The 57,671-nt window shown below is 38.2% G+C and carries 47 protein-coding genes, 2 tRNA genes and 1 pseudogene (2 of these 50 cut by a window edge); 25 read left to right on the top strand and 25 right to left on the bottom strand.

Translation table 11 applies throughout. The features are described from left to right. From AM608_RS01535 to AM608_RS01525, 3 genes are all read left to right on the top strand, one after another. Positions 1 to 284 carry the 3' end of a WbqC family protein gene (locus AM608_RS01535; protein ID WP_009411415.1) on the top strand. 340 nt of this gene lie to the left of the window's left edge, so only the last 284 of its 624 coding nucleotides appear in the window; its start codon lies beyond the left edge, outside the window; the stop codon is at positions 282 to 284. 520 nt (positions 285 to 804) lie between these two features. Further along, positions 805 to 2,340 (top strand): sulfatase, encoded by a 1,536-nt coding sequence (locus AM608_RS01530; RefSeq protein ID WP_053580542.1) that lies wholly within the window; start codon positions 805 to 807, stop codon positions 2,338 to 2,340. 47 nt (positions 2,341 to 2,387) lie between these two features. Continuing rightward, positions 2,388 to 5,495 (top strand): glycoside hydrolase family 2 TIM barrel-domain containing protein, encoded by a 3,108-nt coding sequence (locus AM608_RS01525; protein WP_053580541.1) that lies wholly within the window; start codon positions 2,388 to 2,390, stop codon positions 5,493 to 5,495. 92 nt (positions 5,496 to 5,587) lie between these two features. On the opposite strand, the gene AM608_RS01520 is transcribed toward AM608_RS01525, so the two are convergent. Next, positions 5,588 to 8,326 (bottom strand): sialidase family protein, encoded by a 2,739-nt coding sequence (locus tag AM608_RS01520; RefSeq protein WP_053580540.1) that lies wholly within the window; start codon positions 8,324 to 8,326, stop codon positions 5,588 to 5,590. A 693-nt stretch (positions 8,327 to 9,019) separates the two neighbouring features. Here AM608_RS01520 and AM608_RS01515 point away from each other — a divergent pair. The 4 genes from AM608_RS01515 to AM608_RS01500 all read left to right on the top strand — a co-directional run bounded on the left by AM608_RS01515 (position 9,020) and on the right by AM608_RS01500 (position 14,586). Next, positions 9,020 to 11,434 (top strand): RND family transporter, encoded by a 2,415-nt coding sequence (locus tag AM608_RS01515; RefSeq protein ID WP_053580539.1) that lies wholly within the window; start codon positions 9,020 to 9,022, stop codon positions 11,432 to 11,434. Between the two features lie 59 nt (positions 11,435 to 11,493). Next, positions 11,494 to 12,768, top strand: a complete 1,275-nt coding sequence (locus tag AM608_RS01510) for an NAD(P)/FAD-dependent oxidoreductase (protein WP_009421134.1) — start codon at positions 11,494 to 11,496, stop codon at positions 12,766 to 12,768. Positions 12,769 to 12,920: 152 nt separating this feature from the next. After that, positions 12,921 to 14,021 carry a methylmalonyl-CoA mutase family protein gene (locus AM608_RS01505; RefSeq protein ID WP_053580538.1) on the top strand — a complete coding sequence of 367 codons (1,101 nt, stop codon included), beginning with the start codon at positions 12,921 to 12,923 and terminating at the stop codon, positions 14,019 to 14,021. Beyond that, entirely contained in the window at positions 14,005 to 14,586 is a 582-nt protein-coding gene (locus tag AM608_RS01500) for a hypothetical protein (protein ID WP_053580537.1), read from the top strand. Before AM608_RS01505 ends, AM608_RS01500 begins: the two co-directional genes overlap by 17 nt. A 41-nt stretch (positions 14,587 to 14,627) precedes the next feature. Here AM608_RS01500 and AM608_RS11960 read toward each other — a convergent pair whose 3' ends face one another. Beyond that, a complete protein-coding gene (locus tag AM608_RS11960) occupies positions 14,628 to 14,921 on the bottom strand; it encodes a hypothetical protein (protein WP_157466222.1) in 294 nt (97 codons plus the stop codon). A gap of 286 nt (positions 14,922 to 15,207) precedes the next feature. On the opposite strand from AM608_RS11960, the gene AM608_RS01490 reads away from it, so the two are divergent. From AM608_RS01490 to AM608_RS01455, 8 genes and pseudogenes are all read left to right on the top strand, one after another. Further along, positions 15,208 to 16,068, top strand: a complete 861-nt coding sequence (locus AM608_RS01490) for a glycoside hydrolase family 25 protein (protein WP_053580535.1) — start codon at positions 15,208 to 15,210, stop codon at positions 16,066 to 16,068. Position 16,069: 1 nt separating this feature from the next. Further along, on the top strand, positions 16,070 to 16,657 hold the full coding sequence (locus AM608_RS01485; RefSeq protein ID WP_053580534.1) for a 5-formyltetrahydrofolate cyclo-ligase: 588 nt from the start codon (positions 16,070 to 16,072) through the stop codon (positions 16,655 to 16,657). A gap of 122 nt (positions 16,658 to 16,779) precedes the next feature. After that, entirely contained in the window at positions 16,780 to 17,979 is a 1,200-nt protein-coding gene (locus tag AM608_RS01480; RefSeq protein WP_053580533.1) for an HmuY family protein, read from the top strand. Positions 17,980 to 17,987: 8 nt separating this feature from the next. Continuing rightward, on the top strand, positions 17,988 to 18,617 hold the full coding sequence (locus AM608_RS01475; RefSeq protein WP_053580532.1) for an HmuY family protein: 630 nt from the start codon (positions 17,988 to 17,990) through the stop codon (positions 18,615 to 18,617). Between the two features lie 70 nt (positions 18,618 to 18,687). Next, positions 18,688 to 20,630, top strand: a pseudogene (locus AM608_RS01470) (TonB-dependent receptor plug domain-containing protein). Positions 20,631 to 21,113: 483 nt separating this feature from the next. Further along, positions 21,114 to 21,422 carry a DUF4834 family protein gene (locus tag AM608_RS01465; protein ID WP_053580531.1) on the top strand — a complete coding sequence of 103 codons (309 nt, stop codon included), beginning with the start codon at positions 21,114 to 21,116 and terminating at the stop codon, positions 21,420 to 21,422. A 34-nt stretch (positions 21,423 to 21,456) separates the two neighbouring features. Continuing rightward, complete coding sequence (locus AM608_RS01460; RefSeq protein WP_053580530.1) at positions 21,457 to 23,844, top strand: YfhO family protein; 2,388 nt, start codon at positions 21,457 to 21,459, stop codon at positions 23,842 to 23,844. Next, positions 23,841 to 24,599: a hypothetical protein gene (locus AM608_RS01455; protein ID WP_053580529.1), complete on the top strand. Its 759-nt coding sequence runs from the start codon at positions 23,841 to 23,843 to the stop codon at positions 24,597 to 24,599. Before AM608_RS01460 ends, AM608_RS01455 begins: the two co-directional genes overlap by 4 nt. Before the next feature lie 139 nt (positions 24,600 to 24,738). Here AM608_RS01455 and AM608_RS01450 read toward each other — a convergent pair. The 3 genes from AM608_RS01450 to AM608_RS01440 all read right to left on the bottom strand — a co-directional run bounded on the left by AM608_RS01450 (position 24,739) and on the right by AM608_RS01440 (position 26,607). Continuing rightward, positions 24,739 to 24,818: transfer RNA gene (locus AM608_RS01450), tRNA-Leu, on the bottom strand. A gap of 87 nt (positions 24,819 to 24,905) precedes the next feature. Continuing rightward, positions 24,906 to 25,814 (bottom strand): bifunctional UDP-sugar hydrolase/5'-nucleotidase, encoded by a 909-nt coding sequence (locus tag AM608_RS01445; protein ID WP_053581815.1) that lies wholly within the window; start codon positions 25,812 to 25,814, stop codon positions 24,906 to 24,908. A 7-nt stretch (positions 25,815 to 25,821) separates the two neighbouring features. Next, the gene (locus AM608_RS01440) at positions 25,822 to 26,607 is read right to left on the bottom strand and encodes a 5'-nucleotidase C-terminal domain-containing protein (protein WP_053580528.1); all 786 of its coding nucleotides are present in this window, start codon (positions 26,605 to 26,607) and stop codon (positions 25,822 to 25,824) included. Between the two features lie 34 nt (positions 26,608 to 26,641). Here AM608_RS01440 and AM608_RS01435 point away from each other — a divergent pair, with 34 nt between their 5' ends. Continuing rightward, positions 26,642 to 27,190 (top strand): hypothetical protein, encoded by a 549-nt coding sequence (locus AM608_RS01435; RefSeq protein WP_002671644.1) that lies wholly within the window; start codon positions 26,642 to 26,644, stop codon positions 27,188 to 27,190. Between the two features lie 7 nt (positions 27,191 to 27,197). Then, on the top strand, positions 27,198 to 28,070 hold the full coding sequence (dapA, locus tag AM608_RS01430) for a 4-hydroxy-tetrahydrodipicolinate synthase (protein ID WP_053580527.1): 873 nt from the start codon (positions 27,198 to 27,200) through the stop codon (positions 28,068 to 28,070). A 43-nt stretch (positions 28,071 to 28,113) separates the two neighbouring features. Here dapA and AM608_RS01425 read toward each other — a convergent pair whose 3' ends face one another. Then, positions 28,114 to 29,829, bottom strand: coding sequence for a murein L,D-transpeptidase (locus AM608_RS01425; RefSeq protein WP_053580526.1), 1,716 nt, complete (start codon positions 29,827 to 29,829; stop codon positions 28,114 to 28,116). Positions 29,830 to 30,468: 639 nt separating this feature from the next. On the opposite strand from AM608_RS01425, the gene ffh reads away from it, so the two are divergent. The 5 genes from ffh to AM608_RS01400 are packed head-to-tail and all read left to right on the top strand — an operon-like array spanning position 30,469 to position 35,407. Beyond that, on the top strand, positions 30,469 to 31,800 hold the full coding sequence (gene ffh / locus AM608_RS01420) for a signal recognition particle protein (RefSeq protein WP_053580525.1): 1,332 nt from the start codon (positions 30,469 to 30,471) through the stop codon (positions 31,798 to 31,800). A gap of 29 nt (positions 31,801 to 31,829) precedes the next feature. Then, positions 31,830 to 32,285, top strand: a complete 456-nt coding sequence (locus tag AM608_RS01415) for a DUF2750 domain-containing protein (RefSeq protein WP_053580524.1) — start codon at positions 31,830 to 31,832, stop codon at positions 32,283 to 32,285. Between the two features lie 21 nt (positions 32,286 to 32,306). Continuing rightward, positions 32,307 to 33,182, top strand: coding sequence for a bifunctional methylenetetrahydrofolate dehydrogenase/methenyltetrahydrofolate cyclohydrolase FolD (folD, locus tag AM608_RS01410; protein WP_053580523.1), 876 nt, complete (start codon positions 32,307 to 32,309; stop codon positions 33,180 to 33,182). Then, on the top strand, positions 33,179 to 34,318 hold the full coding sequence (locus AM608_RS01405) for an AAA family ATPase (protein ID WP_002675730.1): 1,140 nt from the start codon (positions 33,179 to 33,181) through the stop codon (positions 34,316 to 34,318). Before folD ends, AM608_RS01405 begins: the two co-directional genes overlap by 4 nt. Further along, on the top strand, positions 34,319 to 35,407 hold the full coding sequence (locus AM608_RS01400) for a CapA family protein (RefSeq protein ID WP_053580522.1): 1,089 nt from the start codon (positions 34,319 to 34,321) through the stop codon (positions 35,405 to 35,407). 101 nt (positions 35,408 to 35,508) lie between these two features. Here the strand turns inward: AM608_RS01400 and prmC are convergent, their stop codons facing one another. From prmC to rho, 7 genes are all read right to left on the bottom strand, one after another. Then, entirely contained in the window at positions 35,509 to 36,354 is an 846-nt protein-coding gene (gene prmC, locus AM608_RS01395; RefSeq protein ID WP_053580521.1) for a peptide chain release factor N(5)-glutamine methyltransferase, read from the bottom strand. After that, positions 36,354 to 37,388: a glucosaminidase domain-containing protein gene (locus AM608_RS01390; protein WP_053580520.1), complete on the bottom strand. Its 1,035-nt coding sequence runs from the start codon at positions 37,386 to 37,388 to the stop codon at positions 36,354 to 36,356. The genes prmC and AM608_RS01390 overlap by 1 nt, the downstream gene beginning before the upstream one ends. After that, positions 37,372 to 38,310, bottom strand: coding sequence for a 1-aminocyclopropane-1-carboxylate deaminase/D-cysteine desulfhydrase (locus tag AM608_RS01385; protein WP_053580519.1), 939 nt, complete (start codon positions 38,308 to 38,310; stop codon positions 37,372 to 37,374). The genes AM608_RS01390 and AM608_RS01385 overlap by 17 nt, the downstream gene beginning before the upstream one ends. Before the next feature lie 2 nt (positions 38,311 to 38,312). Then, positions 38,313 to 39,554 carry an ABC transporter permease gene (locus AM608_RS01380; protein ID WP_053580518.1) on the bottom strand — a complete coding sequence of 414 codons (1,242 nt, stop codon included), beginning with the start codon at positions 39,552 to 39,554 and terminating at the stop codon, positions 38,313 to 38,315. A 3-nt stretch (positions 39,555 to 39,557) separates the two neighbouring features. Further along, positions 39,558 to 40,457 carry a lipoyl synthase gene (lipA, locus tag AM608_RS01375; protein WP_002671622.1) on the bottom strand — a complete coding sequence of 300 codons (900 nt, stop codon included), beginning with the start codon at positions 40,455 to 40,457 and terminating at the stop codon, positions 39,558 to 39,560. A 256-nt stretch (positions 40,458 to 40,713) separates the two neighbouring features. Then, positions 40,714 to 40,798, bottom strand: a tRNA-Ser gene (locus AM608_RS01370). 157 nt (positions 40,799 to 40,955) lie between these two features. Then, positions 40,956 to 42,605 (bottom strand): transcription termination factor Rho, encoded by a 1,650-nt coding sequence (gene rho, locus AM608_RS01365; protein WP_053580517.1) that lies wholly within the window; start codon positions 42,603 to 42,605, stop codon positions 40,956 to 40,958. 675 nt (positions 42,606 to 43,280) lie between these two features. Between rho and AM608_RS01360 the strand changes: the two genes are divergently transcribed. Next, on the top strand, positions 43,281 to 44,237 hold the full coding sequence (locus AM608_RS01360) for an acyltransferase family protein (RefSeq protein ID WP_053580516.1): 957 nt from the start codon (positions 43,281 to 43,283) through the stop codon (positions 44,235 to 44,237). A gap of 23 nt (positions 44,238 to 44,260) precedes the next feature. On the opposite strand, the gene AM608_RS01355 is transcribed toward AM608_RS01360, so the two are convergent. The 7 genes from AM608_RS01355 to AM608_RS01325 form a co-directional block, all read right to left on the bottom strand. Beyond that, complete coding sequence (locus AM608_RS01355; protein WP_053580515.1) at positions 44,261 to 44,989, bottom strand: DUF4369 domain-containing protein; 729 nt, start codon at positions 44,987 to 44,989, stop codon at positions 44,261 to 44,263. A 48-nt stretch (positions 44,990 to 45,037) separates the two neighbouring features. Next, on the bottom strand, positions 45,038 to 46,105 hold the full coding sequence (locus tag AM608_RS01350; protein ID WP_053580514.1) for an isochorismate synthase: 1,068 nt from the start codon (positions 46,103 to 46,105) through the stop codon (positions 45,038 to 45,040). A 20-nt stretch (positions 46,106 to 46,125) separates the two neighbouring features. Further along, positions 46,126 to 47,871, bottom strand: a complete 1,746-nt coding sequence (locus AM608_RS01345; protein ID WP_082315779.1) for an ABC transporter ATP-binding protein — start codon at positions 47,869 to 47,871, stop codon at positions 46,126 to 46,128. A gap of 68 nt (positions 47,872 to 47,939) precedes the next feature. After that, the gene (locus AM608_RS01340) at positions 47,940 to 48,569 is read right to left on the bottom strand and encodes a trimeric intracellular cation channel family protein (protein WP_002675733.1); all 630 of its coding nucleotides are present in this window, start codon (positions 48,567 to 48,569) and stop codon (positions 47,940 to 47,942) included. A 47-nt stretch (positions 48,570 to 48,616) separates the two neighbouring features. Then, positions 48,617 to 49,270 (bottom strand): hypothetical protein, encoded by a 654-nt coding sequence (locus tag AM608_RS01335; RefSeq protein WP_053580513.1) that lies wholly within the window; start codon positions 49,268 to 49,270, stop codon positions 48,617 to 48,619. Positions 49,271 to 49,331: 61 nt separating this feature from the next. Next, positions 49,332 to 50,639 carry a tRNA (N(6)-L-threonylcarbamoyladenosine(37)-C(2))-methylthiotransferase MtaB gene (gene mtaB / locus AM608_RS01330; protein WP_053580512.1) on the bottom strand — a complete coding sequence of 436 codons (1,308 nt, stop codon included), beginning with the start codon at positions 50,637 to 50,639 and terminating at the stop codon, positions 49,332 to 49,334. Positions 50,640 to 50,669: 30 nt separating this feature from the next. Next, positions 50,670 to 51,029 carry a hypothetical protein gene (locus AM608_RS01325; RefSeq protein ID WP_015782817.1) on the bottom strand — a complete coding sequence of 120 codons (360 nt, stop codon included), beginning with the start codon at positions 51,027 to 51,029 and terminating at the stop codon, positions 50,670 to 50,672. 355 nt (positions 51,030 to 51,384) lie between these two features. Here AM608_RS01325 and AM608_RS01320 point away from each other — a divergent pair, with 355 nt between their 5' ends. Then, positions 51,385 to 53,520, top strand: a complete 2,136-nt coding sequence (locus tag AM608_RS01320) for a S46 family peptidase (protein ID WP_053580511.1) — start codon at positions 51,385 to 51,387, stop codon at positions 53,518 to 53,520. Positions 53,521 to 53,572: 52 nt separating this feature from the next. After that, a complete protein-coding gene (locus AM608_RS01315; RefSeq protein ID WP_053580510.1) occupies positions 53,573 to 54,961 on the top strand; it encodes an MATE family efflux transporter in 1,389 nt (462 codons plus the stop codon). An 88-nt stretch (positions 54,962 to 55,049) separates the two neighbouring features. Here AM608_RS01315 and AM608_RS01310 read toward each other — a convergent pair whose 3' ends face one another. The 5 genes from AM608_RS01310 to AM608_RS01290 all read right to left on the bottom strand — a co-directional run. After that, positions 55,050 to 55,658 (bottom strand): hypothetical protein, encoded by a 609-nt coding sequence (locus tag AM608_RS01310; protein ID WP_009418358.1) that lies wholly within the window; start codon positions 55,656 to 55,658, stop codon positions 55,050 to 55,052. 140 nt (positions 55,659 to 55,798) lie between these two features. Beyond that, positions 55,799 to 56,167: a 3-hydroxyacyl-ACP dehydratase gene (locus AM608_RS01305; RefSeq protein ID WP_002671590.1), complete on the bottom strand. Its 369-nt coding sequence runs from the start codon at positions 56,165 to 56,167 to the stop codon at positions 55,799 to 55,801. 16 nt (positions 56,168 to 56,183) lie between these two features. Then, positions 56,184 to 56,789 (bottom strand): DUF3261 domain-containing protein, encoded by a 606-nt coding sequence (locus tag AM608_RS01300; RefSeq protein WP_053580509.1) that lies wholly within the window; start codon positions 56,787 to 56,789, stop codon positions 56,184 to 56,186. Beyond that, a complete protein-coding gene (locus AM608_RS01295; protein WP_053580508.1) occupies positions 56,767 to 57,381 on the bottom strand; it encodes an outer membrane lipoprotein carrier protein LolA in 615 nt (204 codons plus the stop codon). The genes AM608_RS01300 and AM608_RS01295 overlap by 23 nt, the downstream gene beginning before the upstream one ends. After that, a protein-coding gene (locus tag AM608_RS01290) for a polysaccharide deacetylase family protein (RefSeq protein ID WP_053580507.1) crosses the window boundary here: on the bottom strand, positions 57,378 to 57,671 show its 3' end. It continues 438 nt past the right edge of the window; only the last 294 of its 732 coding nucleotides appear in the window; its start codon lies off the right edge, out of view; it ends in the stop codon at positions 57,378 to 57,380. The genes AM608_RS01295 and AM608_RS01290 overlap by 4 nt, the downstream gene beginning before the upstream one ends.

Here is a 57,671-nt window from a genome sequence, read left to right as displayed (position 1 = left end):
ACACTTACCTACTCGATGTAAATATCGACACAATTGAGACCGTTTTAGCCTGTTTGTTAGTACATATTAACTTTGACAAGACAAAAACGTATGAAGCCGAACCACAAGGAGTGAAAGACTATCGTTTTTTGAGTAGTGCTAAAAAAAAATACCCTGTAACAATGCCCTCTTATCACCAAATATTCTCAGATAAATATGGTTTTATTCCTAACTTATCTATTTTAGATTTGCTTTTCCACGAAGGACCTAATACACAAGAGTTTTTAACTAAGGTAAAAGTGTAGTGCTATAAAGTGTGTAAATAGACATCAAAAACGTGTAATTACACAAACAAAAAAGAAGGTTGCAAAAAGTAATTACTTTTTTATTATCAAAATATACTTCCTTATAATCAGTAATTTACAAAATGTAATATAAAGAAATGTTTTTTTGGCACAGAGTTTTCAATATAGTAAACAGAAGATTGCTAAAAGAAACATTGTTAAAACAAGAATTAGAAAAAACATTTTCATTAAAAACTATCAAACTTAAAACAAAATCTTATGTAAAAAACTTTATTACTGAGAAACAGTAATAGAGATTCTAAAACTGAAAAATTTTCTTCATTTTTGGAGTTAGTAGTAGTATTTATATGCATTGTGAAAAAGGCTCTCTAAGAAATTAGAGAGCTTTTTTTATATTTAGAATGCTATTGCTAACTTCTTTTTATATAAATACTCATAATAGAATATTTTTTTCTTAATTAATTTGGTACTTTAAAAAAGTCGCTGTACTTTTGTGGTTCATTTTAACACCAATTCATTTATGAAAAAATTCGTATTCTTCTTTGGGCTTTTATATGCCACAACAGTTTTTGCACAAAGCAAACCTAACATTATACTTATTGTTTCAGACGACCATTCGTATCAAACGATTGGGGCTTATAACAATGGGGCTACTAATGCAACTCCTGCAATTGATAAACTTGCTAATGAGGGGGTAAGGTTCAACAAAGCTTTTGTAACCAACTCCATTTGTGGTCCTAGTAGGGCTTGTATTCTCACGGGTAAGTATAGCCATAAGAATGGCTTTATGGACAATGAGACATCACACTATAATTCTTCACAACAACAATTTGTGAATCTCTTGCAACAAGGAGGCTACCAAACCGCTTGGGTGGGAAAATACCATTTAGGCGATGACCCCAAGGGCTTTGACTTCTTCAAAATCTTAGTAGACCAAGGTCGTTATTTTAACCCCGACTTTATCATTGAAGGTAAAAAATGTGTAAACGAGCAAGGTTATGTAAGCAATATCATTGAAGATGAAGCCGAAAAATGGCTCGATCGTCGTGACCCTAATAAACCTTTCTGCTTGGTTGTGGGGCATAAAGCGGTGCATCGTACTTGGATGCCCGATTTACCTGAATTAGGAGCTTATGAACAGGTAAACTTCCCATTGCCCGATACTTTCTTTGACGATTATGCAACTCGCAAGCCCGCAAGTTTGCAAGAAATGTCCATTGGTAAGGATATGATAATGGGCTACGATTTGAAGATGTTCAAAGATGAAAAAGAAGAAGTGCAAGATGCAAACTTCTCTCGTATGACCGCTATTCAATTAGCACATTACAACGATTTCTACAATCCTATACGTCAACAGTATTTCAGCGCAAACCTCAGTGGTAAAGAATTAGCACAATGGAAGTTCCAACGCTATATGCGTGATTATCTATCTACCGTAAGATCGATGGATAAGAACATTCAGCGTATGCTCGATTACTTAGAAAAGCACAAATTGAAAGACAATACTGTGATTATCTATATGTCCGACCAAGGTTTTTATATGGGCGAGCACGGTTGGTTTGACAAACGTTGGATGTACGAAGAATCTTTCCGTACCCCAATGATTGTCTCTTACCCTAAGCTCTTTCCTAAAGGCACAACTAACGATGATTTTGTGTTGAACATCGACTTGGCTCCTACTTTCTTAGAATTAGCTGGCTTACCTATCCCTGCTGACATACAAGGCAAATCGTTCTTACCGTTGTTTGCTAAAAAAGCCAAACCTATACGCAATCAAATATTCTATCACTACTACGAAAACGGGGAGCACGCAGTATCACCTCATTTTGGTGTTCGCACTGATCGTTATAAACTCATTCGTTACTACAAACGCGTGAATACTTGGGAGCTATTTGACCTCAAAACCGATCCTAAAGAACTCAACAACGTCTATGGCAAAAAAGAATATCTAAAAATTACTAAACAGTTAGAAGCTTTACTTTTAAAAGAAATTCGAGACAAGCAAGACGATTTGGCTGAGAAGGTATTTTTCAATAAAGAGTTTCCTGTGAAATAAATTTTATAAGGATTCAACTTTGCCAAAATTTGTAACATATTATTTGTATGAAGAATTACCTATACATTATCATATCATTTTTTCTAACTATAGTCTCTTATGCCCAACACTTGGATTCCATTTTCGAAAATCCAGCACTGCAAGAAATCAATCGAATGTCAATGCGTGCCTCCTACTTTCCGTTTGAGAATACAGCTAAAGCAAAAAATGGTACCATAGAGCAATCAGCACGTTTCCTAAATCTCAATGGCTTGTGGTCATTTCTCTGGAAGGAAGACTATCGTCAGTTGCCAAAAGACTTCTACAAAACCAATTTTAACGAAAGTCAGTGGAAGAAAATTCCTGTACCTTCTAATTGGGAAGTACAGGGATATGGCGTTCCAATTTACGTGAACGCTTCTTACGAATTCAATCAAAAGAACCCTACTCCTCCCGATATTCCTGATAGTCTCCAACAAAATGCTGGTCTGTATCGCAAAACTTTTGATTTGCCCTCTTCTTGGGAAGGAGAAAAAATATACCTACATTTAGGAGCAGTGAAATCGGCATTTAAACTGTATATAAACAGTAAGTTTGTGGGTATGGGTAAAGACAGCAAGTTGGCTTCTGAATTTGACATTACACCTTATATCACTAAGGGTAAAAACCTCATTGCAATGGAAGTACGTCGATGGACGGACGCAAGCTACCTCGAATGCCAAGATATGTGGCGCTTTTCCGGGATTTCTCGTGATTGCTACCTCTATATGCGACCTAAAGTGCATTTATACGACCTTAGTATCAGCGCTGGTTTAGATAAAAACTACACCAATGGCAAACTCACCACTTCGGTAGAAGTATGGAACGAAACTCCAAGCGATGCCTCTAAATACCAAGTGGAAGTAAGTCTGTTCGACAAAGAACAACTGCTCTACCAAGAGCAAAAAGAAACTATCGGACTCAAAAAAACCTTTGGTAAAACCGAATTGCAATTCGAAGCACAATTGCCACAAGTGAGAGCGTGGAGTGCCGAAACGCCTTATCTGTACCGTTTACAAATGGTGCTGTACGATGCTGAGGAAAAGGTGAAAGAAGTAGTAAGTCGTCCCATAGGCTTTAGAACGATTGAGATAGAAGGAGCTAACATTTTGGTAAACGGCAAACGCATACTCTTCAAAGGAGTAAACCGCCACGAAACCGACCCGCATACGGGACAGGTAGTGAGTCAAGAACAGATGGAGAACGATGTAAAGCAAATGAAAGCCCTCAACTTTAATGCTGTACGCACCTCTCATTACCCTAACGACCCTTATTTCTATGACCTTTGCGATAAATATGGGCTTTATGTAATGGACGAGGCTAATATAGAAAGCCACGGTATGCATTATGAAATGGATAAGACTATCGGCAATGACCCCGTGTGGGAATATGCTCATTTGCTACGTATGGAACGTATGGTAAAACGCGATAAAAACCACCCATCGGTTCTGTTTTGGAGTATGGGCAACGAGTCTGGTAACGGTTGGAACTTCTACAAAGGCTATCAACACATAAAAGGCTTAGACTCCTCACGCCCTATTCACTATGAATTAGCTCACTACGATTGGAATACGGATATCGAGTCACGTATGTACCGTCGTATTCCTTTCCTTATCGACTATGCGCTCAGCAATCACACTAAACCCTTCTTGCAATGTGAATACGCTCACGCAATGGGTAACAGTGTAGGTAACTTTCAAGAATATTGGGACGTGTATGAGCATTATCCTAAACTACAAGGTGGTTTTATTTGGGATTTCATCGATCAAGGGCTTTATAAAACCTTACCTAATGGCAAGAAATTAGTAACCTACGGGGGTGATTACGGTGATAAAAATACTCCCAGCGATAATAATTTTCTTATCAATGGAGTAATAGCTTCCGACAGAAGTTGGCATCCTCACGCCTATGAAGTACGTAAAGTGCAGCAAGAAATAGGCTTCCAATATCAAAATAACCAACTGATATTGCGCAATAAGCATTTTTTTAAAGATTTATCAAACTACGAAATACATTGGCAACTGCTCAAAGAGGGTGTATCTGTTCAAAGTGGTAATATTACCAACTTAATAGTATTACCACAAAGCGAGGCTACTTTTTTACTACCTCCTCTTAAAACAGACGATAAAGCAGAATATATCTTGCAATGTACCGCCCGTCTCAAACAAGACGAAGGAATTTTAAAGAAAGGTACAGAACTTGCTTTTGCCGAGTTTCCTCTCACCTCCTACACTCCTCAAAAAGCTATTGCTGATACAACACCTTTAGAGGTAGAAGAAACAACCAGTCACATTCTATTGCATAATAAGCATTATACAGCTAAAATAGATAAACAAACAGGCAAATGGGTATCGTTTCAAGTGAAGAATGAAGAACTCTTTGCTCCCGAAGGCTTAGAGGTAAATTTATGGCGGGCTGGCACTGATAACGACTTTGGGGCAGGTTTACCTAAAAAACTACAACAGCTTCAAGAGGCAGAGAAAAAAGCTGATAGTGTCCGTATATCGGTAGAGAAACTAAACTATGGTCAAGTGAAGATAACCCTACGCAAACGATTAGTAGAAGGTACAATTGATTATACTCAAGAGTTGCTTTTTGATGGCAAGCCTTCCGTAACGGTGAGCAATCACTTCAAACCTGTAAAGAACGACAAAACGCTTACTTTTAAGATAGGCAATCATCTAACACTTCTGCCTTTTCAGCGCATTCAGTGGTATGGTAGAGGGCCTTGGGAAAGTTACTGGGATAGGAAAACATCGGCTATGGTAGGCTTGTACGAAGGCACTATTGCTAGCCAGTATTACCCTTATGTGCGTCCGCAAGAGAATGGTAATAAAACTGATGTACGTTGGGCAAAGCTCAGTAAGAAAAAAGGAGTAAATATTGCCATTTATAGTACAGGTTCTCTACTAAATATAAATGCCCTGCCTTATAGTCCTGCACAGTTATTCCCTGGTATAGAAAAAGGACAAACACACGCAGGTGAACTCACCCCTGATAAGTATACTCACTTAGACATCGACTTGCAACAATTAGGTTTAGGAGGTGATAACAGCTGGGGCAACTTACCTATGGAACAATACTTACTGTATCTGTATCAGCCTTATAGCTATAGTTACAGAATAGAAGCTTTTTAATGGCATATTCTTATATAAGCAAAGCACAGACTTCTTGATAAACTCAAGTCGTCTGTGCTTTTTTGTTAAACCTATTATAAAATTCTTTCTTTCTAATATATATCAAGTGTTCTTTCTTCTTCAAAGCCGTCAGGAAGCGTAAATATAATAGTGTAGCGTCCTTTGGGTAGATATACTTTACCATCAGTAGCAATAGGTAAAAATATCTTTTGAAGACTCTTCTCATAGGCTGTCTTACCCGCATAAGACATCGTCAAGTCATAAGGTATATAATTAAACCCAACATTTGTCTTATAAGTAAATGTTTGCAAGGTAACACGTCCTTTCATCACTTTTATAGGTATTGATAAATTTTCCTTTGAAGCAAAAGCATAGAAATACACATTAGGCTTCACTGGTTCTTCCCATTCGTTATTGGCATTTCCCCAATTCGCAGAATAAGGAAGCGTAATAGGCGTTTCAAGTGGATAAAAATCTTGTGAGGTAATCGCCACTCTTAGCTCTTGCATCATCTTCACCGAGGTGCGAAAAATACCACGTCCCAATGTCGCAACTGTCATTTCACCATTTGTTTCGTCTATATAAATATCGTAAACACCTGTTTCGGGCAATCCTTTGCTGAATGGTTGCCAACTTTCACCTAAGTTAAACGAAATATACACCCCATTATCAGTTCCTGCATAAAGAATCTGACTGTTTTTAGGGTCTTCTTTGAGTACATTTACTTTACTATCGGGCAGGTTAGAATGGATATCTGTCCAACTCTTGCCATTGTCATTACTCATAAAAATAATAGGGTCGATATTGGAATCATCAGTACTAATAAGGGTTGTCAATACGCGGTTACGCTGGTGTTTAGAGGCAATGAGGTTGTTCACTTTTAGCGGACGAGGGAAAGCGTTGTATATCTGTTTCCACGATACCCCTCCGTTGTCGCTGGTGTAAATCATACCATCGTCACTACCCGTATAAAGCAAACCAAACATAAAAGGCGATTCAGCTATAGCCGAAATTGTACCATATGCCTTGTTACCCTGCTTGTTACCATTGGTTACATCGTCCGAAATAGTCCGCCAATTCCGACCTTTGTCCATAGAAATGTGCAATTTGTCACTTCCTATGTAAATAATATCTTTGTTTTGTGGCGAAATAAGTAGCGGTGCATTCTTGCCAAAACGCAATGGTTCCTTGTTTTCACCGTAATAAGCACTTCCTAACGGAAAAAGCTGGTCTCTATCAGGCAAAAAAGTAAAGAACTTGCCATAAGGTTCTGCGGCATAGCTATCATTGCCAAACGATAGCGAATGAATAGCTTTTCTGAACGTATTCCAATGACTGTTATTCTGCGCCAATACCACCTGGTCACTCACATAGTAAGGTGTTTTGTTAGCTTTGTCGTAACTCAGCTGGGTAAAAGCCATTGCTTGTGGTACATTCTTAAAAGCAAAACTTTTTCCGTTGTCGTAAGAGACCTGTAATCCACTGCGAGTTGTACAAAATAGAGTACCCTGTTGTAAGTAAAGTTGTTCATAGCTGTTGTTCAACGAAATCGGTTGTTTACTTTTCCACGTCCTGCCTCCATCGGTAGATTCCAATAAGGGATATCCTCCTATAAATAAGTGTTTTTTATTACTAAGGTCTACGCTGATGCCCCCAAAACGCTCTCCGTTTTGGTAATACACATCATTCAGAGGTTGAATATTCGTCTTTTGCCAAGAATTACCCCCATCTTCAGTTACGTACACTTCCGCACCTATAATCTCTTGGATACTTACACCCAAATAACTCAGTAGTTTAGCAGGAGAGGTTACCTCTGCAGCTATCATATCTTTGAGATTCTGAGCTGTATATTTCTCGTCCTGACCTATATTGTGCAAAAACACATTTAAACGGTTGTTATCTAACGCGAGGAAATCGGCTTTGCTCATCACATCAAAATCTTGAGCGGAGAGATGAATGCGCACTACTTTCTGTACAGTGTTAATATTCTCTTTCTTTTTGGCATTGCGATTATCTACTATCGCATAATAAGTTTGACTGTTAAAGCAACTCACCCCTATCTTGCCAATGTTATTCCCTTTGAGAAAGCCGTTGTTCACCGTGATTTTCGTCCACGTATTGCCTTTATCAGCGCTCTTGTAAATAGCACTATTACTGCCATAAGGAGCACTGTCCCACTGACTGTTATTCACTTCCCACGACACAGCCAAAAGCATTGCTCCATCAGGCGAAGCTGTAATTTGCGTAATACCCGCACGAGTGCTTACAAACAGTTTTTGTTGCCACGTTTTTCCGCCATCAGTAGTTTTGAAGATACCGCGTTTTTCATCGGCTTTATAAGGGTTACCCAATACTCCTGCCACAAGTTCTTGGGGGTTAGTAGGGTTGATATACAAACTACTAATGCGTTGCATTCCTCCCAATCCCTTAAAGTCAGTTGTTTTGCCTTTATCGGTAGAGATAAAAACGCCATAAGGGGTCGCAACCGACAAAGTCCCCGATTGCCAATCTACTGCCAGTGCTGTGATACTTTGTGTAGGGAGGGTTGAGCATAGTACTTGGTAGGTTTCCCCGCCATTTTGGGTAAGCCATACACCTCCGTTTTCTGGAGCAACTATAAACTCACTGCTATTTTTAGGGTTTACACTCAGCGCACTGATGCGATTGCCTATCTCTTTTACTGTCACTTGCTCAAAAGGCGTTTCGCGCACCCACGAACGCGCTTTGAGCTCCTCTTTCTGACGCAAAGGAAGCGGTAGCAGTTCTTGGGCAGTGAGAGTTGTTGTGATGATTAATAAAGAAAATACAAAAGTAAAGATTTTATTTTTCATATTTATTTGCAGAATTCTCTTTAAGTTGTTGTTTTTAGGGTGCAAAAGTACAACAATTTATTGAAATGAGCTAATATTCTAAGAATATTTATCCCATTGCCCTTTGTCATTCCTCATTTGTCACTCGTCATTTCTTCCTTTTTCCGTCTCCACATTCCTCCTCTCCGAGGGGGCTAGGGGGAGGTTTCTTTTAATTTTCCGCCACACTCCCCCCTATTGCCTATGACCTAAGCTCTACTGCCCTTTCTCTTTCTTTCGCCTCGAAACCTCTTTTTTAACATTTTTTACACTGTTGTATTATATTATGAATCAACTCTTTATATACCCTTTCTATACCAATCGTCCAAGATTCGTATAAGCTTCCTATAAGCTCTCTATAAGCTAACCCCACCCTCCTAATAGCCTTTTTTCACTAAAATCCCTCTCAGCTTACTTCTGATATTTTTCGTTTTCCTCCGAAGTCCAAGCCCCTCCGATATTCTCCAACTAATTCCCTCATTTGCTAATTCCCTCATTTCCTCATTTTCTCATTTGCTAATTAAGTTACACTATCTATCTCTTACGTCAAACTCCCTGTCAATTCATAAAATCATTATTAATCATTAACCACTAAGCATTAATCATTGATATTTATTTTTGTAATTATATATTATTTTGTACTTTTGCACCCTCAGAAAATAAAGAGATATCAAGATGTTTAGATGGATAAAAGCCAGCTTCTGGGGTACCATTGCGGGCTTAATATTGCGCAACCGAATTGCTTTTTTACTACTCATAGCTGCTATCACTGGGGGCTTAGCTACACAGTGGAAGAACGTGCGCTTTACTTTTACCGAAGCAAATATGCTCCCCGATGATCACCCTGTGAATATGGAGTACAAGCACTTCCTCGATAAGTTCGGCGAAGAAGGTAACTTGATATTAATGGCGTTAGACGATAAAAAAATCTATACACCTGAGGTACTCAACAAATGGATTGCCCTTAGTAACGAACTAAAAAAGTTCAAACAGATAGACGCTGTTATCTCTATCGACAATTTGCCTATCTTAGTGAAAGACACTGCCCAGCAGTGCTTTGTTACCCATAAGTTTATCGAAGGAAAAGTAAAAAACCAAACTGAGGCTGATAGTCTCAAAAAAGTACTTTCCGAGAAACTGCCTTTCTACGAAGGTCTCATCTACAACAAGAAAACGAATACCTTGCAAACAGCCGTGTATATGAACAAAAAGATTGTCAATACACAAGCCCGCAAGGATTTTATCCTCAACGATTTTATTCCCATAGTCGAGAAGTTCGAAGCGCAAACCGGACTCAAAGTGCACACTTCGGGTATGCCTTATATTCGTACCCTCAGCGCTCAAAACATAATGGACGAGATAGGGTTATTCATCTTGGCTGCCCTACTCTCTACTTCAGCCATCTTCTTTTTCTTTTTCCGTTCATTCAGGGCGATGTTTATCTCTATGGGCGTGGTATCGATCGCAGTAATGTGGGTATTTGGCTTTTTAGGGCTTTTCGGCTACGAAATCACCATTCTCACAGGACTTATTCCGCCTTTGGTCATCGTGATTGGTATCCCGAACTGTGTATTCCTCATCAATAAATACCAACAAGAAATCAGTAAGCACGGCAACCAAGCTAAGTCGCTTATTAGGGTAATCCGCAATGTAGGCAATGTAACCCTGCTCACCAATCTCACTACGGCTATTGGTTTTGCTACCTTTATTTTTACCGAAAGTTCTTTGCTCAAACAGTTTGGGGTTATTGCTTCTATCAATGTAGTATCTATCTTCTTCATTTCTCTATTGCTAATCCCAATTATTTACAGTTATATGCACATACCTCAGGAAAAACACCTAAGGCATTTGCATCGCAACTGGATAGGTGGACTTATCAAGTTCATTGAGAATACAGTAAAGCATCACCGTATTGCAGTATTCACTACGGCTATTGCTCTGCTTATCCTCAGTATTATTGGTATTTACAAAATAAAGATTTCGGGTAGTCTCATCGAAGATATGCCTAAGTCAGCTGCTTTTTTTGACGATATCACTTTTTTCGAGAAGAATTATGGCGGAATTATGCCTTTGGAAATCACTATTAATACGAAGCAGAAGAACGGTGTTACTCGGTTAGTGAATCTCAAACGTATCGACGAACTCTGCACTCATATCGAGGAAATCCCCGAAATATCCAAACCGCTTTCGTTGGTAAACTTGGTGAAATACGCCAAACAAGCCTATTACAACGGCAACCCTAAATATTATAGCCTGCCCACTACCCAAGAGCAAAACTTTATCCTTTCATACGTCAAAAACTCTAAAGGTAATGCCAATATGCTCTCCGCTTATGTAGATTCATTGGGGCAAACGGCACGCATCACTACTTTTATGAAGGATATTGGTACTGAGAAGATGCAACAAATCGAGGACAATATTTACACCAAAGCTCAAAAGCTTTTCCCAAGTAATAGGTATGAAGTGAAGATTACCGGTAAAGCCTATTTGTTTACCAAAGGTACTAATTATTTAGCTACCAACCTCATTTGGTCATTAGCCTTGGCTATTTTGCTCATTGCGCTCATTATGGCGTATATGTTCCGTTCGTTCAAGATGATAGTTGTCTCACTCATTCCTAACCTTTTACCGCTACTCATCACCGCAGGACTGATGGGCTATTTTGGCATTCCGCTCAAGCCTTCCACTATACTTGTGTTCAGTATTGCCTTTGGTATTTCGGTAGACGATACCATTCACTTCTTGGCTAAATATCGCTTAGAGTTAGTAGCACGTAATTGGAAGATAAGCAAATCGGTATATGCAGCTTTACGCGAAACAGGGGTAAGTATGTTCTATACTTCTATCGTGCTACTCTGTGGTTTCTCAGTGTTCTTGCTCTCCAGCTTCGGAGGTACCAAAGCACTCGGCGGACTCATATCTGCTACTTTACTTTTCGCAATGATGACGAACTTACTACTCTTGCCTAGTCTGTTGCTTTTCTTAGAACGCAGTCTGTCCAACAAAGAAACTATCAAAGAGCCTAAGATTGAGATATTCCCTAAGGACGAAGAAGAAGAAAACACTGAAAAAGAAAATAAAACATTATAATTACACACTGTTATCAGCTGATTGACAAATTTGTTAATTAGCTAATTAAAATAATCATTATGGAAAACAAAAAGCATATCGTAATTGTGGGCGGTGGCTTTGCTGGCTTAGAGCTAGTAAAAGTGTTGAACCGCTCTGGTAAATATAAAATTACCTTGGTGGATATGAATAACTACAATTTCTTTCCACCTCTGCTATATCAGTTGGCTGCAGGCTTTATGGAGCCTTCATCTATCTCCTACCCTTTCCGCCGTCTATTTCGCAAGTATAAAAATGCACGTTTCAGAATGGCTACCTTGCGAGAAGTCGTTCCATCGGAAAACAAACTCATCTTGAGCAATGGAGAACTGCATTATGACGTATTGGTAATGGCTACGGGAGCTGAATCAAACTTCTTTGGTAACAAAGATGTAGAAGAAAAAGCAATGCCTATGAAAACCGTAGGCGACGCCCTTATGCTTCGCAACTTAGTATACACCCGTTTGGAGCGCGCTACCCGTACTGAGGATAAAGAATTGCGCCGTAAGTTACTCTCTTTTGCTATTGCAGGAGCAGGTCCTACTGGGGTAGAGTTATCGGGTATTTTTGCTGAAATGAAACAGAACATTATGCGCAAGGATTACCCTGAGCTTACTTATGACGATTTAGGTGATATTTATCTCATCGACGGACAAAACACCGTACTTGCTCCTATGAGTAAAAAAGCCCAAGCATATACCGAAAAAATCTTGCTTAAAAAAGGTGTAAAACTCAAATTAGGAGTACAGGTAACCGATTTTCTGAATGACGAAGTATATCTTTCGGACGGTACCATTCTTGATGCTCGTAACCTAATATGGGCAGCGGGGATTTCAGCTAAAACCTTTAAAGGTATTGACGACAAGCAACACTTAGGTCGTGGACGACGTATGAAAACCGATGCTTATAACAAAATGGAAGGCTTCGAGAACATCTATGCAATCGGCGATTCGTCTATTATGACTGCCGACCCTCACTTTCCTCAAGGGCACCCTCAGCTCGCACAAGTAGCCATACAACAAGCCAATAACTTAGGAAAAAACTTCAATAAAGATTTCGTAAACCCTACTCCTTTCAGTTATGTCGATAAAGGTTCAATGGCAATTATTGGTCGTAACCAAGCCGTCGCCGATTTGCCTAAACACATTTTCCTCAAAGGCTTCGTAGCGTGGGCTATTTGGGCATTTATACACATAATGTCGCTGGTAAACTTCCGCAACAAACTAAAAGCTTTGTACAACTGGATAGGTTATTATATCAGCAAAGACCAGTCGTATCGTATGGTATTACGCCCTACCGAAAAAGCAAAAGGATAAAATCTGGCTATCCTCTATACTTTGCCAATGTTTGAAACATTGGCAAAGTTAAACCTACATAATTATAAAAACATTATTTTGTTTTAATTTTTAAAGAATTTTTATTCAATTTCTCTCCCGTAACGGAGACTTCTTTCACTAAAAAGCAAAGAATGGAGAACACTGCTAAACAATGGAAACAACAACTGCAATACCTACTGAAAGGAAGGGACTACGAGTCGCTTATATACACTTCAGCAGAGGACGTTCCTATCTTACCTTTTTACACTTCCGAGAACGTAAAAAGCCCTTATGCAGTTGATATCCAAACCCAAGTAGCTGTTCCTCTTTTTGTATCCGATAAAGAACAGACCCTCAAACGCATTGCTTTTTGGCAAAGCCAATCAGTTCACTTTTTTTTGCTCAACCTGCACTCTGAGCTTATTCAAGACGAAGTACAACAATGGTTACCTACTGATTTACACTACTTGTTCACCAATGCCCTCACTGTAGATACCTCAACCTACCAAAACACAGGAGCTTCAATGGTGCAACAAATCGCTTTCGGAGTAGCCCAAATGCAGGAAATACTGACTACTTCAAAAGTAACCACTGCTTTTGTGAAAATAGCGGTTGGGGGTAGCTTTCTGTTAGAAATTGCCAAACTGCGCGCTTTTCGTCGCTTATTTAGCGAGCTCTACCCTACCCTACCCTTCCATTTGATAGCCGAAGTATCTCATAGAGGCTTATCTCTTCTGAAATCGTCGCATAACCAAAACTATGTACAGTTAGCTTACGAGGCTGCTGTATTAGGAGGTGCTGATTATTTATTGCCTAAAAATTCCCTTTTCTTTAAGAAGAACAGCGTAAATACCGAAAAAGCAAATGTAGCTACCATTCAGCAACTCACTGCTACCCGCAACGCAACACGGCTCAACGGAATGTATGCAATTGAGGCTATCAGCTACGAAATGTACAAGAAAGCTCTTGTGCTATACCAGCAAGTTCACAAACAAGGAGGATTGTCGGTTATGCTAAAAAGCCACAACCTGCAAAAACAAATAAAGGCTAAGGCATCGCAAGAACAACAGTTTTTTAATACACAGTGCTCTGCTTTCTTTCCTGAAAATAGTATCGTTGAAGTTTATCCACGTAAAGAATGGGATTTCTATCCTTTTACCAAAAATCACACCGCTGACTCATTAACACCCAAACGCCTCTGGGAACCCTTTGAAAAAAGAATAAAACAAGAAATGTATGAGCAAAAACAATGAAACTATGGCTGGTTTGCCGCCTTATGAACGTGGGTACCGCGCAATGGGGTATTTAGAAGGAATGCCCTCTTTGCGCATCGTGGCTATGGAAGAAGAAAGCATTTCGCCTAACGAACCCACTGAAATACTTTATCAGAACATCGAGAATTTTACACAAAGCAAAGCATCTTGCAAATCATTGGTGATAACTGCTATTGATACTTTGCCCCAAGCCTTATCGGTAAAAGAAGCTCAATACCTCTATATACCTGCATCTCTTCTTTTAGAAAACACCATTAAGGAAACTTTTATCCACATTCTTACTCCTAACGACAAACTGCGTATTTTAGTAGATAGTGCTGACAATGGTTTTGAAATCATTGCAATGCTCCGTAGCTTGCGCGCTCTTGCCCAACTGCCTATCACCTGCTTAGTCCATTCTATCACCGATTATCTATACGCCCTCATCGCCCAATCCGACGATTTGATATGTGATATTAAAAACAAAGAGTTGGCTTCACCTGAAAACCAATTCCTAATAGAAAATAGTTTAGTTATCAAAACTATCGACCCATTCTTCCCCTAAGCCTCACTTTTATTAGGCAAAACGCTCAAAACAGCATTTCATTAGCTCCACTTTACCTTCACTTTGAGAGCACTATTTCTTCGTTCATTGTTCGTCTTTTCTTCGTCTTTTCTTCGTCTTTCCTTCGTCCTTTGTTCGTCCTTTGTTCGTCCTTTGTTCGTCCTTTGTTCGTCCTTTGTTCGTCTTTTGTTCGTCTTTTGTTCGTCTTTTGTTCGTCTTTTGTTCGTCTTTTGTTCGTCTTTTGTTCGTCCTTTCTCTATCTGCCCGTGCGGCTCGCACCGTCTTTTGTTCGTCTTTCCTATAAGCTTTCTATAAGCTTCTCCCAAATTAACCATTAACCATTAATCATTAACCATTAATCATTAAACAAGGCTTTCTCCCTCCTCAAAGCCTTTTCTCTTCAAAATTATCCTCAGTCTGCTTATGATGTTTTCGTTTTCCTTCAGAAACTACGAGTCTATTCGAGTCCTTCCTACGATTCCTACAAGTCCGACCAATCAAATAACTATTTTTTATCCCTCTCCATCATTTGCTAATTTGCACATTCGCTAATCGGCTAATTCGCTAATTAATATTTTAAAGATTTATACGTAATTCAGATTTTTAATGTATATTTGCAAAATGAAAAAGAAAAAGCTACAAAGAAGTAAGTCTCGTATATCTGCAAAAAAGAAATCTCCATTTGGGAACTTTTTTACTGTAAGCCTCCTATGCATTTTGTTGTTGGGAGTAGGTAGCGTTTTCTATATCAGAACCTATTATCCTGCCATTTACCAAAAAATACTAAACAAAATTACAGCCCGTAAAATAAACTCTACCTACGAAAGCAATCGTATTGAACATATCGTAAGTCTCTACTACGATAAAGTCTTCGGCATCGACCTTTCGCACTATCAAGAACGCGAAGAAATAGAATGGGATAGCCTCTACATCCGAAATAAAACTGCAAAATACCCTATTCAATTTGCCATTTTTAGAGCAACAATGGGGAACGATGGAACCGATAAGAACTTTGCACACTTTTTTTCAGAAGCTAAAAAACACCAACTTATCAGAGGAGCTTACCATTACTATCGTCCAGACGAAGACCCTAAGCTACAAGCAAACTCCTACCTGAAGAATGCTCAGTTGGAAAAAGGAGATTTCTTACCTATTTTAGATATAGAACAATTGCCTAAAAAGAAATCCAAAGAACAGTTTATTAAAGATGTACAAACGTGGTTAGATATTGTTGAAAAACACTACAAACGCAAACCTATTATCTATACTTACATCAGTTTTTACGAAGATTATTTGTATCCCACTTTCAAGCAATACCCATTATGGATAGCCAATTATAATAATGTATCAGTCCCTACCTCTGTTTTTTCTTGGCAGTTATGGCAATTCACTGAAAATGGTATTACTGCGGGAGCAAAAGTCAAAATAGATTTTAATATTTTCAATGGTGATAGTAGCGAACTGAACAAACTCTTATTGTAGTATGACAAAAAAAGAACTCAGGACACTCTATAAGCAAAAACGTAATGCCCTATCAGCTGAGGAGCGAGACCTCCTCAGCCAACAAATAGCTGAAAGGTTACTTCTTTTTCCTGATTCTTTATGGGAGTATCACACTTACCATATATTCCTCCCCATAGAACAATTAGCTGAAATAAACACAAATTATATATTGGACATACTGCGCGATAAGAATAAGCAAATAGTAGTCCCTAAAATGGATAGCAATACTCGCACGCTGTCCTCTATTCTTCTCACCAAAGATACTCAGCTCATTAATAACGCTTGGGGAATTCCCGAACCTAAACAAGGTGTTATTATAACTCCCGAAACCATAGATGTAGTATTCGTTCCTCTTCTTGCCTATGACAAATATGGCAATCGGATAGGCTATGGCGGTGGTTATTACGACCGTTTTTTGAGTGAATGCAGAGGTGAAACACTCAAAATAGGACTCTCCTACTTCCCTCCTGAAAATAACTTTTATGCTTTGAGAAATGCTACTGATGTTTTTTTAGATTATGCTATCACTCCTTCTGCCAATTACACACTCACAAAAAAAGAATATTGATAATTTTTTATTGAGGAAAAGTTTGCTTATATTGAACTTTTCAAAATAAAATACCATATTGTTTTGTATAATTCTAAATAAGTAGTATCTTTGCGCCGTCAAATCAAAATACAAACAATATTATGAGATTAAAATTTTTAGCTCCTGCGCTTATCGCAGGAATGACTGTGATCACTACTTCTTGTAGTAAAGACGACAATCCGACCCCTATACCTTCTACTGCTAAAGAAGTTAAAGAATTAAATGTTTCTTCACAAACAGAGTGGGTGTATTTTTCTTTTTCAGAAGGGAAACAAGTAGAGGTAACCAATCCTCGCACAAGTGATAATTGGGATATCGCTTTCAATCGTTATAACGTAAAAACTAATGGTGGTACTTCAGGTATTGGAGGCGTGGAAGTAGCTAATACAGGAAGTAAAGATTTTGCTACTGTTACTCAATACCCTGGCATAGGATATGAGAAAGACATATTAGTAACTTCTTATGGGCGCCCACAACCAGGACAAACAACTCCTACTACTACAACTATCTCAGTTAATCCTGCCATTACAGGTACAGTACAAAGCCCTGACCCTAAAGGCTTCTATAACTATAATCCTCCTACACCAGGAAGCAATACTCCTCATATTACACTTACCAAATATGTATATGTAGTAAAAACAGTAAAAGGAAAGTATGTAAAATTGCAAATTACTGAGTATACTAACGCTAAGGGTGAATTAGGTTATCTTACTTTTAAATATGATACTCTTACCTCTCAAACTCCAGTAGAAAAAGTAAACCTTACTTTTACCAAAGCAGTTGGAGAAGTACAATTAGATGCTACTGCCGATTGGCAATACTTCTCATTGGCAACAGGAGCAGTAGTAAGTGTTACCACTCCAGAAACTGATACTACTTGGGATATAGCTTTCAAAAGTTATTATGTAAAGCTCAATGGTGGTGTGAATGGTAAAGGAAAAGGAGAAGCTCTTAAAACAGAATCAAAAGATTTTGATGCTGTAAAAGAAACTGTAGTAGTAGGTTTTGAAAAAGACAAAGAAGTAACTTTTACTGGTAGAAACAGCTCTACTAAAGTAAACGTTTCACCAGTACTTACAGGAGGCTTTGGTTCTACAACAGGTACTATAAACATCAGTCCTAGCAATATAAACAAATGGGGAGATGTTTACGCTCCTAATGAATGGGTATACATTATCAAAACAGCTGATGGTAAATACGCTAAAGTGCAAGTAACTGATTTTTATAAGGAAGTAAACAGCAAAAAAGCTCCTAATTACCCTAAACTTAAATATCAATTGAGTGATAATCAAAGTAAATAATAAAGATTATGAAAGTTAGATTATTACTATCAGTTTTAGCTATAGCCCTTACTTTTGCTTCTTGCAGTAAGGACAATGATAGCAAAGAAGAGAAAAAAATCTCAAAAGGAACACAAGTGAAGAACTTGTACACTTTCAACAAAGATAATTGGGTATACTTTTCTTTTAAAAAAGGTGTCATAACTATTCAAGATCCTGAAAATAGCTTAGATTGGGATATAGCTTTTTTTGCTCATTTCCTCAAAACTAATGGTGGTATATCAGGTAAAGGAGAAGGAGGAGCTATAAAAACTGACTCTAACGACTTTGACGCTGTTACTTCTGCTCCTACTGAGGGTTACACACAAGATGTAAAAGGTACAATGTCTTATGGATCTTATCCTAATCTAACAGAAAAAAAAGGTACTTTTTCTCCAATTGTATCCGGAGATTTTGAAACAAAGACAGGTTACGTTTCTCTTTCACCCAACAATATAGGAAAATGGCCAAGTGTGTATGCTCCTACAAAGTATGTTTACATAATTAAAACTGCAAAAGGAGAATATGCTAAATTTCAAGTTACCGATTTTTATAACGATGGGGCTAAACCTAACTACGTTACTTTTAGCTATCTAATTAGCAAAGATGGTAAGTTTTAAGCCTAAACAATAATCACACTGAGGCTGTCTTAATATAGGCAGCCTCTTTCGTCTAAATTAAATTATCAATATGCGAAAGATTTTTATCACTGCTTTTATTTCATTATTCTACTCGCTATCTACTCTTGCTCAAAACGACAAGAAGGAAGATGAACCTATAAAACTCAATGAAATAATTGTAACAGCTACACGCGCTCAAAAGAACTTAAAAAACGTACCTATCACCGTACAAGTAGTTACCGCTGAAGACATTCGTAAATCGCAAGCTACCGACTTTCAATCGTTTTTAGAAACGGAATTTGCAGGTATCAACTTTACTTACGATGGAGGTATGCCTAACATTAATATGATGGGATTTGGAGGTAAATATGTGCTCTTTTTAATGGACGGCGAGCGTATGGCAGGAGAAACTTTTGACAATATTGACTATAATCGTATTGACTTGGATAATATTGAGCGTATTGAAATCATCAAAGGGGCTTCTTCTTCTCTTTATGGCTCGAATGCGCTGGGAGGGGTGATTAATATTATTACCAAAAATGCTAAGAAACCTTTTGAAGGTAGCGCGAGTTATCAGTATGAGAGCATCAAAAGTCATAAAGCGAATGTAGGCGTGGGGAGCAAGCAGAAATGGGGTAGTATCCGCCTGACATCTTTTTACAATTTCCGCGAACCTTATGTTTTGGAAGACAGCGAACCATTAACTGTTTATAAAAATGGTACAGCTGTTACCTCTGAAAAAGGAGAACTCAATATTGCGGGGTTTACTACTTATGGAGTTACCCCTAAACTTACTTTCAACTTATCACCTAAAATAGACCTTGCTCTTACGCCTAACTACTACTTCAGCGAACGCAATCAAGGGACAGAATCTTCAAGGAAACTACGTGATAGATACTATAACTACACTTTATCGGCTAAATCTAACATTGCACTCACTGAGAGCAAAAAATTAAGCTTATCGGGGGCTTTTGACCGTTACGACAAGTTTAACTACTTCCCGTTATTAAAAGAAAAAGAAAAGAACTATGAAAACACCATATGGCGCGCAGGAATGCAATACAACCAATCGCTATGGGAAAAACATTCGTTAGTAGCAGGAGCAGAAATATTTTCAGATGAACTACTCAGTTTTCGTTTTGATAATACGGGTACTGAAGCCAAAGAAAATGCACAAAACTACACTGCTTTCACCCAACAAGAATGGACACTTTCTTCTGCCTTCACCTTGGTAACTGGGGCACGTATAGATTATCATTCACTTTTTAAAGAACACTTTACCTATCGCTTGTCAGGAATGTTTAAGGTAGAACAGTTTACTTTTAGAGGAGGTTTTTCCACAGGTTTCCGGTCACCTACCTTGAAAGAACTCTACACTAATTGGTTTCACCCTTGGGGGGTGGCTTCCAAATAATGGGTAACAAAGACCTTAAACCCGAAACCAGTAATAACCTTAACCTTTCAGTAGATTTCGACAGCAAGAAGGTGAATATTACCGCAATGACGCAACTCTCGTCGGTAAGAGATAAAATAGCCTTCCGCTGGACGGCTGCCAGCGATACTATTCGTTATGTAAATTTTAATGGCAATACTGAGATTGTAAGCTCTGAGATATCGGCGACTTATCACCCTACAAAAGCTTTCCGCTTTAAAGGTTCGTATGCGTACTACTACATTAGCAATAGCACAGGTGAAAACCGCCCGCATACCTTCACGGTAAAAGCTGAATACATTCCTAAGCGTGATGCCCTCTATATTCCTAACGTTGTGTTGAGTGGCAAATACGTAAGTGCTACCCGCATTCACGATACCGATAGTAATAACAATGAGCTCTATACCTATTATGAACCTTATAGTATATGGCATTTGCAACTATTCTCTAAACTTCCCTACCACCTCACCTTCACAGCAGGTATTGACAATCTTTTCGATTATGTAACTAAAACCACGAGTTTCTACTCCAGCATTTCTCCGGGGAGAACTTATCTGATAGGATTAAAGTGGACCTATTGATTTTCAAAAATAAGTTGGGTTAGAGGTAAGAATTCGTACAAATTTCATTCTGCTTTGTTTTTCCACTCAAAATAACTCCATCTTTTTTTCGAAATATATCAGAAGAATTCGGAAGTAGAAAATTAGGTAAAGAGTATAAGATAAGAGGTAAAGTGGGTATGGTTAGCTTATAGGAAGCTTATAGGAAGCTTATACGAATCTTGGACGATTGGTATAGAAAGGGTATATAAGTAGTTGATTTATATTATAATACAACAATGCCAAAAATGTTAAAAACGGGGTTACGAGGCGAAAGTAAGAGAAAGATAAAATCCTTTTAACACGTACTTACTCGGTAGTTATTGAGAAACTCTCCTAAGGATAGGGGGCTTAGCGATGCAAAGGTAAAGACAATAATAAGGTAAAAGTGGAGGAGATTAGTAAATTTTACAAATTTGTTAGTTCATAATTATTTTATACCTTTGCACCAAAACTAAAAATAAAATGATGTCAGAAGCTTCTTTTTCAGGATTTATACAGACTATCCTTATTATTATATTAGTGTTTTGGGGACTGAGAATCCTCCTGAGAATATTGGCTCCTTATATGATGCGTTTTTTCATAAACAAGGTAAGTGAAAAAATGCAAAAAGAATTCGAGCGTACCCAAAATCAGTACCAACAAAATGCTTATGGGCAAAATCGCTCAGAAGAGAAGGAAGGTAAACAAACTATTATAAATAAGAATTCTCATTCTAAAAACCCTGAAGCTACCAAGCAAGTGGGTGAATATATAGATTACGAGGAAGTTTGATTTAAGTAAGAGATAAAAGGTAAAAAATAACCAAATGAAAAAAATAGTCCCTCACGTTGTAGTAATAGCGCTATTTGCTGTAATAGCACTTGCTTTCTTTTATCCTGTATTACAGGGAAAAGGTATCTTCCAAAGCGATATTGTTCAGTATACCGGTATGGCGAAGGAGCGCAATGATTACCGTCAAACAGAAAACAAAGAGACATATTGGACAAACAGCGCTTTTGGTGGTATGCCTACCTATCAGTTGGGGGCACAATATCCTAATGATTTTGTAAAGCAGCTAGACAGAACGTTGCGCTTTTTACCTCGTCCTGCCGATTATCTCTTCTTGTACTTTGTAGGCTTTTACGTCCTACTTTTGGTGTTAAAAGTGGATTACAAGAATGCTTTCTTGGGGGCTATTGCCTTTGGTCTTTCTACTTACTTGATTATTATTTTAGGGGCAGGGCATAATGCCAAAGCACACGCCATTGCTTATTTTGCTCCTTTATTAGCGGGTATCTTATTGGTATTTCAGCGGAAATACCTTTGGGGAGGATTACTCACAGCAGTAGCGCTGGCGTTAGAAATCTGCGCTAATCACTTCCAAATGACGTATTACCTGCTTTTATTGGTATTGCTCTTAGGCATAGGCTTCCTTTATAAAGCTATCAAAGAGAAACAACTCAAAGATTTTGCAAAAGCTATGGCAGTACTACTTGGGGCTGTAGTGGTGAGTGTACTGGCAAATGCTACTTTACTGCTCACGACTCGCGAATACGCCGATTGGAGCACCCGTAGTAAATCGACACTTACTATTACTCCTGATGGGACTCCGAAAGAGCAGAACAGCGGTCTACCAAAAGAATATATCACCGAATATAGTTATGGCATCAGTGAATCACTAAACCTTATCGTGCCTCGTCTTTTTGGAGGTTCTAACCACGAAAACTTAGGAGAAAACTCTAAGACGTATCAGTATTTGGTACAATTGGGGGTACCCCCTATGCAGGCATTACAAGAAACACAACGTTTACCCACTTACTGGGGCGACCAACCCATCGTGGCTGCCCCTGCCTATATAGGAGCTGTGGTGTTCTTCCTATTTATCTTGGCACTTTTTGTAGTAAAAGGAAGAATTAAATGGTGGCTTTTAACGGGCTCAGTAATGGCACTCGTACTTTCGTGGGGCAAGAACTTCGGACTGCTCACTGATTTTATGATAGACTACTTTCCGTTATACAATAAGTTTAGAGCGGTATCGTCTATACAAGTAATTTTAGAACTCTGCGTGCCTATATTGGCGATAGTAGGGTTACAACAGTTCTTAAAAACACCTGAAGAGGAGCGCAAAAAATACTTACTTCACAGTCTTTATATTTGTTTGGGGGTAATGTTATTGCTTTTCTTAGGAAAAGGATTCTTTGATTTCCAAAGCGCAAACGATGTGTATTACGGCAACAGAGAGATTGTGCAAATGATAGTGGAAGACCGCAAAAGTATTTACACTGCTGATTTGTTGAGAAGCACCGTACTTATACTGCTCACGGCTTTGGCTTTGGTACTTTATCAGTACAACAAAATTCCTCTTAGGGGAATGCAAATAGCACTCTTAGCATTGCTTTTCTTTGATTTGGGAGGAGTAGCCAAACGCTATGTAAACAAAGATAATTTTGTAGATAAATACCTAATAGAAAATCCTTTTGAGGCAACTCCTGCTGATATGGCGATTCTTCAAGACAAGAGCTATTATCGCGTATACGAACCTCAAGTGGGTATCAATGGTGCACGTACTTCGTTTTTTCACCATTCGATTGGAGGCTATCACGCAGCGAAACCCAAGCGCTTGCAGGAACTCTTCGATTACCAAATAGCCAAAGGAAATATGGAAGTGCTCAATATGCTGAATGTGAAATATATACTTTTGCGCAACCAAGAAGGAGAAATACAACCAATGCACAACGAAGATGCCTTAGGTAATGCGTGGTTTGTAAAGCAACTTAGCTTAAAAAACAGCGATAATGAGGTAATGAAAGCTTTAAAAGAGTTTCACCCTTCCGAAGAGGCTTTAGCAACGCTCAAAGATTTGAAAACAAACCTTCCATCACAATACATTGTGGATAGCACGGCTACGATTGCACTAAAACATATGCGCCCTGATGAACTAACTTATGAAAGTAACAATTCTCACGAAGGTTTTGCGGTTTTCTCGGAGATGTACTACCCTCACGGCTGGAAAGCGACTATCGATGGCAAAGAGGCGCCTATCTATCGCGTAGATTACACTTTACGAGGAATGTCTGTACCCGCAGGAAAACACGAGATACGCTTTGCTTTTGAACCCGAAGTAGTAAAAACAGGTAGTAGGTTAAGTCTTGTAGGGTGTATTTTATTACTTTTATGGCTTGCGGGAGGTATTTTTGTACAATTTAAAAAATGAAAACACTTTTTACTACTATTGGACTACTGCTAATCAGTGTTATTCACGCTCAAGATTTTATAGGCAAAGAATGGCGCATTGATAATTTTTTAGGGGAGTTTCCTGACGTGACCGATGTCTATTTTCTAAAAACGCCCGAGAGTAAATATACTTTTGGCGACCGTATTCTCTTCAATTCAGATGGCACTTTCTCCTCTTGGTTAGTAGCCGAATGTGGTAATACCTGCTCTTCTCCTACCATAGGGACTTATCAAACGGTAGGCAAGTATTTATCTATTCAGGTAGAGAGAATGGAAAAACGAGGGGTGGAATGTGATAGTATTCCTATAGAGCTCAATCTTAATCTCGGCAGTTATTATCTCCACAAAATCTCCAACGATGAATACTACCTCATTAAAAGTACTGGTAATTTTGCTACCGACAAACAGAAACTAAATGACGTAGCCACTTTACTGCGCTTTATTAAAATTTATGATATACGAGGGAAATCGCCTAATCCTTCTTTCCAACTGAAAAGTGATATTCCTAAAGACGAGCGCATTGGCAAATTCGTACGCAAACTCTTTCATCTCACTACTTATGAAATCCTCAAAGGCTTCCCTGATAACCATAGTACTCATTACCTTGTAAAAGACCTTAAAACTAATACCTATTACTACCTACGAGAGGAATATTTTAGCAATAAAGTTACTGTTTACTACTTTACTGAAAAAGACTTAAAACAACGTGCTAAAGAATTGAAAAAGCAACGATAAATAAGAAAGGAGAAAAGACAAAAGAGGCACCTAACAGAAGAAGTGAGAACCAAAGTAAAACCTAAAAAATAAATAGTTCTCAAAACTACTTTATATAAAAAAACAAAAAGGAGCTACAATAATGTAGCTCCTTTTATTGTACCTGAGGAGGGAATCGAACCCTCACTCCGAAGAACACGAGTTTGAGTCGTGCGCGTCTACCAATTCCGCCACTCAGGCTCCTTTTTAATTCGGTTGCAAAAGTACATAAGTTTTTTAAATATACAAAAAAAACGAGTACTTTTTTACAAAATAATTTATAACAACCTATACTTCAATAGTCACTGCTTTGTTTTTTACAAGGCTACCTTCCTCAAAAAAGAAGTCTACTCTTCCCAAATTAATACCATAACAACCTACTTGATTTACCAAAGTAGTATTTCCTCTTTTATTTGTAACCAAAGTAGGGCGAGGTAAAAAAGTATGTGTATGACCTCCTATAATTAAATCGATATAAGAGGTTTGAGCAGCAACTTTTAAATCGGAGACCTTAGGGCTATTTTTGTAATCATATCCTAAGTGGGAAAGACAGAGAATTAAGTCACAATGTTCTTCATTATAAAGTTTACGTTCCATATCTTGTGCCATCTCTATAGGGTTCAGATAAACTGTTTCGCCGTATTGTTTTTTATTTACCAAACCTTCCAATTCAACGCCTAGACCAAAAACTCCTATTTTAATACCATCTACCATATAAATTTTATAGGGTTTTGTGTACCCATTGAGGAGCGTTTTACTTACATCGTAATTAGAAATGATAAAATCAAACTTGGCGTGAGGAAGCTGTGCAAAAAGCCCCTCTACCCCATTGTCAAAATCGTGATTCCCTAAGGTAGCAGCATCGTATTTAAGCATTGACATTAGCTTAAACTCTAACTCACCTCCATAGAAATTAAAATAAGGAGTGCCTTGAAAAATATCTCCTGCATCGAAAAGCAAGGTATGAGGATTTTCTTTACGTACTTGGTCGATGAGATATGCCCTACGTGCTATTCCTCCTTTATTAGGGTTATGAGGGTCAGTAATAGGGAAAGGGTCGATGTGACTGTGTACGTCGTTCGTATGCAAAATAGTAATTTGTTTTGCATTGCTTGGCTTCATTGATAGCGATAGACCCCCTACCCCCATTAGCAAAGATGAAGCTCCTATGTTTTTAATAAAAGTACGTCTTTTCATAATCGTATTATGGTTTATATTCAAATCGGTTATCTTTTTTAGCATCTAATACGTCTATTTTTTTGAAATAGTCAATCAGCACATTGCGGAGTTTATAATCTGTTTCATCTACTTTTAAAGAATTTTCGAAGAAGTACATCGCATCTCCCCCATTCATTAAATAATCGGAAGTGGCGACTATATAAGTAGCTTTGGAATCGAAAGGTTTCCCGTTGATATTGAAATGAACCACCTTACCATCTTTGGTGATTTGCAAATCTATTTGCTTTGACAGAGGGTGAGGTTTTCGCTCTTTAATCAGATAGTTAAGAAGCTCTTGTACTTTCTCTCCTGACATTGTAAGTACTACTACTTTATTCTCAAAAGGCATTATATCATAAACTGAACCTACTGTAACATCACCTTTAGGCAAATCGGAACGAATACCTCCCCAGTTGAGCATTACAAAGTCGATATCCTTACCTGTACGTTTTTTGTAAAGAGGATTTACAATTTCGAAGGTAGCATCATCCATAAAATTACCAATAGCGGTATTTAATGCTTTTTCGTTTCTATCTTTCACCAAATCGGCTGGGTTTTGAGCTAAGACGGTAGACATCTCAGAGGATATGTGTTCGCGATATGGTGTGATAAAGTTTTCTATTTCAGCTTTTTGTGAAATAGTATCGGTAATAGGAATGTTTATAGCTTTTACTCTTGTAAGCTGCGTTTTAGACGAAGAGCAAGAAGCTAAAAATCCTATTGTTACAAGCAATACAAAAAAATAATGCTTCATTACATCAAACTTTTTCATAAATATATTTCTATTTTAAAAATTATTTTTACCTTTGCAATCACACGCAAAATTACAATATATTTTGGACATCGTAAAAAATTATAACATAAAAAATAAAATTCGGAAGAATTTTAAAGCCTTAGAAAGTTATAACAAAAGGTTAGACAACAACTTAGCAAAAGTTGGTTGTATTGTGGATATGGATGTAGTGAAGAATGTAGACCCCTTATTGGAGCTTATAAAATACTATTCCATTCGCCCTGAGAACTATATTGTCTTAGGATATAAGCGTGAATCAGAAGAAACTCACGCTAATGGAACTCCTTTTCTGATTGATAAGGAAATTAATTGGCAAGGAAAGATTAGGAATTACCACGCCGATAGATTAGCCGAACAAGAGTATGACTTGCTCATTAATTATTTTAGTGAGCCTAAATTGCCTTTGTTGCTATTATCTTCATCTATCAAAGCTAAATTAAGAGCTGGTTTTGAAGGAATAGGACTACAGTACAACGATATTGTGATAGCTTGTTCTCCTGCTGATGAAAAGGTTTTTGCTAATGAATTAAAAAAAATATTAGAAACCATTATTCGCAAATAAAAAAATTATGACAAAACAACTAAGAGGAACTGGTGTGGCTCTTATCACACCCTTCACAGCTGAGAAGCGGGTGGATACTAAGGCTCTTACCCGTATAGTAGAATATGTAACTGATGGTGGAGTAGATTTCATTGTAGTTTTGGGAACTACCAGCGAAGCTCCTACTCTCAGTAAGGAAGAAAAGGCTCTTGTGCGAGAGACTATTATCAAGGCTAATAAAAAGCATTTACCCTTAGTATTAGGTATTGGGGGCAATAATACCCAAAGTGTTATTGAGGAAATCAAGAGTACGGATTTAACCTCTTTTGATGCAATTCTATCTGTAACGCCTTATTACAATAAACCTTCGCAAAATGGTTTATATGCACACTTTGCAGCAATAGCCAAAGAGAGTCCTTTACCTATTATTTTATATAATGTACCTGGACGCACAGGGGTATGTATGACCGCTGAAACCATATTGCGATTGGCTAATGACTTTAAGAATATTATAGCTGTAAAAGAAGCTTCGGGTAATTTAGTGTTAGATATGAATATCTTAAAAGATATGCCTAAACATTTCACTTTCTTATCAGGAGATGATACTACAACCCTTCCGTCAGTATATATGGGTGGTAGTGGAGCAATTTCGGTGATTGGGATTGCTTTCCCTAAGGAATTTTCTGAGATGGTACGATTAGGGTTAAATGGTAATACTTCTAAAGCCAATGCTTTGCAATACGAATTGTTACCTATGATGGCTTTAGCTTTTAAAGAAGGGAACCCCACAGGAATTAAAGCTATTTTATCTGCTCAAGGCTTATGTGAGCCCTATGTACGTTTGCCTTTGGTAGAAGCTTCGGATAGTTTAAAAGAAGAAATAAAAAAAGCCTTAAAATAAAGGGCATTAAAATAAGTAACAAATAAAAAAAGCGGTTTGAAAGTTAGCTTTCAAACCGCTTTATGTCTTTCAACTGTTCGTTATCAAGATCGTAGATATCATTCTTTATAGTTGCTTCGCCTTTCTTATCTACCGATATGGTGTAGTACAGAATATTAATCATATATTTTGTATTGAGTTTTACACGATACTGATTGCGCTTATTATTGTTCATAAAGTCTTTTACTTTCTCTTCTGTCCAAGACTTTCCATCACCTTCATTCTTCAGTAGATAATAGGCTAATTGCGAAGGATTTTGCACGCGTACACAGCCGTGACTAAGTGCACGTTGCTCACGTTCGAACAAATACTTCGATGGTGTATCGTGCAAATATATACTCATATTATTATTGAGCAGGAACTTCACTAAGCCCAATGAGTTGCGCTCGGAGGGAGCTTCTACAAAATAAAAAGCACGTTTATGCACTAATGGATTCGTCCAATCTACTTCTAAGGGGTCTATCACCTTGCCATTTTCATACATAGTATAACCTCTATTTTTGTATTTTTCGGGGTCTTCTTGCAATAGCATTTGAGGAATCATTTCTTTTCTGATAATACTCTGAGGCACAGACCACGTAGGGCGAAATTCTATTGAACGAATAGAATCGGTGAAAATGGGAGTTGAGCTTTGAGCTCGCCCTACCACTACTTTGGTTTGATATATTAATGAGTCTTTATGATATAAAAAAAGTTTATAATCAGGAATATTCACAATTATATAATCATCACCTAAATCATTATTGAAAACACGCATACGCTCCATATTGAGCCTAAGTAAATCGCGCTGGCGTGCTTTATTCATATTCAGACGATTGAGCGTTTGGATACCTAAGGAACCATCGGGAATAAGCCCATTACTGCGCTGAAATCTTTTCAATGCCCATATAAGGGTACTATCTACTTCCTGAGGGTCGATTTTGGGAATTGACCCAAAGCCTTTTTTAGCTAAGGCATTGCGCAAGCTCTCAACCTCAGGATCGGTATATCCGTAAACAAAGTTTTTAGGGTCTGAAAATTTAATGATACGGATAGTGTCAAGTGGCTGATTTTTGAGTTGTATATACTTATATTTCATTCGTCTATACTGTTCTCCTTTGGGATAAAGACTTGCTAATTTTGCTTCTAAATCATCGTTATCTCCCAAATGTAAGAGCATATCAATATTCCGATATTTATATTTTGGCTTTATCCACGTATGTTTTCCATAGGCTCTTTTAGAAAAGCGACCAGAGGTAAGGTGTTTGGCGAAAAGCAAAAAAGAGGCGGTAATTTGTTTATCTAAATAAGACTTATAATCATTAGGAAGTTTATATTTATAGGCACTATCTACCACTTTTTTCAAAGCAGAACGCCTATAAGTTTCGGGGTTTAGACCATCTTCTTCAATACATTTTAAAGCTTCTATATACTGCGAAAAGATGCGAGAAGGGATATCTTCGAAGAGCCAACGAGTTTTCCCACCATTTTCTGTATAATAACTATGGGTTTCGGACTGTATTCCTTTTTTATAAGTAGCATCAAGAACTGTAAGATTTTCAAATGAAGTTACAGAGGTATCTACTGCAATAGTAAGAGCCTCAGTATAAACCTCTTTACCAGCCTCATTTAATGAAGAATTGGGGTGAGAAGTAGTGGGAGTAGTTTTTCTACAGCTTTGTAAGGTGATAAAAATAGCTATTAAAACTGCAATTTTTATCTTTAAATCAATATGAATCATATTAAAAACATATTTTGGGTGCAAAGATAAGGATAATTAGGGAATTAGCAAATTTGGAAATTAGGAAATTAGGGAATTAGTAAATGTGAAAATTAGCAGATTAGCAAATGTGAAAATTAGGAAATGATGGGGAGAGATTTAAATAGTTATTTGATTGATCGGAGAGAGATAGAACTTTCGGAAGGAAACGAAAAATATCAGAAGTACACTGAGAGTAATTTTGAAGAGAAAAGGCTCTTAGGAGGGTATACTTAGCTTATAGGAAGCTTATAGGAAGCTTATACGAATCTTGGACGATTGGTATAGAAATGGTATATAAGTGATTGATTAATAATATGATACAACAATGCAAAAAATGTTAAAAACGGGGTTACGAGGCGAAAGAAAAGGTAAGGTGAGGTATTAGAGAAATATGGAGGAACTCTAAAAAACTCGGAGGCAAAATATGCTTAGCTTATAGGAATCTTATACGGAATCTTGTACGATTATTATAGAACAGCCTTTTAAACTTCTATAAAATAAGGAGTTATATGATAGAAAAACACCTTATTAACCGTATCAATACACTTTTTTAGCTGTTTAGTTTTTAGTTTCCACTTTTTTTCAGTACCTTTGCACGACTTTTTAAAATAGACAAAAATGTTTGATAATTTAAGTGATAAATTAGAGAAAGCCCTACATAACTTAAAGGGACACGGTAAGATTACCGAAATAAACGTAGCTGAAACACTGAAAGAAGTGCGTCGCGCTTTGCTTGATGCCGACGTGAATTATAAGATAGCCAAAGATTTTACCAATAACGTAAAAGAAAAAGCCTTAGGACAACAAGTGCTCACTACCCTACAACCAGGGCAGTTAATGGTGAAGATTGTAAAAGATGAGCTCACCCAGCTAATGGGAGGTGATGCTGCTGGAGTGAACCTATCGGGGAATCCTACTGTTATATTGATGTCGGGGTTACAAGGTTCTGGTAAGACTACTTTCTCAGGGAAATTGGCTAACTACCTCAAAAATAAAAGAAATAAAAAACCATTGCTCGTAGCGTGCGACGTGTATCGTCCTGCTGCGATAGACCAATTACATATTGTAGGAGAGCAGGTGGGGGTACCTGTTTTTTCGGATAAAGGCAATAATAACCCTGTGGACATTGCCAAAAAAGGAGTGCAATACGCCAAAGAAAACCACTTGAACGTGGTGATTGTGGATACCGCAGGTCGGTTGGCAGTAGACGAGCAAATGATGACCGAAATATCGAATATCCACAAAGCACTGAACCCACAAGAAACCCTTTTTGTAGTAGATGCGATGACGGGGCAAGATGCTGTAAACACGGCTAAAGCCTTCAACGATGTGCTGAACTTCGATGGGGTTATCCTTACCAAACTCGACGGGGACACCCGCGGTGGGGCGGCTATCACTATTAAATCGGTAGTGAATAAACCTATCAAATTCGTAGGTACCGGCGAGAAAATGGACGCTATTGATGTGTTCTATCCTGATCGTATGGCTGACCGTATCCTCGGTATGGGCGACGTGGTATCATTAGTAGAACGCGCTCAAGAGCAGTTTGACGAAGAGCAAGCGCGCAAATTGCAAAAGAAAATTGCAAAAAACCAATTTGGGTTTGACGACTTTCTTGAACAAATACAGCAAATTAAGCGTATGGGTAGTATGAAAGACCTCCTTGGTATGCTTCCCGGTGTAGGCAAAGCAGTGAAAGACCTCGATATCAAAGACGACGCTTTCAAGCATATCGAAGCAATTATCCATTCGATGACTCCAAAAGAGCGCAATATGCCTGCTATCATAGATTTAAACCGCAAAAAACGAATTGCCAAGGGTAGCGGTCGCGATATTCAAGAGGTAAACCAACTAATGAAACAGTTCGAGCAAATGAGCAAGATGATGAAAATGATGCAAGGTGGCGGTGGTAGAAAGATGATGCAGATGATGCAGGGAATGAGAGGTTAGATAAAAGGTAAAAGGTAAAAAATACAAATATGTTACAAGAATTCATTGAAACTGTAGTAAAGAACAAAGAAGTGTTTTACCTAGAAGTAGACGAATCGTTTGCTATGTGTAGTTCGCAAGCCTTCTACATTGAGGAAACCAAAGAAGCTATTCCTGTAGCCCTCTTTTGGGAAGACGAAGAGAAAGCAGTAGCTTGTAAAGCCGATGAATGGGCTAAGGGAATTGTAAAATCGGCTACCTTAGAAGAGTTTATTGAGATTTGCTTTGGAATGCAAGTAGAAACAATGGCAGTGGGTATTGGGTTCAACGCTGATTTATCAGGAGGAGAAGAACTCGTGCCTGTTGATTTGATAAAAGCATTGATAAAAGAAATTGACAGAACAAAGACTGCGGTTACTTTCAGTGACTCGTTCGAATCATTAGCCCAAGTAAAACAACTTTTGAACCAAATAGAGCTTGACATCACCGATGAAAAAGCTCTTTAACCACTAAAAACACAATCAGTAATGACTATCTTAGACGGAAAAAAGACTTCAGAAGCCCTCAAACAAGAAATTGCTAAGGAAGTAAAGCAACTAAAAGCTGAGGGGAAGAAAGTACCACATTTGGCTGCCGTATTGGTAGGCGACGATGGGGCAAGTCTTACCTACGTGGGGAGTAAGGTGAAAGCTTGCGAACAAGTAGGCTTTGAGTCTACTTTAGTAAAACTTCCTGCTAACATCAGTGAAGAGGCGTTACTGCAAGAAATTGAAAAGTTAAACGCTAATTCTGAAATTGACGGCTATATAGTACAATTACCCCTACCTAAACACATCGACGAGCAGAAAATACTTTTAGCCATAGACCCTACAAAAGATGTAGACGGCTTTCACCCTGCTAACTTCGGTAGAATGGCACTGGATATGGAGGCTTTTATTCCTGCTACACCTTTCGGTATTATGGAGTTGCTGAAACGCTACGAAGTGCCTACCAAAGGCAAACACGTGGTAGTAGTAGGACGCTCACACATCGTAGGTCGCCCCATCAGCATATTACTCAGCCAAAAAGAAGCACAAGGCAACGCTACCGTTACACTTACTCACAGTCATACCCCTAACCTCGCTGAGCTTACACGTCAGGCAGATATTGTGGTAATGGCATTAGGTATTCCAGAATTTCTAAAAGGCGATATGGTAAAAGAAGGCGTAACTGTAATAGATGTAGGAATCACACGCCTAAAAGACGATAGCACCCATAAAGGTTATCGCATTGTAGGCGATGTAGCTTTCGATGAAGTAAAAGAAAAAGCGAGCTACATTACTCCTGTACCAGGGGGCGTAGGTCCTATGACCATAGCAATGCTCTTGAAAAATACTTTATTAGCTTATAAATGGTATCGATGAAAATAAAAGAATCTAAATATTATCACCCTGTAAACCTCTTGCAGATAGACTCCGATGACCACGTAGAGGTGTACGATAAATACAAACTTCTGACTTTCAGCAACCCGTACCGTTGTTTGTTAGACGACTTGATGGCAAGAATTTATATAGGAGGAGAGGATTTGGTTATCCAACGAGACAAACTGAAACACTTTGTGAAATGTACTGACTATTACACCATAGAATACGCCTCCAAACAAAATGAACTATACGAATCGGAAGAATGCTATTTTCACCCAGAGCTCGAAATCTTTTTGGTAATAGACAAAAATCTCTCGAATGAGTACGATAACCAGATTTTTGAAGACGGATTATACAAAGTAAATTCAGTATACTACCAAAACGACAATCCAAAGGCTAAAGAACACCTCAACACCTTGTTTTCAGAATATATAGAGAAGTATATCTCTAAAGAATCTAAGGTTTCTATACTACTAAAAACGCAAATAGGATTAGAAATCAAAACCCATAGCATCAAGCCTTACCGCATAGATTTTGAAACGATGTACAACAATGATTTCTTCGAAGTACATACTCGAGTGAAAAATGCGCTAACGAATGACAACAAGGGCGTGGTACTATTTCACGGGATTGCTGGTTCGGGGAAGACAAATTACATCAAATGGCTTACGAGTCAAATCCCGAATAAAAAATTTATCTTTGTACCTACTACAATGATAGGATCGCTCACCGACCCTGCTTTTATTAGTCTGCTCATAGGCAATAAGAACTCTGTATTGGTACTCGAAGATTGTGAGAACTATATAGCTGAACGCACCTCCTTCAACAGCAATACCGATGTAGTATCGTCTATCCTCAATATAGCTGACGGTATGCTTTCTGATGTATTAGAATGCCAGCTGATATGCACGTTTAACTCCGATATTTCTAAGATAGACTCGGCATTATTGCGCAAAGGCAGATTGATAGCCGAGTATAAGTTTAAAGAGTTAACTGTTGAGAAGTGCAATAAGTATTTGCAATCTACCGATAGAGATTTTAGAGTAGATAAGCCTTACTCATTAGCAGAACTGACCAATATAGACATAAAGGAACTCAAAGAACAAGACAAGCAAACTAAAATAGGTTTCAAATAAATGATACGTGTATTTCTGACTTTTCTCTTCTTCTCGATAACTTTTGCCCAAGAAACAGGTAACCGAATGTCTTTGCTTTTTATGGGGGATATAATGGGGCACGTGCCACAAATAGAAGGAGCTTACGATATTGAAACGAAGCAATACAATTATATGCCTGTATTTGACAAAATCAAGCATAAGTTTGCGCAGGTAGATTTTGCTATTGCTAATTTGGAAGTAACTTTGGCAGGGGAACCTTATACAGGTTACCCCCAGTTTTCGTCGCCCGATGCTTTAGCAGTTGCTTGTAGAGATAGCGGAATAGATGTATTGGTAACTGCCAATAATCACACTTGCGATAGAGGTAAAAAGGGAATTATTCGTACTTTGGACGTACTCGACTCTCTGAAAATAGCTCATACAGGAACCTTTCGCAACAAAGCAGACTTTGAGAAACATAATTTATTGGTGCTTTCCAAAAATGGGATTTCAGTGGGAATACTCAACTATACTTATGGTACTAATGGTTTACCTGTGCCTGAACCTACCATTGTAAATAAAATAAATCTCAACCTAATGAAGCAGGATATTGAGAAAGCTAAAAAAGTAAATCTCGATAAACTGATAGTAGTGATACACTGGGGGATAGAATACCAGCAAAAGCAAAACAAAAAACAGGAAGAAGTAGCACAATTTCTTTTTGACAACGGAGTAGACATTATTATAGGAGGTCACCCACACGTCTTACAACCTATGTATTACTATCCGCAAACGGGACTTCATAAGGAACAGATGGTAGTTTATTCACTGGGTAATTTTGTGTCTAACCAGCGCAAAAGCTCAACAGACGGAGGTGCGATGGTAGAGCTGACTCTCTTCAAAGATGCTTATGGCACTCGTATCCTTGATAAAGGATATTATTTAGTTTGGGTAAATCGCACTCCAAAAACTAATAAGAAATATCTTTTTGAAATACTACCTTGCAAAGAATACGAAACTACTCACTACAAAGACCTTACTGAGAGCGTTAAGGATAGTATGAATATTTTCATAAACAACTCTCGAAAGTTATTCAAATCTAATATTTTAGTTAAAGAGAAACTATAGCTTATTACAACATTTCTTTTATGTATCAGCTTTAGAAAATAAATAAAGGCTTTCTAATGATTATTATTTAGATAGACTTTTCTTCTATATTACTTTTATAGCTACTTAGCTTTTATCATACGATCATTTCCAAAAAGGTCTTGACGTAAAGTTATCTCAGTAAAATGCTTTTGTTCCAATAATGTTTGCATTTCTTGCCCTAAATACTGATTAATTTCAAAGAAAAGACTCCCATTAGGACTTAGACTCTGCTGAGCAAGAGTAGCTATTTTATCGTAAAATAATAATGGATTATTATCAGGGACAAAGAGTGCTAAATGAGGCTCATATGCTAAAACATTATGGCGTATCTCTTTCTTTTCTAACTCACGTACGTAGGGCGGATTGGAGATAATGATATCATATTTATCAGGAAGAGTTTCTATTCGCAAGATATCTTGTTGTAAAAAATGAGTAACTACACTGTTTAATTCAGCATTACGCTTAGCTACTTTCAAAGCTCCTTCCGAGACATCTATAGCTGTTACTACGGCATTAGGAAGAGCTTTAGCAAGTGAAATAGCAATACAGCCACTGCCTGTCCCTACATCTAATATCTTGATTTTCTGGCTTTTTTCAGGATATTCTTGAAGTACCCAATCCACTAACTCTTCTGTTTCTGGTCGAGGTATCAATACATTTTCATTTACGAAAAAACGATTAGAGAAGAACTCAGTTTCACCCAAAATATACTGTATGGGTTTAGCTGTTTGTAATTCTCTAATCGCTTGCAAAATAGGTTGTGCTATATCTTCAGTAAGTAAAGTATCAGAATTTGCTAATATTGTAGCTTTACTGTACTTCCCATAATGCTTCAAAAGAATAAAGTAAAACGCATTTATTTCACTCTTAGGATAAAGTATTTCTAATTTATGATATATATACTCTCTTAGCTCACTAAAAGTCATTAGTTCACACGAATTTGTTGTCCTACTTTCAGGTTACTACTAGTCACATCATCAAAATTATTAAGCTTCATCAATTGTTGTACAGGTACTTGTTGCTCCCGTGCTATTTTATAAAGAGTATCACCTGTTTGTACTTGATAATAGACTTCAGCAATAGCCTCTTTTTCAATGGTCGTGGTATCAATAGTATTAGTAGGTTTAACGATTGTTTTTGTTACAGTGGGTTTAGACACCGATTTAATAGTTGTAGCTGATTTAGATACTTCTTTTTTAGGAGTTGAAACAGTTGCTACTTGGGTATTAGAAGAAGTTATATCTCCTCCTTTAGCTGCTATTACTTGATTGTCATACTGATGTAATTCAAACTTTTTGATAAGAGCTATCAATTTCTTTGCATAAGTAGGGTCAGTGGCATAGCCTGCTTTTCTGAGCCCGTGTGCCCAACCTTCATAATCTGTAGGACTAAGGTCAAACAGTGCTTTATAACGATTGCGATTTACAAGAAATTGTGAATGGTCTTCAAACGATTCGTATGCATATCTATATTTGCGAAAACATTCGCTCTTCTCATCGTCGTCGTGGGTAATAGTCTTACCGTCCCAAGTAGCGTGACATTTAATTCCAAAGTGGTTATTACCATAACGTGCCAAGCGTCCTTGCCCCGAGCCACTTTCTAAAATGCCTTGTGCCAAAGTAATACTCGCAGGAATATTGTAACGTTGCATCTCTACCATTGCAATATCCTTATAATCCTGAATATACTTTTGAGTAACGGCTGTCGTAACTTGTACCGCAGGAGTTATCTCGTGAAAGCTGTCTTCTGAGACATCTCTACGATTGTGTTTTGAATCAGCTAAAGCCTTATTTCTTTGGTCTATCTCCGAATGTGTAGGCTTTTTCATCTCCACTCTCGGTGTCGGCTTTTGTCCTCGATAGATTACCGAATGAGAATTTCTCCCTTTCCTGTAAGGCTGATCAGAGCACGATGATATTATAAAGAGAATTAGCAATAGCAAACTAAATCTTTTCATCATAATTCAATATACTTTTATGTTTTTTAATTCGTTCGTTGTTAAAACCTTTAATCCCTTGCAAACCACCAGTATGAATGGCTAATATACGGGTATTGGGTGCAAAATATCCTTGCTTTGTGAGGGCAAAGATAGCAAAAATCATCTTACCTACATATATCGGGTCTAATAAAATTTTCGTCTGACTGTTAAAATCATTTAAAAAATCTACTAATTCATCAGTTACTTTAGCATAACCACCAAAGTGATAATCGTGCACTAACTCCCAATTATTTTTGGTTGTATATTGTTTAATTACCTCACTTAAAAACGCTCCTCTCAAAGCTGGAAAACCAATGACTTTCTGATGATTAGCACTTGCATTGATAAGCCCTGAAATCGTCCCACCTGTTCCTACGGCACTACATATCACATCAAAAGCGTTGTCCTCAGGAGTAAGGATTTCTTCACACCCCTTCACTGCCAGCTCGTTAGTACCTCCTTCAGGGGCTATATAGATGTTTTGTCCATAACGTTTCCTAAGATTTTCCAAGAACTCTGGCGTGTGTTTTCGTCGGTAAGCCTCTCTTGTAACAAAATAAAAATCCATACCACAAGATTTAGCAAACTTTAACGTAGGATTAACATCTATTTTAGAACCTAACTCATCGCCACGAATCACACCTATGGTTTTCAAACCTACTATTTGTCCCGCAGCTGCTGTCGCAGCAATATGATTGGAATAAGCTCCTCCAAAAGTGAGAATCGTATCCTTGCCTTCCTGTTGGGCTTGTGCTATGTTGTACTTGAGCTTTCTGAGCTTATTCCCTGATACAAAAGGGTGATTTTTGTCCTCTCGCTTTATTGTAAGAGTAATCCCATCAGGCAACGGGATATTCACGGGTTCGTTTTCTATATGTAAGTTATTGAATAATAAAGGCTGCATAGTTATTCATATCTCAACGCTTCTACAGGATCTAATTTCGAGGCTTTTACTGCCGGATACAATCCTGATATTACCGCTACTACAAAAGCTATACATATAGCAATAATAATAACACCCCACGGAATGGTAAAATCAAACTTAACGGCTTTAGAAATCAAATATCCCAAACTGATACCTAATACAATACCCGTAAGTGCTCCCAATTGAGCTATTATTAGGGTCTCGGTAAAGAACTGTAAGGTAATAGATTTGCGCTTAGCTCCCAACGCTTTGCGAATGCCTATCTCCTTAGTGCGCTCGGTTACCGAAACGAGCATAATGTTCAATAGGGCGATTGAAGACCCCAATATGGTAATAAGCCCAATCACAAAACCAGCAACAGAAAGGGTACCCGTAATACTGCCTATGCGTTGTAATAGGTCGTCACTGCGTTCTATCCCGAAATTATTTTCTTGTAAAGGTGCTAAGCCTCTCAGGTTACGCATCACTATGGTAGCATCATCTATAAGTCCGTCCAACTGGTCTTTGCTCTGAGCGCTTATTTTGAGTTGAAAATTAGGATTATCTATGGGGAAAATACTGCGTGCAATTCCTAAAGGAATCAACACTTGAAAGTTTTCGTAATTGCCAAAGGAGGAACTTTGTTCTTTAAGTATACCTATGACTTTGAACTTATAACCACGTACCGAAATAGTCTTTCCTAATGGATTTACATCTTTGAGTAGTGTTTTCTTAAAATCCGGACCTATCACGCACACATAGCTATTGTTCTGTATATCAAAATCGCTAAAATTGTGTCCCTCTTCCACTTCTAACCCCGAATTGCCAACGTAGTACTCATCTACGCCTATCACTACGGCTAATGGATCAGTTTTTTTGTTCTCGTACTTCACCTCAGCTGAGGAGGCAACATTCATAGAAATACTCGTTTTTGCAAACGGATTATCTAACTGTTGTTTAAAAGCTACTGCTTCTTGATAAGTAATTAAAGGGTGTGGCTTTTGGGTGGTACCACTCCCCTCAGCTCGCTGACTGTATTGATACCTTGTAATCGAAAAAGTATTAGCTCCCATACTCGAGAAATTGCCTTCAAGCGTATTGCGCAAAGCAGTAATCACACTCAGGATTCCTACCAATGCCGTAATGCCAATAGCGATGATGAGCACGGTGAGAATTGTGCGCAATAGCTGCCCTCTGATACTGTCAAGAGCTATTTTTATATTTTCACGAATTACAATCCACACGGTTTATAACAAATGCTTATGAGCGCGGTAAGATGAACGTACTAACGCTCCACTTTCCACGTGACGAAAACCTAATGATAAGCCTATTTCTTTGTACTTGGCAAACTGCTCAGGAGTGACAAAATTCTTTACAGGAAGGTGCTGTTTCGAAGGTTGCAAATACTGACCGATAGTTACAATATCCACTTTTGCCTCTTTAAGGTCGTGCAAGGTTTCTATCACCTCTTCCTCAGTTTCTCCAAGTCCTAACATAATCCCCGATTTAGTACGGTTCGCGCCATTTTCCTTTAAGTAACGCAACACGCCCAAACTTCGGTCGTATTTAGCTTGTATACGCACTTCACGAGTCAATCGGCGTACCGTCTCCATATTGTGCGAAATGATTTCAGGTGCAGCTTTCAGTATACGGTTTAAGTTGCGTTCTACTCCCTGAAAATCAGGAATCAAGGTCTCCATTGTAGTATTAGGGTTCATTCGGCGCACGGCTCTCACTGTCTCAGCCCATATAATGCTTCCCATATCCTTTAAATCATCTCGGTCTACCGAGGTCAGTACTGCGTGCCTAATGTTCATCAGTTTGATAGAACGTGCCACCTTTTCAGGTTCTTCCCAATCCAAACTTTCAGGTCGCCCTGTTTTTACGCCACAAAAGCCACACGAGCGCGTACAGATATTCCCTAATATCATAAAAGTAGCAGTGCCTTCTCCCCAACATTCTCCCATATTGGGGCAACTACCCGAAGTACAAATTGTGTGAAGGTTATATCTGTCCACCACACTCCTCAGTTCAGTATACTTTTTACCAGTGGGTAATTTTACTCGTATCCACTCTGGTTTATTGCTCTTTAAGGTAGTAGTGGTAGTGGTTTCTATTTCATCTACAGCAAGTGTTTCTGCATTCATTATTTTTTAATGTTCTATATAATTTTTTACAAAGATACTACAAAATTGATGATTACAAAAGTTTTTAGACCGAAAAAATATCTATACCCTATCGGAAGTACTGATTATAAGTGAAGCACAAAAAGCTATTTCTTATATCTAATCCAAGTTTTACTAAGGTAAAAGCCTATTTTTTTCTTATATGAGAAAAGGCTAAAACAGAAACAAACGTTCTATTTTAGCCTTAAAAATAATTTTATCAACATTCTGACTTCGGCGGAGAGAGAGGGATTCGAACCCCCGGAGGTGTTACCCTCAACGGTTTTCAAGACCGCCGCATTCAACCGCTCTGCCATCTCTCCAAGTGCACAATCACAATTGTTTTCTCAATTATGCGGGTGCAAAGGTACAACTATTTTTATTATCTGCAAATTTTAAAAGCAAAAAATTAGATATTTTTTCTCTTCTATTTATAATTTATTGTTTTACAGATATGAACTATATTGCCTTTGTAAAAAACTAATTGTTCATCGTTGCCAAAAACTCTTCGTTATTGCGCGTTAGCTTAATTTGCTTTTCCATAAATTCCATCGCCTCTATCGGATTCATTTCTGCCAAATACTTGCGCAATACCCAAGTGCGATTAAGCGTGTTTTCATCAAGCAACAAGTCATCTCTACGAGTAGACGAAGCTATTAGGTCAATAGCTGGGAAAATACGACGGTTCGAGATACGTCTATCCAATTGTAACTCCATATTACCCGTTCCTTTAAATTCCTCAAAAATTACCTCGTCCATCTTTGAACCTGTCTCGGTAAGAGCCGTAGCGATGATAGAAAGAGAGCCTCCGTTTTCAATATTACGTGCTGCTCCGAAAAAGCGTTTAGGTTTATGTAAAGCGTTAGCATCTACCCCACCAGTAAGCACTTTCCCCGAAGCTGGTTGCACTGTGTTATAAGCACGAGCCAAACGAGTGATAGAGTCTAACAATATAACCACATCGTGACCACATTCTACCAATCGTTTTGCTTTTTCAAGTACGATATTAGCTATTTTCACGTGTTCGGCAGCTTCCTTATCAAAAGTCGAAGAGATAATCTCTCCTCGCACACTGCGTTGCATATCAGTTACCTCCTCAGGGCGCTCATCAATCAAGAGTACCATTAGGTAAACTTCGGGGTGATTTTTGCTAATGGCATTCGCAATATCTTTTAAAAGCATTGTTTTACCCGTCTTAGGTTGTGCCACTATCATACCGCGTTGTCCTTTCCCAATAGGAGCAAAAAGGTCTATCAAACGAGTAGAAACAGTAGAGCCTTTGCCTGCCAACTCAAATTTTACATCAGGAAAAAGAGGCGTAAGGTGCTCAAATAGTACTCGGTCGCGCACCACTTGGGGGTCAAGTCCGTTTATCTTTATAACTTTTAGTAGCGGATAATACTTTTCGCCATCTTTGGGCGGACGCACTTCTCCATATACAGTATCTCCTGTTTGCAAGCCAAAAAGTCGGATTTGTGAAGAAGATACGTAAATATCATCAGGCGAAGCCAAATAGTTATAGTCCGAAGAACGCAAAAAACCATAACCGTCAGAAGTGATTTCTAAGACCCCCTCACAATCTACCACGCTGTCAAATTCAAAATCGGGGGCGCGATAACGGTTTTTCTTTTCTTTATCAAAATTCTCATTATTAACAATAGTATTGCCATTGTTCACATTTTGATTGTAATTACCATTATTGCCATTGCCATTTTGTACAGGGGAACTGTAGTTTTTTGTTGGGGTAGCATTATTCTGATGATTGTTAGAAACCACAGAAGTAGTGTTTTTCTTCTGATACGTTTTAGATTCATCTGCCGAAGAAGCCTTTTTAACGGTTGGTGTTTTTGAAGTCTTTTCTTGTTTAGAACTGCCTACTTTTTGAGGTATTTCTATTTTCTTTTTACGATTGTTTTTTTTGGATTCAGTTGTGTTCTCAGTTGTAATAATAGGAGAATTGTCTTTTTGAACTTCTTCTTTTTTGTTGGGGAGTTCTTTTTTTTGATTTTTTAGAATTAGGTCTATGAGTTCAGGCTTATTTACATACCGAAATTTAGGTATATCCAAATGTTTTGCTATTTCCTGTAACTCAGTTAGCTTTTTAGATTTTAACTCTACAATGTTAAGCATTTTAAATAGTTATTATTAAAGTAAGTGATTTTTTTCAGTAGTCAAGATAAGTGAAATTCCTCTTTTTATATAGTTAAGATGGGATATTATTGAAAGTATTTTTTAATCAGAGGTACTGAAATCGGGTGCAAAGATATAAAACATTTAGCAATTAGCAAATTATTTTCTTTTTTTTATTGCCCCGCCAATTCCATTATCAAGTGCAATTTTTTTTATTAGCTTTTGATAGAATAAACCTTTTAGTTTTTCAAAATCTAATACTTTTCTTGCTCTGTACAAGTTCCCATCGCTACATTACCTTTGTCATTCGTCTCCCATCATTCGTCATTCCTTCCTTTTTCTTTCGTTTTAACATTTTCTACCACACACTCTTAATCATTCATTCCCAACTACTTAAATACCCTTTCTATACCAATCTTCCAACATTCGTATAAGCTTCCTATAAGCTTTCTATAGGCTAATCCCATCTTAAAAGCACTTTCACACCTGCTACGATACCCTTCGTTTCCTTCCGAAAAGCCCAAATATGCCACTTTTGTAGTACATACTTTGTTAAAGTTTTTTTATTGCCTCAGGTATTTCTGGCATCATTGGCATTATTGACATTTCTGGTATGAATCAATTATTTTGTAGTATCAAAAAAAGAATGTATTTTTGCCTCATAAAGAAGTAACTATGAAAGAACGCAACCCTCTTATCGATGTGCTCAAAGGTTTTGCTATCATCTTGGTAGTGATAGGGCACGCTTCGCAATGGTTTTCGGGTGATGACCGCACCAACCCCTTGTATGTAACCATTTACGCTTTCCATATGCCCCTTTTTATGTTTCTTTCAGGCTATGTAAACTTCAATATTCGTGGCGAACTGAACCTCAGCAAACGCTTTCAGGTGTTGGTGATTCCTTTTTTCGTCTGGTTTTTAATTTCTGCCACCTATCACGGTTATATCCTCAATATAGAAAAAGTATGGGAACATCTTTGCGTGCTCATTTATAAACCCACACAAGGAATGTGGTTCTTGTGGTTGCTATTTTGGGAGTGTGCCTTGCTCTATCTGGCTTTGAAGATTAATAAACATCGTGAAATATGGGTGATGATAGGTCTCTGGAGCATTCTCATCTTCTTGCACCGAGTTACAGGAGCACAACCTATCTTTTATGGATTGCCCGAATTGTGTTGGTATTTCATCTATTTTTCATTGGGTTATGCCACACACAAGTACAAACCTCAAGCACTGAAAGTTCTGCGCCCTATGGGGTGGGTGAGCCTTATTGCCTTTCCGCTCCTATTGCTCTTCCCTGTCGATAAAACTCATTACATACTCCACTCTCTCCGTTTGTATGCTTTGGCACTTACGGGTATCGCTGCTTCTTATGTTTTATGGGAATGGTTCTGCCGTTCAGAAAATAAGGCAACACAATGTTTGAAGTATTTAGGAGGCATTTCTTTAGAAATATATGTCACCCACTATTATATGCGCTTCTTAGTAGTTTACATCAAAGAATATATAAGTGATAATTTCTATTTGAACGTAGCTATATTTACCGTTTTAGCCATCATCGCTTGCGATATAATACAACGATTGGTACAGCACATAAAATGGCTAAGAAGAATACTCTACGGTAGATTTTAGATAGGTGAAAAACTCTTAACTTTTCACTTCTCCATTTCTTTTTCTGCCTTGCGAGCTTCTTCTATATAGTTTTTGAACTCTTTGCCGTATTTAGAATTGGCAACCTCTTTATTGAGTTTCCCATAAATAGAATCTAAGTATTTTACGCGAGTATTGGGGGCATCAACCAATACCACATAAGGGGTGATATACGAATCGGGGTGCGTGAGGGCATAGTTCAAAACAAAGAGGTGACGACGGAAGTTATTTTTCTCCGATGCTGCATTCAGCGAGTCGGCTAAGGTAGTATTACCCGCCTTAAAAGCATTCACTTGCTGTTCGAGGAGTTCAGCATTGCGCATTCCGAACTGTCGCATAGTGTGGGCATACTCTCCATAATCCTTTTGCGATTGCGAACCACTGATATTGGCTTTCACTTCAAACATATCATAAGAACTGTTGATAGTAATCAGCTTAGGTTCACCAAAGAACATTAGGCGGTCACCGAGGTCGGTACCTGCTTGTTTTTTCAAATCAAGGTAAATAAAAAACACTTCAGGACTCTCTAAGTGTCGTTTGAAGGTAAACTTACCATCGCCATTTGCCACTACCGAATCGATATTGGTGAGCTTATCGTTTACGAATTGTTGTAGGTAGATAGTACCTACTTTCAATCCGTCGATATTTCCTTCCACAATCATTGTGTTTTTGTCGTCCTTCTTACAAGCTACTATCATTAATAGTGCTGAGACTACCATTAATACTCTTTTCATTATTGTTTAGTTTTTAGTTATTAAAAAGAGAGACAATTTTGCCAAAGTTTATATGATTGTCATCATTGTCATTGCTTTGTTCTGTGTTTCTTCGTATTCTTTTTTAGGAATGGAGTCTTTGGTAATACCTCCACCTACATACAAATAGGCTTCGTTATCAGTGATTTGCATACAACGCAAATTCACATAGAATGCTTGGTTATTGTTGGACACCCAGCCACAATAGCCTGTGTAATATTGCCTTTTATAAAGTTCGTTTTCTATAATAAAAGTGCGAGCTTCCTCAGTAGGATAACCACAGACGGCTGGTGTAGGGTGCAGACGTTTTATTAACTCATATACTTTATCAGGAGCTATCTTTCCTTTTATTTTAGTACATAAATGCATCAGACTACCTGCTTGCACAGTTTTAACTGCTGAAACCTCAAGTTCATTAACATACTCTTGTAACTGCTGCACGATGGTATCAGTAACTATTTGCTGTTCTTCTTTTTCCTTAGTATGCCAATGTATCTCACCTTCTTTAAAAGGTTGTGTCCCTGCCAATGCCATTGTGCAAAAATCTTCGCCATTACTGCGGAAGAGTGTTTCGGGCGTAGCAGCCAGCCAAGTTCCTACTTTTGGGTGATAAAACAAATAGCAAAATGCCGAAGGGTATCGTGTTACCATATTGGCAAAGCTCTTAAACGGATTTACCACTTCTTTGATAGTTATCTTGCGCGAAAGAACCACTTTCTCAAAATGACCTCTGTGTATCTCATCAATAGCTTTGGTTACTAAATCTATGTGCTTTTGTTTTTCGGCTTCGGTATCTTCTAAAATATCAATATTAGTATTTTCTACAATCGATTGTGTAGGCAAATGGCTTACGGTAACTTTGTTAGCAGTGATGATAACAGCAGGTTCGTTAGCATCGAAAGGAGCGAAAACAAATCCCTCTTGTTCTTCTTTACCAGTGTTAAAAAAATGAAGTGTATCATCTTCTTGTTCCAACAATATTACTGAAGTGTGATAAGGGGGCTTGTAGCACACAAAAGGTAAGTGTTCAGCATATTTGTGCTGTACTTGTTTTAAAAGTTCTTCAAATGAAATATAATCTTCGGTTTCTATTTTCATAAGTTAAATCACATAACAGCTTATATGGTTTGTGTATCGTAAAAGGCTTTAAAAACACCATTTTGTAGCAATAGCTCATCTTTGGTACCTTGTTCTACTAATTTTCCTTTGTCGAGCATCAGTATTTTATCGGCGTATTTAGTGATAGACACACGATGACTCACTATAATTACGGTCTTGCCTTTTAAGGTATCGCGCAAATTAGTTAAAATCTTCTCTTCGGTATCAGTATCTACGGCTGATAAACAATCGTCTAACAAATAAATTTCGGCTTCTTTGAGCAATGCTCTTGCGATAGCTACTCGTTGGCGTTGCCCGCCACTGAGTGATACCCCGCGCTCTCCAAGCACCGAGTCGTATTGATGGGTGAACTCTGTAATATTGTTGTGTACCACTGCTTTTTGGCAGGCTTGTATTATCTGTTCTTCGGTAGCATTTTTATTGCCAAAGCGCAGATTGTTGCGAATAGTGTCCGAAAACAAAAAGTTCTCTTGTGGCACTACCGAAATGGCTCTGCGCAAGCTGTGTAGATTCAATTCTCTTACGGGTTTGCCTCCTATCAGTACTTCACCCTGATTTGCATCGTACATACGTGCAATGAGATCTAACAGTGTAGTCTTACCACTACCGGTTTTGCCTATAACGGCTACTGTTTGTCCTGCTTCTATGTGGAAAGATACGTCTTTAAGAGCTTCTATCCCCGTATCTTCATAACGGAAAGATACTTTATCAAATGTAATATCTCCTTTAATAGGCGTAAGCTCTCCTACCTGATTGCGTATCTGAGGTACTTCGGAAAGAAACTCGTTGATGCGCTTTTGTGAGGCTTCTGCTTGTTGTACAATAGAACTTACCCAACCTACCGTAGCCACAGGCCAAGTGAGCATCATCACGTAAATACTGAACTCTACAATTACTCCAATAGATTGTATTTCACCGGTATAATAGAGCTTTCCCCCAATAAAGATTACAAAGATAAGGCTCAATCCTATCATCAGTATCATTGTAGGGATAAAAAAAGCCTGTATCTTAGCGAGCTTGATGTTTTTCTGACGACCGTCTTCGGCGAGTACTGCTAATTGCGCATCGGTAGCCGCCTCGTTATTATACGATTTTATCACCCCGATACCCGAGAAAGTTTCTTGTGAGAAAGTAGAAAGGTCGGATAGGTAGGCTTGTACCTTCATCGTTTCGATATTAATCTTTTTGCTCATTTTGTAGATAAGCAAAGAGAGAATAGGCAGTGGGATAAGGGTGTAGATAGTAAGTTTGGGAGAGATGATAAACATTAGCGGAATTACGCAAGCAAAAAGTGTAATAGTTTGCACACTATACATAATAGCAGGACCTGCGTACATACGTACTTTCGATACGTCCTCGCTGATACGGTTCATCAGGTCACCTACTCGGTTGCGTTTGTAGAAGCTAAGCGATAACTGTTCGTATTTCTTAAATATCTCGTTTTTCATATCGTATTCGATGTAACGAGATACATTGATGATAAGTTGACGCATAAAGAACATTAGCACCGCCGATATGATAGTTGTACCGATGATAATAAGCGCATATTCTATAAGTAAGGAAGTCATTTGTGAGGCATCTTTGTTAGCCGATTTAGCAAAGTCCTCAATGGCTGCGATAGAGTTTTTTACATATCGCGGCATAAAGAGTGAAAACACTCGCGACACTATGGTAATAAGTATCCCAAGTAGTAAGTGGTATTTATATTTATAAAAATATTTACGTATATGTCTCAGATGTGCCATTGGCTTAAATTCTCAATCAGAGTGCAAAAGTAATAAATAATGAGCAAATAACAATAGAAACTCAACTATTAAAACTTCGGTAACTCCCAATGGTATTTTACCGATAGCAATCGCACAGCTATAACTACCATTATGGTAATGAATACTACTAAGTTGTGATTTACAAAGTTATCGATAAGGAAATAAACAGTACCTCCTGCTATGCAAGCCGTTGCATAAATCTCTTTGTGGAAGACAGCAGGTAGTTTGTTGGCTAATATATCCCGAATAACTCCTCCGAAGCTACCTGTCATCGTACCTAAGATAATAGCAATAGTAGGCGACAAGCCAAAACGCAATGCTTTTTCTATCCCGATGATAGTAAACACCCCCAGCCCAATAGTATCAAACACCATCAGCGATTTGCTCCAATGCTCAGAGAATTGCTTTTTGAAAACAACGGTAATCACTACACTAATGACTATCATCAATATATACGTAAGGTTGTTCATCCAGAATACCGGTACACTGCCTATCATAATATCGCGAAGCGTCCCCCCTCCTACTCCTGTTACAAAGGCTAAAATGAGCATTCCAAATATGTCCATACGGCGTTCTAACCCCACTAACACGCCCGAAATACCAAATACAGCCGTTCCTATTAAGTCCCAGAGATAAATCTGGTCTATCTGCGATAGTACATTGATAAAATCTTCCATTCTAAGTTTTATTTTAATTTCTGTGGCTTGTCGCACTTCTCTTAGCATTAATGCCAAATCTCCAAAAGTCGCCAAGTGTCCCCTACTGGTACAAACACAAACGCAATAGCTTTTTCCGTATTTTTACAACATACCCCATCGGGATAATAACTAAAAGTATAGGTTTGCAGAGCGTTGATATCATCGGTGAGTAACTCTTCTTCGGTAAGAAGTACACTGCCGTCTTTCTGTACCAACAAGCGCATTAAAGGCTCTGCCAAATGCTGTTGCCTAAACGCCATATCAGTAGTGAATTGCTTGAAGAAAGTGGGGAACTGCTTCTGCTGGTCTAGCAGCTGTTTAGTTTGCTTTTCCATTTCGGCATAAGGTAATAAGCTACCGTCCTTTTGCTGTAAAAATACCTGTTTGCAATCATCTTTAGCTACACAAAAGGTGTACAAATGTATATCGGCATAAGGCAATTGGCTCATTAACTGATAGCGGTAATACGCTTTACTATCTTGTTGCAAGCTATCTTGCACCCAATAGGTACGATTACTACCCGCAAGACTCTCTATCTGTTGTATTTTTGCTTTTACTTCTGCTAATTCAGCAACTGTTTGCTTAGCGGTCTCAGTATTACAGCTCTTTTTTAAGCTAATAATAGAGTTATCGCAAGCTAAAACCAGTAGTGAAAGGGGTATTGTTAAAAGAAATTTCATTTATAGTTTTTTTATCTTCCGCAGATTATTGTCACGTCCTTTTTACTTTTTATCTTTTACCTTATACAAATTCAAATCTTACCATACCGTCTGCATCTATCTTAGTGAGCTTTACTTTGTGCAATGTATTCACTAAGGAAGGATCCCACGGGGCTTTTACTTTTACGTAGTTCTCAGTAAATCCGTGAATGTAACCCTGTTTGTTGTCGCTCTCAAAAAGCACCGTCTTCTCTTTCCCCAGCTGACTCGTATAAAAGGCATTGCGTTTCTTTGCCGAGAGTCCACGTAACATCTTACTGCGTTTAGCGCGTACGGCATCGGGCACTACCCCGTCCATTAGCACCGCCTCAGTATTGTCGCGCTCGGAATAAGTAAATACGTGCAGATAGGAGATGTCCAAATCATTCAGGAAGTAATACGTTTCCAAGAAGTGCTCATCAGTCTCCCCCGGAAAGCCTACAATCACATCTACCCCTATGCAAGCATCGGGCATCACTTCGCGTATTTTGGCTACTCTACTCACATAAAGCTCACGCAGGTAGCGGCGTTTCATCTTTTTGAGAATTTCATTACTTCCACTTTGTAACGGAATGTGAAAGTGAGGCACAAAGCTCTTAGATTGCGCTATAAAGTCGATTGTTTCGTCCTTAATGAGATTCGGCTCAATCGATGAGATACGCAGGCGTTCTATGCCTTCAACCTTATCAAGGGCTTGCACAAGTTCCAAAAAAGTATGCTCGTGCTTTTTGTTGCCAAATTCTCCCTTGCCGTAATCACCTATATTCACGCCCGTAAGCACAATTTCTTTGATACCTTTATCCGAGATTTTCTTAGCATTAGCAATGATATTTTCAATAGTATCACTGCGCGAAATACCTCGTGCCATCGGTATGGTACAGTAAGTGCATTTGTAGTCGCAACCGTCCTGCACTTTTAGGAAAGCCCTCGTACGGTCTCCAATAGAGTAGCTCCCCACATAGAAATCAGTTTCCGAAATCTCGCAGGAGTGTACCACACCCTCATTGTTTTTGGTAAGGTCGTCGATATATTGGGTAATGTTGAACTTTTCTTTTGCTCCCAACACCAAATCTACCCCATCTACCGAAGCGAGTTCTTCGGGTTTCAGCTGGGCATAACAACCCACTGCCGCCAAGAATGCCTTAGGGTTTGTTTTCAGTGCTTTACGTACGATTTGTTTGAATTGCTTGTCAGCATTTTCAGTTACCGAACAAGTATTGATTACATATATATCAGCAGGTTCGTCAAAATCTACGCGCTGGTAGCCTTCTTCTTCAAAGCTCCGCGCAATGGTTGAAGTCTCCGAGAAGTTCAGTTTGCAACCCAAAGTATAAAATGCTACTTTCTTCATTATTAATTGTCAATTATCAATTGTCAATTGTTAATCGTTAAAAAATTCTCTCTCTAAAAAATATTGTACAATGGCTTTTTTCATCAGTATGGTTTGTTCACCAGGCTTTAGGTCAGGGAGGTTTTGCACCAAACGGTAATGAGGCCAGCCGTCAGGGTCTGTAAATTCGTATTGGTAATAGCCAAAGGGTTCTAAGAGCTTACAAATGCCAATGTGCATCAAGTCTACTTTCTCATCTTTGACGTAAGTGCGTCCCAATTGTCCCAATTCTTGTACCCCGATGAGATAGATAATCCCATCTACCCCCAATGTTTCTCCTTCGGTAAAAGTATCGGAAAGGCGTTGTACCACCTCTTCCCAACGGGCTTTTAGTAGCTCGTGTTCGGTCATAATAAATTCATTTTGGGTGCAAAAGTACAAAAAAAAATCATATTGCAAATTCGTGCTACATCTGCCTTACCTTCATCTTATCCCCTCTTTAGTTCCGCCTTATCATCGTTCTTTGTTCGTCCTTTCTTCGTCTTTTATTTATCTGCCCATGCGGCTCGCACCGTCTTTTGTTCGTCTTTTGTTCGTCTTTTGTTCGTCTTTTGTTCGTTCATTGTTCGTTCATTGTTCGTCTTTTGTTTGTCCTTTTTACTAATTCTCTCATTTTCTAATTAATCTGCGTACACGGCTCACACATTTGCTAATTTGCCAATTATTCCCTATCTTTGCACCCTAATAAATCATTATATTATTTTTTATGAAGAAAATCAGTCTTATACTGTTGGCTTTTTTATTGCTCACTCCCATAGCAAAAGCCGACGAAGGAATGTGGTTTTTGATGTTCATCGAACGTCTCAACCAAAGAGATATGCAGAAGTTAGGCTTACAACTCACTGCTCAAGAGATTTATAGCATCAATAATAACAGTCTCAAAGATGCTATCGTACAATTTAATGGAGGTTGTACTGCGAGTATCATCTCCAAAGATGGCTTAGTGCTCACTAACCACCATTGTGGCTATGGCAATATCGCTCAGCTCTCCACACCTGAAAACAACCATCTAAAAAATGGATTCTGGGCACGCTCTCACGCCGAAGAACTTTCACCTAAGCAATCATTCGTGCGTTTCTTTGTGCGTATGGACAATGTAACCGACCGTATGCTATCAGTGGTAAAACCTTCAATGAACGAAAAAGAACGCGAAGCTGCTCTCAACCAAGAAATGGCTAAAATACAAAAAGAAAACAGCGAAGGGGGTAAATATATAGTTTCAGTACGTCCGTTCTTCCAAGGTAATGAATATTATTACTTCGTATACCAAGATTTTAAAGATGTACGACTTGTAGGTACGCCTCCTGAAAGCATTGGGAAATTCGGTGGCGATACCGATAATTGGGAATGGCCTCGCCAAACAGGCGACTTCTCGCTTTTCCGCGTATACACTGATAAAGACGGTAATGCCGCCGACTATTCACCTAATAACGTACCTCTTAAAGCAAAACGCTATCTTAAAGTGAGCCTTAAAGGCGTGCAAGATAAAGATTTTGCAATGATTATGGGATACCCAGGACGTACCAACCGTTGGGAAAGCTCTTATTGGGTAGACCAAAACGTAAAATATGCCTATCCTGCGTGGGTAGAAGCCTCTAAAACAGCTATGGACGCAATGAAGCGCTTTATGGATAAAGACGATGCCGTACGCTTGCAATATGCTTCACAATATTCAAGCATTGCCAATTATTGGAAAAACCGCCAAGGTATGATTGATGCTCTTACGGCTCATAAAACAGCAGCTACTAAGCGTAAAACCGAAGCTATTTTCGCCAAATGGGCTAATAAAGCTGAAAATAAGGCTGAATATGGCGACGTACTGAACACTTTATCTAATTTCTTTGAAAAAACCAATGCTAAATCAGCCGATGAGAATTATTTGGGTATGCTATGGCGTGCTTCTTTCTTTATAAAGATGCCTGTACGTTACATCAGTATTGTAGATGGGGCTAAACGCGGAGGTATGCCCGCTGAAGAATTGCAAAAAAGAGTTGATGACTTGTTAGCCGATTATGACAAAGTGAATTTAGAGGTCGAAAAGGCTATCCTTGCCGATATGTTACAGCTCTATGCTAACAAAGGTAACGAAGTTCCTTCTGAGTTGAAAGATATCAAAACAAAATATAATGGTAACTTCCATAAATATGTAGAAGAACTTTTGGCTAATAGCATTTACCGAAGCAAAGAAACAGCGAAAACAGGTACTCAACAAGATATCATACAATTAGCACAAGACCCTATTTTGCAACTCTCCGAAGTGCTTTTCAACAGTTACCGCAACCCTTCTCAAGAACTTATAAACTTAGAAGACAGCTATGCCAAAGCCTTCCGCAAGTTCGTAAAAGGTATGCGCGATTCTAAAATCAGTACTATCTTGTATCCCGATGCCAATTCTACTCTGCGCCTTACCTATGGTACGGTCATTCCATTGGCTGCCGATAAACGCAACCCCGATGCGAAAAAGAACTACTATACTACCTTCAATACCCTAATGGCAAAGTACAAAAAAGGCGATGCCGAATTTGATATGCCACAGCGTATGCTCGACCTTTATAAGAAGAAAGAATTTGGAAGGTATATAGACAAAGACGGTTCTATGCACGTAAACTTCCTTACTAATAACGATATCACAGGTGGTAACTCAGGTTCGCCTGTAATGAATGGTAAAGGAGAACTCATAGGGCTTGCTTTCGACGGCAATATCGAAGCAATGGCAGGCGATGTAATCTTTGACAAACAACTACAACGCACTATCAACGTAGATATTCGCTACGTCCTCTGGGTAATCGATATTTATGCCGGAGCCAAGAACATTATAAATGAAATAGAAACAGTACAGTAGATAAAAAAGTTAGGAGTTAGCATATAAGCTAATTCCTAACTCCTAAAATAGAATGAGCCTATCAAGTTATACAAAAGAATTCAAATACAACTTTAAAATTGCTTACCCCATCATATTAGGAATGCTCGGGCACACCCTTGTTGGGTTCGTAGATAATGTAATGGTAGGTAAAGTAGGTATTACTGAACTCGGAGCAGCTGCTCTGGGTAATACCGCTATATTCATTGCAATGTCGTTTGCCATTGGCTTTTCTGTTGCTAGTACTTCCTTAGTAGCAATGGCTGATGAAGCAGGTGATAAACCAACTGCTCAGTCTATTCTCAATCACGGAATGGTACTCAATGTAATATTAGGAGTAGTACTCTTTCTTTTATTGTTTTTTGTAGAACCTGTGATGCGCTATACAGGACAAAGCGAGAAAGTAATAGAGTTGGCAGTACCCTACACCCATTTGGTAGCTTTTTCGCTTATTCCGTTGGGTGTCTTCACTACCTTCAAGCAGTTTGCCGATGGCTTATCAATGACCAAATATGCTATGTATGTTACTATCTTAGCAAACTTGCTAAATGTCTTTCTAAACTATCTTTTTATTTATGGTAATTGGGGTTGCCCGAAATTAGGAGTGTTAGGCGCTGGTATTGGCACCTTAGTATCACGAATTGTAATGCCTATAATGCTTTTCTTTATGCTGAAAAACTTAGAGAAGTCGCGTGAATACGTTATGAGTATCAGCTTTAAGAATATGCAACAAGCAATGTACAAAAAGATAACTGCTCTCGGACTCCCTACCGCTATGCAAATGATTTTTGAAACAGGTATCTTTACCGCAGCTATTTGGATAAGCGGTATGCTGGGAGAAAATCATTTATCAGCAAACCAAATTGCGCTCAACTTATCGAGTATGACTTTTATGGTTGCTAATGGCTTAGGAATTACCGCTATGATACGTGTAGGAAATCAATTAGGAGCGAGAAACTATGCTAATTTGCGCAGAGTAGCTATTTCGGTATTTCTGTTAGTACTCTGCACACAAGTATTTTTTGCCCTTCTTTTAGCGGTATTTCGCACTTGGTTACCGTCATTGTACTTAGAGATGGATAACATTGAAAAATTAGCTAATAATACTTTGGTAATAGGAGAAGCTGCCAATCTCTTACTCATTGCAGCTATTTTTCAAATATCCGATGGAATGCAAGTAACAGCTCTTGGTGCTTTACGTGGAGTACAAGATGCTAAAGTGCCTATGTACATCACCTTTGTTGCTTATTGGCTGATTGCCTTCCCTATTCTTTATGTGTTAGGCGTTCATACCAATTTAGGTACTATGGGCATCTGGATTGGCTTGCTCACCGGTCTCACCGTCGCTGCTGTCTGCCTCTTGTATAGGTTCAACCGTATCAGCTTACAACTGATAGCTAACAGACACCAATATACTTCTTAAAGTTTTTGTAATTCATAAACAACAAAGAGCTGTTCAATGTACATTGAACAGCCCTTATATTTTTATTATAATAATTTATAAACTAATTTTAATCTTCCTCTTCTCCATCCCAGTATTCCAGAAACTCCTTTATGAGCTTGGCCGGATTGGCTTTCTTTGTCCAAGAAATAGGTGTATCTTCAAAATCTCGCTGATGAATAATAATAGGAATATTACGCCCAAATACCTTTTCTACCTCTCCGTCGTCCAACAATCGTTTGGCGAGAACTATCACCTCTTTGATAAAGTCTTTACCAAACTTATCACCTTTTTTGAGGAGTTTGTCGTAAAGTTCTTCATCTTCTTCTATAGCGCGGTCGTTTTCCTCATCAGAATAGAAATAAGGAGTTTTAGCAAACCACTGTTTCAGCAATTTGTCTTTTTTACCTCCTACGGTTTCCACTTCTGTTTGTAACCAATAATCAAAATTCCACTTGGCATCTTCTTTGGAAGTGGCGTTGTAACTCTCTTCTTTTACATTTGAAAGGGTATTATAGCCCAGTGTAATTTTAGGAAATCGCAAGTCATCATCGTCACACGTATAACAAAAAGACAGTGCATAGACTTCTTTTTTATCCTCTTCATTTGCAATTTCTTGAATTGCATTTTTCAACTTCTCGTAACTCTTCTCTGTAAAGTTTTTTAGTTCCTTTTCCACTATAAAATATTGATATTTTAATTCTATTTGCTTTTAATGATTTTTTCAAAATGTCTGCAAAAGTAACTATTTTATTTTACATAGCGTAATTTTTGAGCTATTTTTTTTCATTTCAGATAATGAATAAAGAAACGAGCTTTTTAAGATACTATTTTATACAAATTCGTAAGTTTTAGTGCTACCGTTTCATCAAAGGAAGTCGTGTTCTTCACTTGTATGTCAGCGTCTTTATGCTGAATGGTGAGTGTGAGTTGCAAAATAGGGTGAGTAATGGGGTTGATAAGCGCCATAAACTTCACATTGGTAGTTTTGGCTAAAAAGAGTTTATGCCCTGTAATTTCCTCAGTAAGGTTCTTGATTATTTGCATCATACACACTCCTGGTGTAATAGGATTACCAGGAAAGTGCCCTTTGAAGATAGCGTGTTGAGGGTTGAGGGTAAGGGTGCAGAGATAGTTTTCTGCGTCCTGCTTTTCTAAGCTATTGAGGGTATAAAATTCTTTTAACATTTTTGAGAATAAGCAATTAATGATTTATAATTAAGGGTTCTAAAACTATTTTAATAGTAAAGGTGTGATGTTCTATGGTTATGTTGTTGCTATTATAGGTAAAAGTAGTGTATAGTTTCTTACCTTGCATATTGAGCTGTTGGGAGAGGTTGGTTCCTGAGGTAAACAAATAAACGGCATCATTCCCATCTTTGCTTTGTTGTACTTCGATAGTGCCATTGGTGTATTTTTGAGTAACCTGCCAATGGGTTTTAAGAAGGTGCTTAAAGTCAGTGGTGAGGGTACGAATGATGATTTTCCTATTGAGGTCAGGGGTTATATAATTGGTCTTTATCTTTCCGTTTTGGTTTTCAAAATCGAAAAGCGTATTACCAAAGTCGGTAGTAAGGGCTACTCGCCACGTATTATCTGCGGTAATTTTAGCTACTAAGAGTCCGTTGAAAGTGTGACCATAAGCGGTAATGGTAGCGCGATAGAGGTACTCCTCCCCTACCCTTATGTGAGAATTGACCATCGTTGTTGGCGTTGTAGCCACTGATTGGTATTCAGCAGGAAGCTTATAAGAAGGTGAGCAACTACCGAGCCATATAGCAAACAGACTACATTTTAAAATTTGCTTCATCAATTTTTGTATTTAGTTTTTTATTGCTGAATAAGATTTCGGTGTAGTCTTTAGAAGGTTCAATAAGTTTTACGCGCTCTACTATGCTATCGACATCGAAATAGAGATGTATTTCACTCACATATTTCAAAAGCATCTTATCCTTAGGCAATAGTTTTACCAATGTACTTTTGCCCGATTTAGCAAAGGTCATAGCAAATTCTTTCTCGTTGAACATATCACCACTGATAGAACTCACTATCAAGTTGTTTATTTTTTTGAAGACTTTATTATCAGCTTTCATCTGTGAGACATTACCTGCATCGTTCACTGTGATATTATCTTTCTGAAAAATAATGCGATAATGGTAAGGCTTTGTGTATTGCCAATTCAGTTTATCGGGTTTAGCGAATGCCATTTTTCCAAAAGTCTCAATATCCTTACTCATAAAATCCAAGTGTTTTTTCTGAGTAAAATCCGCTTGCATTGTTTGGATTGACTTGTTTTTAGCAATGGTTTGAGTTTTGAAGTCGCGTATTTGGGCTTCGGTAAGGGCTTGGGCACTGATTGTTAAAGGTGCACCACAAATAAGGAATATTAAGAGTTTTTTCATTCTAAATTATTTGTAATTGTATAGTTATTTTCTTTGAGGTACTGCAATAAGCGTTCCAAAACGATAAGGGTATGGGGCAGACGGTCGTGCATCAGTATGATATTACCGTTGGTAAGTTTGCGCACGATGCGATGAAAAAGCTTGTCTTCGTTGTGTATTACAGTATCTAATGAGCGTACATCCCAACCTATGGCTTTCTTAGCTGTTGCCCGAATCGCTCTAGCAACGGGGGGTGAGGTGATTCCGTATGGAGGTCGGAAATATGGAGTAACGATATCCAAGTGCGCCAA

The organism is Capnocytophaga sp. oral taxon 323 (assembly GCF_001278825.1).
GTDB lineage: Bacteria > Bacteroidota > Bacteroidia > Flavobacteriales > Flavobacteriaceae > Capnocytophaga > Capnocytophaga ochracea.
The sequence above is the reverse complement of the archived record's forward strand: the minus strand, read 5'-3'. Positions and strand labels throughout refer to the sequence as shown.

What these genes read in the sequence shown, in the direction of transcription:
- AM608_RS01530 (WP_053580542.1), top strand. Translation starts at nt 805, where the DNA reads ATGAAAAAATTCGTATTCTTCTTTGGGCTTTTATATGCCACAACAGTT.
- AM608_RS01525 (WP_053580541.1), top strand. Translation starts at nt 2,388, where the DNA reads ATGAAGAATTACCTATACATTATCATATCATTTTTTCTAACTATAGTC.
- AM608_RS01520 (WP_053580540.1), bottom strand. Translation starts at nt 8,326, where the DNA reads ATGAAAAATAAAATCTTTACTTTTGTATTTTCTTTATTAATCATCACA.
- AM608_RS01515 (WP_053580539.1), top strand. Translation starts at nt 9,020, where the DNA reads ATGTTTAGATGGATAAAAGCCAGCTTCTGGGGTACCATTGCGGGCTTA.
- AM608_RS01510 (WP_009421134.1), top strand. Translation starts at nt 11,494, where the DNA reads ATGGAAAACAAAAAGCATATCGTAATTGTGGGCGGTGGCTTTGCTGGC.
- AM608_RS01505 (WP_053580538.1), top strand. Translation starts at nt 12,921, where the DNA reads ATGGAGAACACTGCTAAACAATGGAAACAACAACTGCAATACCTACTG.
- AM608_RS01500 (WP_053580537.1), top strand. Translation starts at nt 14,005, where the DNA reads ATGAGCAAAAACAATGAAACTATGGCTGGTTTGCCGCCTTATGAACGT.
- AM608_RS11960 (WP_157466222.1), bottom strand. Translation starts at nt 14,921, where the DNA reads ATGGTTAATTTGGGAGAAGCTTATAGAAAGCTTATAGGAAAGACGAAC.
- AM608_RS01490 (WP_053580535.1), top strand. Translation starts at nt 15,208, where the DNA reads ATGAAAAAGAAAAAGCTACAAAGAAGTAAGTCTCGTATATCTGCAAAA.
- AM608_RS01485 (WP_053580534.1), top strand. Translation starts at nt 16,070, where the DNA reads ATGACAAAAAAAGAACTCAGGACACTCTATAAGCAAAAACGTAATGCC.
- AM608_RS01480 (WP_053580533.1), top strand. Translation starts at nt 16,780, where the DNA reads ATGAGATTAAAATTTTTAGCTCCTGCGCTTATCGCAGGAATGACTGTG.
- AM608_RS01475 (WP_053580532.1), top strand. Translation starts at nt 17,988, where the DNA reads ATGAAAGTTAGATTATTACTATCAGTTTTAGCTATAGCCCTTACTTTT.
- AM608_RS01465 (WP_053580531.1), top strand. Translation starts at nt 21,114, where the DNA reads ATGATGTCAGAAGCTTCTTTTTCAGGATTTATACAGACTATCCTTATT.
- AM608_RS01460 (WP_053580530.1), top strand. Translation starts at nt 21,457, where the DNA reads ATGAAAAAAATAGTCCCTCACGTTGTAGTAATAGCGCTATTTGCTGTA.
- AM608_RS01455 (WP_053580529.1), top strand. Translation starts at nt 23,841, where the DNA reads ATGAAAACACTTTTTACTACTATTGGACTACTGCTAATCAGTGTTATT.
- AM608_RS01445 (WP_053581815.1), bottom strand. Translation starts at nt 25,814, where the DNA reads ATGAAAAGACGTACTTTTATTAAAAACATAGGAGCTTCATCTTTGCTA.
- AM608_RS01440 (WP_053580528.1), bottom strand. Translation starts at nt 26,607, where the DNA reads ATGAAAAAGTTTGATGTAATGAAGCATTATTTTTTTGTATTGCTTGTA.
- dapA (WP_053580527.1), top strand. Translation starts at nt 27,198, where the DNA reads ATGACAAAACAACTAAGAGGAACTGGTGTGGCTCTTATCACACCCTTC.
- AM608_RS01425 (WP_053580526.1), bottom strand. Translation starts at nt 29,829, where the DNA reads ATGATTCATATTGATTTAAAGATAAAAATTGCAGTTTTAATAGCTATT.
- ffh (WP_053580525.1), top strand. Translation starts at nt 30,469, where the DNA reads ATGTTTGATAATTTAAGTGATAAATTAGAGAAAGCCCTACATAACTTA.
- AM608_RS01415 (WP_053580524.1), top strand. Translation starts at nt 31,830, where the DNA reads ATGTTACAAGAATTCATTGAAACTGTAGTAAAGAACAAAGAAGTGTTT.
- folD (WP_053580523.1), top strand. Translation starts at nt 32,307, where the DNA reads ATGACTATCTTAGACGGAAAAAAGACTTCAGAAGCCCTCAAACAAGAA.
- AM608_RS01405 (WP_002675730.1), top strand. Translation starts at nt 33,179, where the DNA reads ATGAAAATAAAAGAATCTAAATATTATCACCCTGTAAACCTCTTGCAG.
- AM608_RS01400 (WP_053580522.1), top strand. Translation starts at nt 34,319, where the DNA reads ATGATACGTGTATTTCTGACTTTTCTCTTCTTCTCGATAACTTTTGCC.
- prmC (WP_053580521.1), bottom strand. Translation starts at nt 36,354, where the DNA reads ATGACTTTTAGTGAGCTAAGAGAGTATATATATCATAAATTAGAAATA.
- AM608_RS01390 (WP_053580520.1), bottom strand. Translation starts at nt 37,388, where the DNA reads ATGATGAAAAGATTTAGTTTGCTATTGCTAATTCTCTTTATAATATCA.
- AM608_RS01385 (WP_053580519.1), bottom strand. Translation starts at nt 38,310, where the DNA reads ATGCAGCCTTTATTATTCAATAACTTACATATAGAAAACGAACCCGTG.
- lipA (WP_002671622.1), bottom strand. Translation starts at nt 40,457, where the DNA reads ATGAATGCAGAAACACTTGCTGTAGATGAAATAGAAACCACTACCACT.
- rho (WP_053580517.1), bottom strand. Translation starts at nt 42,605, where the DNA reads ATGCTTAACATTGTAGAGTTAAAATCTAAAAAGCTAACTGAGTTACAG.
- AM608_RS01360 (WP_053580516.1), top strand. Translation starts at nt 43,281, where the DNA reads ATGAAAGAACGCAACCCTCTTATCGATGTGCTCAAAGGTTTTGCTATC.
- AM608_RS01355 (WP_053580515.1), bottom strand. Translation starts at nt 44,989, where the DNA reads ATGAAAAGAGTATTAATGGTAGTCTCAGCACTATTAATGATAGTAGCT.
- AM608_RS01350 (WP_053580514.1), bottom strand. Translation starts at nt 46,105, where the DNA reads ATGAAAATAGAAACCGAAGATTATATTTCATTTGAAGAACTTTTAAAA.
- AM608_RS01345 (WP_082315779.1), bottom strand. Translation starts at nt 47,871, where the DNA reads ATGGCACATCTGAGACATATACGTAAATATTTTTATAAATATAAATAC.
- AM608_RS01340 (WP_002675733.1), bottom strand. Translation starts at nt 48,569, where the DNA reads ATGGAAGATTTTATCAATGTACTATCGCAGATAGACCAGATTTATCTC.
- AM608_RS01335 (WP_053580513.1), bottom strand. Translation starts at nt 49,270, where the DNA reads ATGAAATTTCTTTTAACAATACCCCTTTCACTACTGGTTTTAGCTTGC.
- mtaB (WP_053580512.1), bottom strand. Translation starts at nt 50,639, where the DNA reads ATGAAGAAAGTAGCATTTTATACTTTGGGTTGCAAACTGAACTTCTCG.
- AM608_RS01325 (WP_015782817.1), bottom strand. Translation starts at nt 51,029, where the DNA reads ATGACCGAACACGAGCTACTAAAAGCCCGTTGGGAAGAGGTGGTACAA.
- AM608_RS01320 (WP_053580511.1), top strand. Translation starts at nt 51,385, where the DNA reads ATGAAGAAAATCAGTCTTATACTGTTGGCTTTTTTATTGCTCACTCCC.
- AM608_RS01315 (WP_053580510.1), top strand. Translation starts at nt 53,573, where the DNA reads ATGAGCCTATCAAGTTATACAAAAGAATTCAAATACAACTTTAAAATT.
- AM608_RS01305 (WP_002671590.1), bottom strand. Translation starts at nt 56,167, where the DNA reads ATGTTAAAAGAATTTTATACCCTCAATAGCTTAGAAAAGCAGGACGCA.
- AM608_RS01300 (WP_053580509.1), bottom strand. Translation starts at nt 56,789, where the DNA reads ATGAAGCAAATTTTAAAATGTAGTCTGTTTGCTATATGGCTCGGTAGT.
- AM608_RS01295 (WP_053580508.1), bottom strand. Translation starts at nt 57,381, where the DNA reads ATGAAAAAACTCTTAATATTCCTTATTTGTGGTGCACCTTTAACAATC.